The following is a 56,118-nucleotide window of genomic DNA, read 5'->3' as shown; positions in this document are numbered from 1 at the left end:
GAACGGCTGCGGGACGGCGGCCTGCGGGCCGAGGCCGCCGACCGGTTCGGCTTCAGGGAGAAGCCAGGCCTCAGCTCCTGCCGGATCAGGCCGCACACCGACCTGAACGAGCTCGGCTCCGACGCCATCGGGCAGAACTCGGTGCAGGCCAGCCCGCTGTGCATGGCCGAGGTCGCCGCGGCCGCCGCGACCGGCGTGTGGAAACCGGCGGTCATGACCGAACGACCCCCGGCCGACTCACCGCCCGAGGTGCCGATCGGAGACGAGGTGGCCGCGCAACTGCGGGACATGATGGGCGCCGTCGTCACCCAGGGCACCGCCGCGGCGGCGGGCCTGCCCCCCGGCACCGCGGGCAAGACCGGCACCGCCGAGGTCGCCGGAGGCCACTCCCACGCCTGGTTCATCGGCTACCGCGGCTCCCTGGCCTTCGCGGCCTTCGTCCAGAACGGCGGCAGCGGCGGAGCGACGGCCGCCCCGGTCGCGGCCCGCTTCCTGAACGCCCTGCGGTAGCCCTCCAGCGCTTCGCCGGTTTGCGAGCCGAGGTGACGGATGCTGTCATCGATGCCGTGACGGACGTCCATCGCACGGTCGGCGCGGTCTGGAAACTCGAATCGGCGAAGATCGTCGCCGGTCTCACCAGGCTGGTGCACGACGTCGGCCTGGCCGAGGAACTGGCCCAGGACGCGCTCGTCTCCGCGCTCGAACAGTGGCCGGACTCCGGTGTCCCCGACAACCCGGGCGCCTGGCTGACGGCCGTCGCCAAACGCCGGGCCGTCGACCACATCCGGCGCGCGCGGCGCCTCGAACTCGGTGACGAACGCCTCACCCGGGAGGCGGACCAGCCGCCGGACCCCGAGCGGGACCCCGGACAGGACGACGTGCTGCGGCTGATGTTCGTCTCCTGCCACCCGATCCTGGCGACCGAGGCTCGGGTGGCGCTGACCCTGCGGCTCGTCGGCGGCCTGACGACCGCGGAGATCGCCCGGGCCTTCCTGACCGACGAGCGGTCGATCGCCCGCCGTGTCGCCGAGGCCAAAGGTGTCCTCGCCGAGGCGCGGGTGCCGTTCGAGCTGCCGCGGGGCCCCGAGCTGGCCGGGCGGCTGGCCTCGGTGCTGGAGGTCATCTACCTGATCTTCAACGAGGGATACTCGGCGACCTCGGGGGACGACCTGACGCGTCCCGCGCTCTGCCTTGAGGCGCTGCGCCTGGGCAGGCTGCTGGCCGGGCTGGCGCCGTACGAGGCGGAGGTGCACGGGCTGGTCGCGCTGATGGAGATCCAGGCCTCCCGCGAGGCGGCGCGTACCGGTCCCTCCGGTGAGCCCGTCCAGCTGCACGAGCAGAACCGGGGGCGCTGGGACCGGTTGCTCATCCACCGTGGCTTCGCCGCGATGCTACGGGCCAGGCAGGCGGGCGGCACGCCGGGGCCGTACGTGCTGCAGGCCGCGATCGCCGTGTGCCACGCGCAGGCGGCGAGCGCCGAGGAGACCGACTGGGCGCGGATCGCGAGCCTGTACGAGGCACTGGCCCTGCTGCTGCCCACCCCGGTCGTGCGGCTCAACCAGGCCGTGGCGGTGGGGATGGCCCACGGCCCGCAGGCCGGGCTCGACCTGGTCGAGTCGCTCACCGGGGATCCCGCGCTGCGCGACTACCACCTCCTGCCCGGGGTGAGGGGCGATCTGCTGGCCAGGCTGGGACGGTACGAGGAGGCGCGGCTGGAGTTCGAGCGGGCCGCCCTTCTCACCGGCAACGCCGCCGAACGGGACTTCCTGCTCCGCCGGGCGGAGGGGTTCGCGCTCCCCCACGTGGCCGGGCCCACGCTCGGCCAGGCCGTACGGGGCTTCCTGGCGCGTGAGGACCTGGACGCGGGAACTTCGCGCTCCTACGGGCAGACGCTGCGGCGGCTGTGCCTGGCCCTGGGCGAGCGCGCCCCGCTCACCTCGATGACCCCGGAACGCGTGGCGCGGGTGTTCGAGACGGCCTGGGGCGGTTCCGCCGCCAGGACGTGGAACCGGCACCGCTCCGCCGTCCGCTCCTTCTGTGCCTGGGCCTCGCTGGAGGACCTGTCCGCCCGCCTCGACCGGCGCGCCGAGACCGGCCCGCCCGCCGAGATGATCGACCCGGCGCTGCTGGCGGCGCTCTGGGAGTGCGACGACCTGCCCGTGCGGGAGCTGGCCCTGTGGCGGCTGCTGCACGAGTCGGCCGCCGGAGTGCGGGCCGTGCTGTCGCTGAACGTCGAGGACCTGGACCTGGAGGATCGCCGGGCGCTCTCGGGCGGCGTCTGGATCGGCTGGCGCTCGGGGACGGCTCGGCTGCTGCCCCGCCTGGTGGCCGGCCGGGCCCGCGGCCCGCTGTTCCTCGCCGACCGCAGACCCGGGCCGTCCCGGCGGCCCGTCCCGGCGGATCTGTGCCCGGAGACGGGGCGCGGGCGGCTTTCCTACGAACGGGCCGAGTATCTCTTCAAGCGGGCGACCCGGTCACTCGACCCCTCGGGCGAGGGCTACACGCTGCGCCGGCTCAGGCCCCGGTGACCTGGGCGGAGTCAGAGCGTGTTCTCGTGCAGGTGCACGATGCGCCACTCGTCTCCGGAGCGCCGCAGCACGGCGGTGGTCCGCACGATCTCCGGGGCCCCCTGAGCGAAGTCCACGCGCAGCAGGTATCTGGCCAGCGCCGTGTCGCCCCACACGTCGACGACCTCGTCGTGGGCCCGTAGCCCCGTCTCGGCGGGACCGTCCTGCGGGCGGGCGTCACGGACCTTGTCCAGTTGCTCCCTGCTGGTGATCAGCACCTGCTCCGCCGAGTCCCAGATGGTCGCCTCGGGATGCAGCAGCCGGTCGATCCCCGGCCGGTCACCGCGCAGGTAGGCCTCGTACATCGCGGTGATGACCGCCCAGACGGCCTCGTGCGCCACTGCTTCCCCTCTTTCGTTGCACAGGCCTTGGCCCTTTACAAAGTAGATTCACTGACTGGCCGTGGCCGGGCCGCCGAGGTTGCCGAGCATCCGCTGCAGCAGCGCCAGCAGCTGCTCGACCTCATCGTCGGAGAAGCCCTCCAGGAGCCTGTGGGCGATGTGCCGGAAGACCGGCATCAGGCGGGGAACCAGCTCCCGCCCCTCCCCGGTGAGCTCGATGACGACGGACCTGCGGTCGCCCAGACGGGGGCTCCGCAGGATGAGGCCCTTGGCCTCCAGACGGTCGAGCAGCCTGGTCATGCCAGCGGTGTCGGTGCCGAGCTGCGCGGCGAGCTGGTTCGGGCTGCTCTCGTGCCGCGCGGCGTGCAGCAGGACGGCGGCCTGCTGGGTGGTGACGTCGAAGGGCGTCAGCTGGGCCTCGGTCGCCGCGCGCAGATCACGGCCGACCTGGCTGACCAGGGAGCCCCCGCCGAGCACGAGCCGCATGTGCCGGGGTTCCATGCGGTCATGCTAGCCGCCCGGCCGTTTCACCGTCATGACGGCCGGGCGTACGGCGGCGCCTCTCACTCCCGGTCGTCGAGCAGTCCCGCGTCGTGCACGAGCAACGCGATCTGGACCCGGTTGTTGAGGCCGAGCTTGGCCAGGACGCCGGAGACGTGGGTCTTGACCGTGGGGACGCTGAGGTGCAGCAGCGCCCCGATCTCGGCGTTCGACCTGCCTCCGGCGAGGGCGAGGGCGACCTCGCGCTCGCGGTCGTTCAGCGCCGCGAGGCGTTCCAGGGCTCGGGCGCGGTGCCGGTCGCGGCCGGTGTCGGCGACCCGGGCGATGAGGCGCCTGGTCACCGCCGGGGACAGTACGGGCAGGCCCCTGGCCACCTGACGCACCGCGTCCACGATCTCCTCCGGCGGGGTGTCCTTCAGCAGGAAGCCCGCGGCTCCGGCACGCAGCGCGCGCAGCACGTGCTCGTCGGCGTCGAAGGTGGTCAGGACGACGACCTCGGGCGCTCCCGCCCTGGCCCGCAGGGCCTCGGTCGCGCTCAGGCCGTCCATGACGGGCATCCGGATGTCCATCAGGACGACGTCGGGGGCGTGCCGGGAGACCAGGGGCAGCACCTCGGCGCCGTCACCGGCCTCGGCGACCACCCGGATGTCGGGGGCGCCGCGCAGCATCATCGACAGGCCCGCGCGCACCAGCGGGTCGTCGTCGGCGATGAGCACGCCGACCGTCCAGGGCTGCGAGGCGGTCATGGCGGTCAGGCTAGCCAACCGGGCCTCCCCCGGGCCACCCGGGCGCTTGTCTTCGCCCCAGGAAGAGCTATATTTGCGATAAAATAAGTAGGAATTAGGGGTAATACGATGCCGCTGCCAGACTTCCTCACGATCGGCGCCCCCAAGTCCGGGACGACGGCCCTGCACGCCGCGCTGTCCCGTCATCCCGGGCTCTTCCTCTCCCCCGTGAAGGAACCGAAGTTCTTCCTCAGCGACGGCCCGCCGCCCACCAGGGGCGGGCCGGGCGACGCCCAGACCTACCGTGAGCACCTCTGGCGGCGTGAGGACTACGAGGCACTGTTCGCGCAGGCGCCGGCCGGGGTGCCCAGAGGGGAGTCGACCCCGTTCTACCTCTACGACCGGGCCGCCCAGCGGCGCATCAGGAAGACCATCCCCGGCGTCCGGCTGATCGCGGCGCTGCGCGACCCGGTCGAGCGGGCACACTCCAACTGGACGCACCTGTGGTCGGCCGGGCTTGAGCCGGTCGGCGACGTGGTCGAGGCCTGCGCCGAGGAGGAGCACAGGATCGCGGCGGGCTGGGCGCCGTTCTGGCACTATCTCGCGCTCGGCCGGTACGGCGAGCAGCTCGAGCACCTGTTCACGCTGTTCCCCCGCGAGCAGGTGCTGATCTTCCGGTACCGGGACCTGGTCGACAGGCCCGTCGCCACCCTTGACCGGATCTGCCGTTTCCTGGGGGCCGAACCCGGGCTGATCACCGAGGTGCCCAGGGAGAACGTGACCGCCCACCCCGAGCCGACCCGCACCCACCGGGCGCTGTCGAGGGTGCTCCGCACCGGGGCCGCGGTCGGCCGGTTCCTGCCGCCCCGGATCAGCGGCGCCCTCACCGACCCCCTCGAACGGCGCCTGCAGCAGCGCGAGCAGCTGATCGGCCACTTCGCCGAGGACGTGGCGCTGCTGCAGCGGGTGACTGGGGAGGACTTCAGCGACTGGCTGCTGCCCCGGGAGCGTTCCGGCGGCCTGGTCGGCACCCGTCCCGACGGTCAGCGCCAGGCCAGGAACGGGCGCCCGCAGGTGTGAGCGCCGGGTTCCCGGGAGAGCCCCGGGAACCCGGCGCTCAGCGCAGTTCGGTGCGCAGTTCGTGGGCACCGTCCGCACGGGTGTACTCGTAGTAGAGCCGCCGCCCGCCGTCCGGCAGGTCCACGACGTTCACATAGCGCAGGCCGCCGCCGGCGTGCGGGGAGAATGCGGCCGGGCCGGTCCCCCGGGGGGTCAGCTCCGCCGGGTCGGTGCCGGTCGCCACCCCCGTGCGCTCCTCGTAGTTCTCCAGTGCCGAGGACCGGCCGTCGTACAGGGCCACGACCTGTTCGCCCACGAAGCGGACGGCCGAGATCCGGGCTCCGCGGGCGTCCCACATCCCCGGCCTTCCGCTGAGCGCCGTGCCCTGCCAGGTCCACTCGATCCCGTCCGCGCTGGTCGCGTAGTCGCTCACCATGCGGTCGGCCTCGTCGGGGTCGGCCAGGGGGTGGCAGGAGGCCCACAGGTGCCACAGGCCGCCGCGCCGTACGATGACGGGGTCCTTGACGCCGGTCTTGGGGTCGCCGGGCAGCACGACCTGGCGCACCGCGGGGTCGAACCCGGCGGGGTCGTCCGCTTCGAGCACCTCGACCCGCCAGTGCTTGGTGCCGTGGGTGGCGCAGCTGAGGTAGAGCCGCCAGCGGCCCTGCGGGGTGCGCACCAGTGTGGGGCGCTCCAGCGACTCGGTGTCCATCTCCTGCTGGGTGACCGTGACCAGGGTCTCGAAACGTTCGCCGTCGCGGGACCTGGCGACGACGACCGCGTAACCGCGTCCCTCGCCGACCGGTCTGCGCAACCGGTAGGCCAGATAGATCAGCCCGTCGGCCGCGACCGCGCTGGGCGCGCCCGCCCAGTGGCCCGGTGCCGCCCGTGGTGGTTCGACGGCCACGGCGGAGCGGGCGGGGTCGGGCAGGAGATCGTCGAATGTCAGCACGTCATCGACGCTAGGCAGGGCTTCGGCAGCGCTCACGGGGAATCACCAATCATGGTCACGAGTTTTGGCCGTCCCTTGACGGTCACGAGGCACAGGTCGGTGAGACGGTCAGGGCCTGCGGAGCGTCGCCGCCGGGAACGGGATGGCGGGGAAGGGATTGTCCGGCGGCAGCAGGAGCCTGCGCGCCTCCTCGGGACGCGCGGTCGCGTCCAGGTGGAGCAGCGCCGCCCCGATGCCCGCCGCCCCGACCATGTAGCCGGTGTCCGCGGTGACCTCCCAGGGGCGTAACCTGCGGTAGGCCTGGTACCAGCGCGATCCGCGCTCGTCGTGCCCGGCGGCCCTGCCGATGAGGTTGTCGCCGAGCTCGCAGGCGAACTCCAGGTGGGCGGGGCGGCCCGTCGCCGCCCAGAGGCCGACGAACAGCTCGACCAGGCCCGCGGTGCCGCAGCACTGGCAGGCCACGTTCCAGTAGCCTTCGGTCTGGCGGCCGGGCACGCCGCTGCGGACGATGCCTCTGGCCAGCCGCTCGACCCAGTCGAGGTCTCCGGCGTCGCCCGCGACCCGGTACAGCTCGTAGAACATCCGCGCCACGCCCGCCGAACCCGAGCAGAAGCCGAGATAGTGCAGGTCGCGGCCCTGCGGGATGTGGTGCGGGACCAGAGCGCACCGCTCGCTCACGGCGCTCACCGCGCGGACGAAGTCGGCCCCCCTGCGCGCCGCGCCGAGGAAGCGGGTCTGCCCGGTCAGGCCGTAGAGGCGGGCCAGCAGGAAGGCGGTGCCCGCGGTGCCGGACAGGAAGCCGGGCGTGACGGCGTCCAGCGGCAGGTCGCCGCACGCGCCGTGACCGAAGCGATGGCCGGGTACGGCGAGCTCGGCGATGCGGGTGCCCGCCTCGACGGCGACCTCCTGGTAGGCGGGGACGCCCAGGATGCCGGAGGCGTGCAGCAGGGCCAGGATGACGCCGCCGTCGCCACGCTGGGCCGGGTCGCCCGTCCAGCCGAGGCCCCCGTCGATCGAGCGGGCGCTGCGCACGACGTGGTCGGCGACCGCGACCGCCTCGGCCTCGAAGGCCTCCTCCCCGACGGCCCATCCCGCCTCCGCCAGGGTGAACATCACCCCCGCCAGGCCGTGGTGCAGGGACAGGTCGGCCTGTTCGCGCCAGGTGGCCGCGAGGTAGCGGGCTCCGGCCCTGGCGTCGTCGAGGTAGCTCTCGTCGCCGGTCGCCGCGGCCAGTTCGAGGAAGAACAGGACGATGCCCGCCGCGCCCGAGTAGAGCGAGAGCGGATGGCCGGTCAGGGCGGCCTTGCCCCGTGGGTCGGGGTTGGCCTTCCAGTGCCGTCCCCGCTCGTCGTCGACCGCCGCGGAGCGGATCCATCTCGCGGCCTCGGTCGCCGCGCGCAAGGGGCTCTCTGTCCCAGGTTCCGGGCTCATGGCGGCTCCTTCGTGCGGGGGACCACCAGTTTACCCCCTTTTCCTACAGGATCAATAGGTAATACTGGAACATGCGAGGTGGATGACGTTTACCCGGGTCTCGAAGGCAGGCTACTACGCGCGTTCACACACCGGAGGCGATATGCGGTAACCGGGCGATCACACCCGTCCACTCCCAACCCTGAACCTCTCTTGACGAGCCGTTTCGCCACCCAAGGGCATGATGGAAGTGGACATCGGGGAGAAAATCGCCTATATGATCTCGGATCTCGGACAGGACGATGCGCGGCCGGGCCCCTGAGTGGGCGACGGTCCTGCGGCTGCTGGAGACCGCGGGAGCCCCGGGCAACGTGATCCTCGTCGAAGGCGAACCGGGAACGGGCAAGAGCCTCCTGCTCGCCGAGGCGTGCGCCGCCGCCCCCGGCACGGGGGCGGCCGTCGTCTCAGGAAGGGCCGACATGCTCGGCAGGCTGACCCCGCTGGGGCCGCTGCTGTCCGCCCTCGACGAGTCCCCCTCCGCCGCCGCCGTCACCAGGAACGCCATGCCCGACGCGCCGAGCCTGCTGATGTGGCTGGCCGATCAGGTGCGCGACGCGCTCGAACGGCGCGCGAAGCAGGGACCGCTGCTGGTGACCCTCGACGACCTGCACTGGGCCGACCCCGCCACACTCATGGCACTGCGCGCGCTGCCCGCCCAGCTGACCGGCCTCCCCCTGGCCTGGCTGCTGGCCCGCCGCCCCGTGGAGGGCACCGACGACGCACGCCTGTTCGGCCTGCTGCGGCGCGAGGGGGCCGCGACGGTCACACTGCGCCCCCTGTGCGGGCAGGCGGTGGCCCAGGTGGCCGCCGACACGCTCGGGGCGCCGCCGGACGAGGAACTGACGGCCCTGGCCGCGCAGGCGGGGGGAAACCCGTTCCTGCTCGTCGAACTGCTCACCGGGCTGCGCGAGGAGGACGCGGTCAAGGTCGAGGACGGCCTCGCCAGGCTGACCGGCCCCACGCTGCCCCGCCGCGTGCACACCGCGGTACGGCGGCGCCTTGAGGAGGTCAGCACCAGGACCAGGCACCTGCTTGAGGCGGCGGCCGTACTCGGCCGGTCCTTCTCCCCCGCCTACGCCGCCGAGATGCTCGGCGAGACCCCCGCCGCCCTGTTGCCCGCCCTTGAGGAGGCTTTGGCCGCGGGCGTGCTGGACGCCACCCCCGAGGAACTGACCTTCCGGCACGAACTGCTGTGGCGCTCGGTCGTCGAGACGGTCCCCGCCCCCGTACGGCGGGCGCTGCACGGCCAGATCGAACGGGCCGTACCGGTCGCCGGGCGGCACCGGGTGAACGGCGGCGCCAACACCGAGACGCTGATGCTGCCCGCCCTGCTGGCCTGGGACGAGGGCAGGCTCTCCCACGGCCTGGACCTGGCCCGCGAGGCCGTGGAGCGGCCGGGCGCCGGGCACCACCCCGGGCCCAGAGCCGTACTGGCCACGATGCTCATCGACCTGTGGCTGCTCGATGAGGCCGAGGCCGTCACGGCCGACGCGGAGACGCAGGCGGCCCGCCACCCCGAGTGGGCCGTGGAGATCCCGCTGCTGCGGGCCCGCCTCGACCTGGCCGCCGGGCGGTTCGGCAGCGCGATCGCGCGGGCGGAGACCGGCCTGACCGCCGCCGAGGCCCTGCGCGTGCCGTCCCTGACCTCCTCCGCCCTGTCCGTGCTCGGCACCGCGTCACTGCGGGCGGGAGACCTGCCCAGGGCGATCAGATGCCTGGAGAGCGAACTGGCGCGGGGAGCACGGGACGCGCCGCCGTACACACGGCTGCGCTCGGAACTGGCGGCGGGCCGCATCAGCGAGGCCCTGGACGGGGCCGCGGGCGGGATGAGCTCCCTCGGCCGGGTCTACGACGCGCTGCCCCGGCACACCGGGGCGCTGACCAGCGAACCGGCCGCCGCCGCCTGGCTGGTGCGGGTGGCCATGGCCGTCGACGACACACGCAGGGCCGACGCCGTGGTCGGCGCCGCCGAGGACATCGCCCGCCGCAACCCCGGCCTGCCCAACCCCGCGATCTCCGCGGTCCACGCCCGGGGCCTGCGCGAACGCGACCGGCAGGCGCTCGGCCGCGCCGTGGACGGGCACACCGACCCGTGGGCCCGCGCCTCGGCCGCCGAGGACCTCGGGGTACTGCTCGGCTCCGACGGCGGCTGCCGCGACCTGGCGGTACAGGCCCTGGACGACGCGCTGTCCCGCTACGACGAGGTGGGGGCGCTGCGCGACGCGGCCCGGGTTCGCGGCAGGCTGCGCGCCCTCGGGGAACGCCGCCGCCACTGGGTCACCACCGACCACCCCGTCTCCGGCTGGGACAGCCTGACCGGCACCGAACTGGCTGTCTGCGGCCTCGTCGCCGAGGGGCTGACCAACCGCCAGGCCGCCGAGCAGATGTTCATCAGCGAGCACACCGTCGCCTTCCACCTGCGTCAGATCTTCCGCAAGCTGGACATCCACTCGCGGGTCGAGCTGACCAGGCTCACCCTTGGCCGGGGCGGTCCCTAGGTTGCGTCTGGCTGTGTCTCCTTGCTCCGCCTGGCGGCGTCGCGGGCTTGGGCACCTCCGAGTCGGCGCTTTCCCTCGTCACTGTGTCTCCTTGCTCCGCCTGACGGCGTCGCGGGCTTGGGCGCCTCCGGGTCGGCGCTTTCCCTCGTCACTGCGTCGCTGCGCTCCTGCGTTCCTCAGTCCAAGCACCGACGGCGCCCAAGCCGGAAACCCCCTCGCGCACGGCGCCGGTAGGGTCTCCGGCCAAAAGCCTTCTCCACCGGCGGGTCAGCCGGTGAGCTTCAGGCCACCTTGGCCGTCTCGGTCTCCTGGGCGACGGTGACCACGAGCTCCCCCCCGGCCATGCCGACCCGGATCACCGCGCCCTCGTGCGCGTCGCCGAGCAGCAGGGCGCGCCCGATGCGGGTCTCGACCTCCTTGGCGATGAAGCGCCTCAGCGGGCGGGCGCCGTACACGGGGTCGTAGCCCCGTTCGGCGATGTGTCTGGTGGCGTCCTCGGAGACCTCCAGCAGGATGCCCCGCTCGCCGAGCCGCGCGCGCAGGTCGCCGAACATCAGGCCCACGATGCGCTCGATCTCCTCCTCGGTGAGAGGCTTGAAGATCACGATGTCGTCGACGCGGTTGAGGAACTCGGGGCGGAAGTGTGAACGCAGGTCCGCCATCACCAGCTCCTGGGCGTCCTGTTTGATCTCCCCGCTTGAGGTGACGCCCTCAAGCAGGTAGACCGAGCCGATGTTGGAGGTCATGATCAGCACCGTGTTGCGGAAGTCGACGGTCCTGCCCTGCGCGTCGGTGAGCCGCCCGTCGTCGAGGACCTGCAGCAGCGTGTTGAACACGTCGGGGTGCGCCTTCTCGATCTCGTCGAAGAGCACCACCGAGTACGGCTTGCGCCGTACGGCCTCGGTGAGCTGGCCGCCCTCCTCGTAGCCCACGTAACCGGGCGGGGCGCCGACGAGGCGGCTGACGGTGTGCCGCTCCTGGTACTCGCTCATGTCGATGCGGATCATGTTGTCCTCGGTGTCGAACAACGCCGCGGCCAGCGCCTTGGCCAGCTCGGTCTTGCCCACCCCGGTCGGTCCGAGGAAGATGAACGACCCGATCGGGCGGCGCGGGTCCTTGATCCCCGAACGGGCCCTGATGATGGCGTCGGAGACCGTCTGCACCGCCTCGTCCTGGCCGATCACCCGCTCGTGCAGGACCTCGTCCAGGTGCAGGAGCTTCTCGCGCTCGCCCTCCTGCAGGCGGCTCACCGGGATGCCCGTCCACCTGGAGACGATCAGTGCGATCTCCTCCTCGGTGACCACCTCGCGCAGCAGCCTGGCGACCCCCTGCTTGCTGCGCAGGCGTTCCTCCTCGGCCTTCAGCCGCCGTTCCAGCTCGGGCAGTCTGCCGTGCCGCAGCTCGGCGGCACGGTTGAGGTCGTAGTCACGCTCGGCCCGCTCCGCCTCGGCGCGCACGTTCTCCAGTTCCTCGCGCAACCCCTGGACGCCGCGCAGCGCGTGCCGTTCGGCCTCCCACTGGGCGCGCATGGCGTCGGCCTCCGCGCGCAGGTCGGACAACTCCCTGCGCAGCTCGTCGAGGCGGGCCAGACTCTGCTGGTCCTCCTCCTTGCCCAGCGCGGCCTCCTCGATCTCCAGGCGCATCACCCTGCGGGTGAGCTCGTCGAGCTCGGCGGGCATCGAGTCGATCTCGGTCCTGAGCATCGCGCAGGCCTCGTCGACCAGGTCGATGGCCTTGTCCGGCAGGAAGCGGTCGGAGATGTAGCGGTGGCTCAGCACCACGGCGGCCACCAGGGCGGCGTCCTGGATCGTCACCCCGTGGAAGACCTCCAGCCGTTCGCGCAGGCCACGCAGGATCGAGACGGCGTCCTCGACGGAGGGCTCGTCGACCGTGACGGGCTGGAAGCGGCGTTCCAGGGCGGCGTCCTTCTCGATGTGCTTGCGGTACTCCTCAAGCGTCGTCGCGCCGATCATGTGCAGCTCGCCGCGGGCCAGCATGGGCTTGAGCATGTTGCCCGCGTCCATGGCGCCCTCGGCCGCGCCCGCCCCGACGACCGTGTGCAGTTCGTCGACGAACAGCAGGATGCGGCCCTCCGCGGCCACCACCTCGGTGAGCACGGCCTTGAGCCGTTCCTCGAACTCCCCCCGGTACTTCGCCCCGGCGACCAGGGATCCCATGTCGAGGCTGAAGACCACCTTGTCCCGCAGGCCCTCGGGCACGTCGCCGTTGCTGATCCGCTGGGCGAGTCCCTCGACGATGGCGGTCTTGCCGACTCCGGGGTCGCCGACCAGCACCGGGTTGTTCTTGCTCTTGCGGGACAGGATCTGGATGACGCGGCGGATCTCGGCGTCGCGCCCGATGACCGGGTCGAGCCTGCCCGCGGCGGCGTCGGCCACCAGGTCCCGCCCGTACTTGGTCAGCGCCTCGTAGGCGACCTCGGGCATCGCCGAGGTGACGCGCTGGTTTCCGCGGATGGCGGTGAGCGCCTGCAGGAAGGAGTCCCTGGTCAGCCCCTGCTGGCGCAGCAGCCGACCGGCGGGCGTCGTCTCGCCCTCCTCGATCAGGGAGACGAGCAGATGCTCGACGGAGACGTACTCGTCCTTGAGCCGGTCGGCCTCCCGCTTGGCCGTCTCCAGCAGCCGGGAAAGGCGCTGGGTCACCCGGACCTGACCGGGTTCGACGCCCGGCCCGCTGACCCTCGGCATCCGGTTCAGCGCCGCCTCCAGGTCGGCGCCGAGCCGGTCGGTGTCGACGGAGGCGTTCAGGAGCAGCCGTGGGATCAGCCCGTCCGGCTGGTCGAGCAGCGCCTGCAGCAGGTGCTCGCCGTCGACGTCGGTGTGCCCGTGGCGCAGGGCCTTGGTCTGCGCGTCGTGCAGCGCCTCCTGCGACTTCTGCGTCAGCTGGTTGACGTCCACTTCGGTCCTCCCGGGGTGCGGGAGCGCCCACGCGCGGCGCTCTCCAGCTCGGCGATGCGGTCCAGAAGGTCGACCACCAGGCCGAGGGCCGCGTAGTTGAGGGCGAACCCGGCGCGCAGCCGCTGGACCCTGGCCATGGCCGGCAGCTGGGAGAGCGGGAACCACAGCTCTCCCGCCGCGTCCCGCTGCGCGTCGAGCACGCCGAGGACGACCAGGCGGCGCACCAGGTCGGGGTGCGTGCCGGTCAGGCGGGCGAACGACTCGATGTCCAGGCGCCGCGGCCTGGTCAGGGCGTAGGGCATCACCGCCTCCTCGGGTCGAACTCCGACACCGCCGCGAGCTGCTCGAACAGCTGCCTCTCCTCGTCGGTCGGCCGTGGCGGCACCATGATCTGTATCTCGGCGAACAGGTCGCCGGGGCCTTCCCTCGGACTGGGCATGCCCCGGCCGCGCAGCCGCAGCCGCCGCCCGCTCGACGTGCCCGGCGGCACCTTGACCTTGGTCTCGCCGCCCGGTGTCTCGACGGCGACGGCCGCGCCGAGCGCCCCCTCCCAGGGCGTGATCGGGAGCCGGATGTGGATGTCGCGGCCCTCGACCCGGTAACGGGGATGCGGCGCGATCCTGACGATCAGGTAGAGGTCTCCGGGGGGTGCCCCGTCACCGCCCCTGCCGCCCTGGCCCGCCAGGCGGATCCGCCGGCCGTCGGTCACCCCTGCGGGGATGCGGACCTCGATCCTGCGGCCCCCGACGGTGAGGGACTTACGGCCGCCCCGGTAGGCGTCCTCGACGCTCAGTTCCAGCTCGGCCTCCTGGTCGGCGCCGGGGATGGGCCCCCATCCGGGGCCCGCCCTGCCCGCGCCGCCCGACCTGCCGGAGAAGAGTCCCTCCAGCAGGTCGTCGATGTCGACGCCCTCCCCGAAGCCGGAGGGGCCCTGACCGGGCCAGCCGCTCCCCCGGCCGCCCCGCCCTGCCCCCGCGCGTCCCGCCCCGGCACGGGCCCAGGTCTCGGGGTCCACGTCCTCGGGGACCTGGCGGAAGTCGGGGCCGAACGCGTCGTAGCGGCGGCGGGTCTTGGGGTCGGACAGGACGCTGTAGGCCTCGGAGATGTCCTTGAAGCGGTCCTCGGCCTCGGGGGCCTTGTTGACGTCGGGGTGGTTGGCCCGCGCAAGTTTGCGGTAGGCGCGCTGGATGTCCTCCTGGCTCGCGTTGCGCTGCAGGCCGAGGATCTCGTAGAAGTCCCGGGCTGCCGGCATCATTCCGCCTTGGAGACGACGACCGTCGCGGGCCGCAGTTGCCGTTCACCGTCCCCGTAGGCGGGCTGCACCACGTGCAGGACGGTCCCGTCCGGTGTGCCCTCCTGGCTGAGCACGCCGACCGCCTCGTGCCTGGCGGGGTCGAACCTCGCGCCGGTGTCGTCGCGGCGCGGGAAGCCCAGGCGGGCCAGCACGTCGAGAGCCTGCTCGTGGATGGCCCGCAGCCCCTCGGCGACGGAGGAGGGGTCGTTTCCGGCGTGTTCGAGGGCGCGTTCCAGGTTGTCCAGCACCGGAAGCCATTCGGCCGCCGCCCTGGCCCTTTCCTCCTCCCGCACCCGGGACGCGTCACGGCTGACCCGTTTGCGCAGGTTGTCGAGGTCGGCCAGGGCTCGCCGCCACCGGTCCTGGAGCTCGGCCACCTCGTCCTGGAGCTCGGTGACGCGCTCCTGGAGGCCGTCGGGCTCCTGCCTCACGGCCTCGTCGTCGCGGGGTTCCTCACTCATCGGTCGTGAACTCCGCGTCGATGACGTCGTCGTCCCGGCCGCCGCCCTGAGCCCCCTGCGGGCCCTGGCCGCTCTGGCCGCCGGAGGCCGAGACCGTGCCCAGGCCCTGGTAGACCTGTTGCAGCTCGCCGGTCAGCGAGCGCAGCCGGTCGATCGGTGTCTCCTGCTGCCTGACCGTCTCCCTGGCGTCGGAGACGAGCATCTCGGCCCGTGCCTTCTCATGGACCGGCACGGCCTCCCCCAGCTCGGAGAGCCGCCGCTCCACCTGGTAGGCGACACTGTCGAGCTCGTTGCGCGCGTCCACGACCTGCCGCAGCCGTAGGTCCTCCTCCCGGTGCCGTTCGGCGTCGGCGACCATCCGCTCGACCTCGCCCGTGTCGAGGGTCGAGCTCTCACTGATGGTGATGCGCTGCTCGGCGCCGGTGTCCTTGTCCTTGGCCGAGACGTTCAGGATCCCGTTGGCGTCGACGTCGAAGGTGACCTCGACCTGGGGCACACCGCGCGGCGCGGGCCTGATGTTCTCCAGCCTGAAGCGGCCGAGCACCCGGTTGTCCCCGGCGCGTTCGCGCTCGCCCTGCAGCACCACGACGTCCACCGCGTTCTGGTTGTCCTCGGCGGTGCTGAACACCTCGGAACGGCGGGCGGGGATCGTCGTGTTGCGGTCGATGACCTTCGTCATGATGCCGCCGAGGGTCTCGATGCCGAGCGAGAGGGGCGTCACGTCCAGCAGGACGACGTCCTTCAGCTCGCCCTTGATGACGGCCGCCTGCACCGCCGCGCCGAGCGCGACGACCTCGTCGGGGTTGACCGTCATGTTCGGTTCCTTGCCCCCGGTCATCCTGCGCACCAGGGCCTGTACGGCGGGCATCCTGGTCGATCCGCCGACCAGGATCACCTCGTCGATGTCCCCGGTGCTCAGCCGCGCGTCGGCCATGGCCTGCTCGACCGGCCCCTTGCAGCGTTCCAGCAGGTCGGAGGTGATGTCCTCGAACGTCGCCCGGCGCAGCGTGGTGTTCAGGTGCTTGGGGCCCGAGGCGTCGGCCGTGATGAAGGGCAGGTTGATCTGCGTCTGGGAGACCGAGGACAGCTCGACCTTGGCCTTCTCCGCCGCCTCGAAGAGCCGTTGCAGAGCCTGGGGGTCGGCGCGCAGGTCGACGCCGGTGTCCCGCTGGAACTCGTCGGCGAGGTAGTCGACGATGCGCCGGTCGAAGTCGTCACCGCCGAGGTGGGTGTCGCCCGCGGTCGAACGTACCTCGACGACGCCGTCCCCGATGGTCAGGATGCTGACGTCGAACGTTCCGCCGCCCAGGTCGAAGACGAGCACCGTCTCGTTCTCCTTGCGGTCGAGCCCGTAGGCCAGGGCCGCGGCGGTCGGCTCGTTGACGATCCTCAGTACCTCAAGACCGGCGATCTTCCCCGCGTCCTTGGTGGCCTGGCGCTGGGAGTCGTTGAAGTAGGCGGGCACGGTGATGACCGCCTCGGTGACCTTCTCCCCGAGGAACTTGGAGGCGTCGTCGACGAGTTTGCGCAGGATCAGGGCGGAGATCTCCTCCGGGGCGTACATCTTGCCGCGCACGTCGAAACGGACCGCGTCGTCCGGCCCCGGCACCACGTCGAACGACACGGCGTGCATCTCGGTGGTGACCTCGTCGTAGCGGCGGCCGATGAAACGCTTGGCCGAGTAGATCGTCCCCTTCGGGTTGAGGATCGCCTGACGACGGGCCAGCTGCCCGACCAGGCGTTCGCCGTCCTCGGTGAAGGCGACGACCGACGGGGTCGTCCGCGACCCCTCGGCGTTGGCGATCACCGTGGGCTTGTCGCCCTCCATCGTGGCGATCACCGAGTTGGTCGTCCCCAGGTCGATCCCGACTGCCTTAGCCATGCTGGTCTCCTTCTGGGCCTCCCGCGACGGCCGTACGGCGCGCGGGGCCGCGTCCTCGGATCCGACGGGCGGGCCCCTGAGGCGCGACCCGGCGTGAACCCCGCGGGCGGTCGCCGCCCTAGGTGTGCTGGGGTATGCCGGTCTCTAGCAGCCTGCGGGCCTCGGCGGCCTGGGGCGTCGTCACCCGCAGCTCGTAGCGGTTGGCGACGATGGCGCTCGACGAGAGGAAGTCCCTCCTGCCGCCGGTGAAGGCGTGGGCGATGAGCCCGAAGATGGCTCCGGCGACCACACCCCAGATCACGCTCCACAGGACCAGGATCCAGGGGAACCTGCCGGGGGTGAAGATCGCGAAGAACAGGCCGATCAGCAGTCCGATCCAGGCACCGGTCGCCGCCCCCATCCCCGCGGCGCGCAGGTAGGTCAGCCGCCCGAGCACCTTCTCGACCATCCGCAGGTCCATCCCGACGATCATCGCGTGCTGGACGGGAAAACGCTGGTCCGACAGGTAGTCGACGGCCCGCTGGGCCTCCTCGTAACGGCCGTAGGTGGCTACCGGTTCATAGCCGGTCAAGGTCTGGTCGGATAGCATGCCGCCTCCCCTCCACGGTGAGTCCGTACCGACTCAGCGTGACCGGCCCGCGGCCCGGCGCACATCCCCAGGTCTGGTAGCAGATCAGCCCGCGCCGACCGGACTGCCCGCCTGTCCGGCCTCCGGGTCCCCCTCGGCCACCCCGGGCTCCCCGGACGTCTCGGCCACCGCCCGCGCGGCCCTGCGCTTGACGAACAGCGTGGTCGCGACGCCGAACAGCAACGCGACGACCAGCGCGACCCAGGAGAAGCCCCGCAGCCACCGCTCGGCGGCCATGCCCAGGTAGTAGATCACCGCGGTGGTCCCGCCCGCCCAGACGATCCCGCCGAGCACGTTGGCGACCAGGAACCTCCAGTACGGCATGCGCAGCGCCCCGGCCAGCGGCCCCGCCAGGATGCGCAGCAGCGCGACGAACCTGCCGAGGAAGACCGTCCACATGCCGTAGCGGTGGAAGTAGCGTTCGGCCCTGCCGATGTGCTCCGGCCCGAAGTGCTTGGGGAACCTGCGTCCGAGCCGGTCGAACATCGGCTTGCCGCCCCTGCGCCCGACGGCGTAGCCGATCGAGTCGCCGACGATCGCGCCGACGCCGGCGCAGGCGCCGACCCACAGCGGGTCGACCACGCCCTTGGCCGCCAGCAGCGCGGAGCTGACCAGGACGATCTCGCCGGGCAGCGGGATGCCCAGGCTCTCGATCCCGATCACCAGACCGACCAGGACGTAGATCCACACCGCGGGAATCGCCTGGAGCAACTCGTCGACATGCATGCCCGTCACCTTATTGCGTCGTCTCCCCGATCTCATCCGGCCTCGCCCGGCCGCACCCGGCCGCACAGGGGCCGGTGTCAGGCCCTCACAGGACGCCGTGGATCGCGGTGTGGGCCGCCTCGCGCAGCGCGGCGTGCAGCACCGCGTTCGGCTCCCGGTCCGTGTGGACCTCGACGATGCGCACCCCCTCCCCGCGCAACGCCTTGGGCAGCTGTTCCGCCTCCCCGACGAAGGTGTACGGCGTGCCGGTCGCCGCCGCGACGTGGGACAGGTCCACTCCGTGCGAGGTGCCGAAGACCCGTTCGAAGGGGTCGCGCAGCGCGGCCTGGGGCAGCAGCGAGAAGATCCCGCCCCCGTCGTTGTTCACCACGACCAGGCACAGGTCGGGGCGGGGCTCGCGGGGGCCGAGGATCAGCCCGTTCTGGTCGTGCAGGAACGTCAGGTCGCCCATCAGCGCGTAGGAGGGGCCGTTGTGCGCCAGCGCCGCGCCCATCGCGGAGGACACCACGCCGTCGATCCCCGCCGCGCCCCGGTTGGACAGGATCCGCAGCCCCCTCCTCGGGCGCATCGCCTGGTCGAGGTCACGGATCGGCATGGACGAGCCGGAGAACAGCAGCGCCCCGTTGGGCAGCTGCTCGGCCAGGTCCCTGGCCAGGCGCGGCTCGCTGAGCCCGCCCGCGTCGAGCACCTCGTCGATCGCCGCCCTGGCCGCCGTGTCCGCGCGCCGCCACGAGCGCAGCCAGTCGTCGTCCCCGGCCGCGACCGGGATCTCGACCGCCTGCGCCACCTGGGTCGCGGAACGGGTCGGGTCGGGCCAGCGGGACAGGTCGGGGGCGACGACGATGTGCTCCTCGGCGTGCCTGAGCCAGTTCAGCAGCGGCCTGGACAGGCCGGGACGGCCCAGGGTGACCACCACGTCCGGACGGTGCCGGTCGGCGAACTCGGGGGTGCCGAGCAGGAAGTGGTAGGTCGAGACCGCGTGGTCGCCGTAGCGGGCGCCGCCGTTCGGCTCCGACAGGACCGGCCATCCGGCCATGCCGGCCGCCGCCACGTATCTGCGCATGTTGGCGGCGCCGTCCCCGACGACGAGCACGCCCCTTCGGGTCGGCGGCAGGTGCAGCGCGGCCGCGGGAGGCGCGACCCTGGCGCGGACCCACGGCCCGTTGGCGTCGCCCTCGAGGGACTCGCTCCAGGAGACGTCGCCGTCCGGGACGAGCGGCTCACGGAAGGCGAGGTTGAGGTGGACCGGGCCGGGGTCGGCCGGGCCGAGTGAACGCTGGTAGGCGCGGCAGGCCAGGGAACGCCAGTAGGCGACCTGCCCAGGCCGGTCCTCGGGCACGCCGACCTCGCTGAACCAGCGGACCGCGGTGCCGTACATCTTGATCTGGTCGATGGTCTGGCTGGCGCCGGTGTCGCGCAGCTCGGGCGGCCGGTCGGCGGTGAGCAGCAGCAGCGGCACCCCCGACTCGTGCGCCTCGACGACCGCGGGGTGGAAGTTCGCCGCGGCGGTGCCCGAGGTGCACATCAGCGCGACCGGCCGGCCGCCGCGCTTGGCCAGTCCGAGGGCGAGGAAGGCCGCCGAGCGCTCGTCGATGCGCACGTGCAGCCGTACGCGGCTGTCGGCGTGCGCGGCGAGTGCGAGCGGAGCCGAGCGTGAGCCCGGCGCGAGCACCACCTCGGTGAGACCGCAGCGTACGAGTTCGTCGACCAGCACGGTCGCGAGCGCGGTGGCGGGATTCACCGCACTGCCTCCTCTGGTCGTCGTCGTGCTGAGAGAAGCCGTGTCCGAAAGGACGGACACGACGGCTGACGGCGGACCGGCGCCGTCCTCACCGCGCCGGGGCGGCGCACTGCGGGGACGGGCCGGTTTCGCCTCATCGCTGGAATCGCCTGCGGCTCACGGCCTGCGCGGGAACTTGCCGAAGTCGGGGGTGCGCTTCTCCTTGAAGGCGTCGCGGCCCTCCTGCGCTTCCTCGCTCATGTAGAAGAGCAGGGTGGCGTCGCCGGCGAACTGCTGCATGCCCGCCGCGCCGTCGGTGACCGCGTTCAGCGCGCCCTTGAGCATGCGCAGGGCCAGCGGGGACTTCTCCAGCATCTCCCTGGCCCAGGCGACCGTCTCCTCCTCCAGGCGCTCCAGCGGGACGACCGTGTTGACCAGGCCCCAGCCGAGGGCGGTCTCGGCGTCGTACTGACGGCACAGGTACCAGATCTCACGGGCCCGCTTCAGGCCGACGGTCTCGGCGAGCAGCCAGGACCCGTAGCCGCCGTCGAAGGAGCCGACCTTGGGCCCGGTCTGGCCGAAGACCGCGTTGTCCGCGGCGATGGACAGGTCGCAGCAGACGTGCAGCACGTGACCGCCGCCGATCGCGTAGCCGGCGATCATCGCGATGACCGGCTTGGGGCAGCGGCGGATCTGCACCTGCAGGTCCAGCACGTTCAGCCTGCCCACGTGCGGGGTCGACTTGTCGACGTAGCCGTCGTCACCGCGGATCTTCTGGTCGCCGCCCGAGCAGAAGGCCCGGTCGCCCGCGCCGGTGAGAATGATCACACCGATCTCCGAGTCCTCCTGGGCGACGTTGAAGGCGTCCCTGAGCTCGAAGAGCGTCGTCGGGCGGAAGGCGTTGTGCCGCTCCGGCCGGTTGATCGTGATCTTCGCGATGCCCTCGGCGGTCTCGTAGACGATGTCCTCGTAGTCCCCGGAGCGCCTCCAGTCGGCGGCGCGCACCTGGACGCTCTCCGGCATGGGCCTGGCCTCGCCCTTCGCCCGCCCGTCCGTGCCCGGCACCGCCTGCTCCGTGCTCACGATGACTGCGTCCCTTCCGCCTCGCCGGGACCCGCCCGGCTGCCGTCCGTTTTCCCGGCACTAACCTTACGACTGTGACGAACGGTCCTGTGCACGCGGAGTCGTCCTGCGGGTGGCGGGAGCTGCACGCGCTCGTGCTGCCGCCGGGACCGGAGCTGTTCAGGGCGGTCGGCGCCGCGCTCGACGGCGGCCCCGCGGTGCTTCCCCTGTCTCCCGCCCTGCCCGCCGCCGCGCTGCGGGCCACGCTCGACGCCCTGCGCCCCACCCATGTCAACGGTGTACGGCGCGAGCACGGTGTGGGGGTGCCCGGCGAGGTGGCCGTCGTCATCGCCACCAGCGGCACGACCGGGGCGCCGAAGGGGGTCCAGCTGTCGGCCGCGGCCCTGCGCGCCTCCGCCTCGGCCTCGCTGCGCCGTCTGGGCGCCCGGCCCGGCGAGCGCTGGCTCTGCTGCCTGCCCCCCTCCCACGTCTCGGGGCTTCAGGTCCTGGTCAGGTCACTGGTCGGCGGGACGGAACCGATCGTGCACGAGGGCTTCTCCCCCGAGGCGGTGCTCTCCAGCGGCGCCCGGCACGTCTCGCTGGTTCCGACGCAGCTGCGTCGGCTGCTGGACGCCGACCTGTCGGTGTTCGACACGATCCTGCTGGGGGGCGCGGCGCCGCCGCCGGGGCTGGTCGAGGAGGCCAGGGCCGCGGGCGCGCGGGTGGTGCTCAGCTATGGGATGAGCGAGACCTGTGGCGGGTGCGTCTACGACGGCGCCCCCCTTTACAATGTAGATCTCAAGATTGGCGACGACGGGCGGATTCGCGTCGCGGGCCCGGTGCTGTTCTCCGGCTACCGGCTGCGGCCCGAGCTGACCGCCTCGGCCCTCGACGGCGACTGGTTCGTCACCTCCGACCTCGGCGTCATGGACGGCGGGGGCCTGCGCGTGCTCGGCCGCTGCGACGACGTCATCAACACCGGCGGCGAGAAGGTCGTCGCCGCCGTGGCCGCCGCCGCCGTGGCCGAGCACCCCGCGATCGCCGACGCCGTCGTGGTCGGCCGCCCCGATCCGGAGTGGGGCGAGCGCGTCGTGGCCGTCGTCGTCTCCCCCGACCCGCCGTCGCTGGCCGAGCTGCGGGCCTTCGTCAAGGAACGGCTCCCCGCCTGCGCGGCCCCCGCCGAACTGGTCGTGATGTCCGAAATACCACTTCTGCCCAATGGCAAGCCGAATCTCGCCGCCCTCCGTTATGGTCGTGATCGGGAACCGTGAGGAGACCCGGCACGTCAAACAGACAGCCGCGACAGAAGGGACGACCCCATGCATATCACCCGCAAGGCGTTGGTCTCCGCTGGAGTCGTCGGCGTGATCCTCGTGGGCGGCGTCTCCGTGACGGCCGCCGCCTCCGCCGGCCGGGTGGAGAAGATCTGGAGGGTCGTGGAGTCCGGCTCCGGGCCCGCGGTGTCACCGGCGACGCGGCAGACGGCGCAGCCGCAGGCCGACGACGACGCACCGCGCTCCGAGCCGACGTCCGCACCCTCCTCCGCGCCCACGTCGGCGCCCGACGACGGGTCCGTGGTCTCCAGGGACGTCAACCCCGACCCGGGGTCGGTCACGACCTACTGGACCGAGCAGCGCCTGCAGGAGGCGAGCCCCTTCCCCATGCCCGAGGCCGACGACCCGGCGGGGCCCTCCGGAAGCCGGGTGGAGGGGATCAAATAGCCCCTGACCACGGCTGATGACGGAACGGACCGCCTCGGGACGATCCGCCCATCTTATTTTCCCCGTCAAGTCGGGAACATAAAGTTCTTGACTGGGGTTATTGGTACTGGTGCGCTGAGCGGCCCGCAGGCCGCCCCACCCGACAATCTGTAAGCAGACGACTCCGTGATGGAGGAGGTGTCCTCATGCCCCAAACCGCCGTGGCGACCTCATCGGAGGCCCCGACGCCCCTTGAGAAGCTCCTTGACCGAGGGCGAGTCCAGGGTCACCTTTCGCTCGCGGAGCTGCGCCACGCCTTCGCGGAGTCCGGGACCAGCCCCACGGAGGGCCGCTCGATCCTGCGGGAGCTCACCGAGGCCGGCGTCATCCTGGCCGCCGAGGACGAGCCCGCGCTCAGCGGCGCGTCCAAGAAGACCGCCGGGCGCCGGACCACCCGCAAGGCGAAGGCCGCGCCCGCCAAGGCCACCACCAGGGCCGCCAGGACCACCGCCAAGAAGGCCGAGACCGCCGGGGCCCCCGCCGAGGCCGAGCCGGAGATCGGCGAGGAGGAGTGGGCCCCCGAGGAGGCCGAGCTCGAGGCCGAGCAGACCATGGACCTGGACGACCAGTCCTCGGTCATGGGCGACTCGGTGCACACCTACCTCAAGTCGATCGGCAGGCGCACCCTGCTCACCGCCGCCCAGGAGGTCGAGCTGGCCAAGCGGATCGAGGCGGGGCTGTACGCCGAGTCCAAGCTTGAGGCCGAGCCCGGCCTGCCCGCCGCCATGCGCGACGACCTCGAATGGATCGCCGAGGACGGCCGCCGCGCCAAGGACCACATGCTTGAGGCCAACCTCCGCCTGGTCGTCTCGGTCGCCAAGAAGTACACCGACCGTGGCATGGCGTTGCTCGACGTGGTCCAGGAGGGCAATCTGGGCCTGATCCGCGCAGTCGAGAAGTTCGACTACACCAAGGGCTACAAGTTCTCCACCTACGCCATGTGGTGGATCCGCCAGGCCATCCAGCGTGGGTTCGCCGACTCCGCGCGCACCATCCGCCTTCCCGTGCACGTGCTGGAGATGCTCTCCAAGCTGTCGCGCGTCGAGCGTGACATGCACCAGCGTCTCGGCCGTGAGCCCACCCCGGAGGAACTGGCGGTCGAGCTGGACAAGACCCCCGACCAGATCGAGGAACTGCTGCGCACCAGCCGCCAGCCGATCAGCCTCAACGCGACCATCGGCGACGACGGCGAGACCACCATCGGCGACCTCATCGAGGACGTCGACTCGCCCGAGGCGTCCGAGGTGGTCGACCGTCAGCTGCTGGGTGAGCAGCTGCGCGGCGTGCTGGGCAACCTCTCCCCCAGGGAGGCCAAGATCATGGCTCTGCGCTTCGGCCTCGTCGACGGCAAGCCTCACACCCTCGACGAGATCGGCAAGCACCTGGGCCTGACGCGCGAGCGCATCCGCCAGCTGGAGAAGGAGTCGCTGTCGAAGCTGCGCCACCCGAGCAACACCCGCCCGCTGCTCGACTGGGCCAGCTAGACCCGCTCGTGAGGGGCGTCGTGGACCACCGGTCCGCGACGCCCCTCACGCGTGCCCGGGGTCAGGCGAGCGCCCTGGCCAGCACGACCCCGCCGACGATCAACGCCAGGGCCGCGACGCGCCCCGCCCCGACGGGATCGCCGTGCAGCACGATCCCCAGGGCGATCGCGCCGACGGCGCCGATACCCGTGAAGACGGCGTAGGCGGTGCCGACGGGGAGTCCCTGCTGCATGGCCTTCGACAGCAGCCACACCGCCAGCGCCCCCAGCGCGAAACAGACCAGCGTGGGCAGCGGCCGGGTGAACCCCTCGGTCGGCTTGATGCTCTGCGACCAGGCGATCTCCACCAGCCCGGCCGCCATGAGCAGCAGCCAGCTCATCGGACGGCCAGCTTCCCGGCCAGCTCCCGCGCGGCGGCGTAGGACCGCTCGTGCACGGCCCGCCGGTCGGCGAGGGCCGGGTCCACCAGGGAGTTGACCAGTTCGGCGTGGACGAACGTGACGTCCTCGACGGCGAAGTGCCCGAGGAAGAAGTCACGCAGATAGCGTTCCTCGTGGTCGAAGGGCTCCCTGGGGGTGCCGGGGCCGTAGGCGCCGCCCCGCGCGCCCGCGACGACGAACGTCCGGCCGGTGAGCTTCATCTTGGGGAAGGTCACCTGGTCGATCCAGGCCTTCAGCGCCGAGGGGATGGAGAAGTTGTACATCGGCGTGCCGATCAGCACGACGTCCGCGGCCACCAGCTCGTCGAGCAGCGGTTCGACCACCGCCCAGGCCTCGGCCTGTTCCGGGGTGCTCACCACCTCGTGGTAGCGGCCGATGTCGGTGATCTGACCGGCCAGGACACGGTCGCACAGCTCCGTCCAGGCCTGCCCGATGTGCGGGACGGGGTCGGCGGCCAGGTCCCGGTAGGTGTATCCGCCCTCCGGGTTGGCCGCGCGCCACGCGGCGGCGTAGATCCCCGACAGGGTGCGGGAGAAGGACGCACGGCGGGCGCTGGCGTCCAGGTGCAGCAGGCGGCTCACGGCTCTCCGATCCTCGATGCCAAAGCGGACGTTGTGTCCGCTTAATCACCATAGCGACAAGCGGACACGATGTCCATTTGACCCCGGACCCAGTCGGCCGGAGGGCGGCGCCCGTCATCGCACGCGGCGACGGGCACGGCGCGGCGAGAGGGGTGCCTCGGAGGCGACGCCGGGAGCGACCACCGGCCACCCGGGCACGTCGAGGCATCCGGGCACGAGAAAGGCGGCCCCGGTATCCTGGAGCCGCCTGGTGTGTGAACGACCCGGCAGGCCGTTCACACGAGGAGTCAGCGGACGACGGTGGTCACCGGCCGCGGGACGCGGGCGATGCCGGTCAGCCGGTTCTCCTCGCGCAGGGTGCGCAGCCGGTTGACCTCGGCGGTCCACTCCGCACCCTTGGGGGTCGCCCTGCCCTTGCGGCGGCGGATCCTGTCGTCGTAGGCCTTGGGCCCGAAGGTCGCCCGCTGGCCCGCCTCGGCCGCGCGCAACGCCTCGGTCAGCGCCGCGTCGAAGACCAGCCCGGCGGCCCTGAGCTCCTCCGGGGACGCCCCGGCCGCCTGCACCCGGCGCAGTTCGGCCTCGGCCGTGCGCGCCCTCTCAAGGAACTCGGGGAAGCTCTTCCCGACCTCCTGGTCGGCGTGGTGACGGACCTCCGCCTCCCGGCTCACGCCCGGTCGGAAAAACGCCATCGTCTGCCCTCTCTCACCCGTCGCCGGGAACCTCCCGGCGGATCACGGCTGTAGCCTACGCCGTCGGCCCCCGGACCACCCACTCAGGGACCGGCCCACCCCGGACGGCACGGCGCGGCGCCCTTTACACAGTAAGGTCACCGATGGCAGGATGCGGCCCATGCCCGCCAAACGACCACCCGTCCCGCTCTCCAGGGAACGCATCATCGAGGCCGCCCTGCACATCGCCGACAGCCAGGGGCTCCGGCGGCTGACGATGCGGCGCCTGGGCGACGCGCTCCAGGTCGAGGCCATGGCCATCTACCACCATCTGCCGCGCGGCAAGGACGCCCTCATGGACGCCCTGGCCGAGCACGTCACGGCCGTCCACGCCGAGCCCGCGAGCACCTGGCAGGACAGCGCGAGGGCGTGGTGCAGGGCGAGCAGGGACGCGCTCAGGGAGCATCCCGGGGTGCTGGCGCTGGCGCTGACCAAGCCCCCGAAGGGCCGCGCGGCGATCGCCCTCATGGAGCAGACCGAGCAGCTCGCCGACGCCGGGCTGCCCGACGCGGCGCAGGCGGTACGGACGCTGCGGGCCTACGTCTTCGGCGCGGTCGCGGTCGAGGTACAGCGCTCCGGATGGGCCGACTCCCCGGCGGACGGCGCCGAGCCGTGGCGTCCCCCGTCGGCCGGCGGAGGCTCCGCGGCGGCCGACACCGACTTCGAGCACGGGCTGAACGCCCTGCTGGCGGGACTCAACGGAAAGCGAACGGAGACTGAACGGTAAAGAAACGCGAGGCCGATCCTTTTTTACCTGCCAGATGGTGCGTTTCGCTTGGCCAGATGTCCGCTATGAGGCATCCTGTGCTATAGGTCACACCTCCGGAAGAGCCCTGAAGGACCACTCTCCAGAGTTCGCAAACAGTCCTAACGGGCTATGTCCCGGGGTGAGATCCAGATCGCACACTTGAGTTTGACCAACGTGCGGACCTCACCCCGTTCGAGGCACGCACGACCCACATGTCCACACCAGATGCTCGTCACCCGTCACGCGATGGGAACGGATTCCCATCGGGGACACGGTGTCCACCCGCTGTCCGATGTCGATCCAGCGAGCCGACGATAGAGATCCGGAGGCACGCCGATGTGCCCGCACCAGCCGTCCTGTCCGCCCGCCGAGGCGCTGGACCGCGAAGCCGCCCGTACGATGGTCGCCCACCCCGAGCAGGGCTGGAGCCTGCTCTGCAACGGTGTGGTGCTGTTCGACGACACCGGTGAGATCCTGCCCGACGGCGGGGTCATCGAGCCGCACCGGCCCCTGGCCGGCGTCGCCTGATCGCCTGACCGATCACTCCGCGGCGGCGCGCATCCTCGCGCCGAGCCAGTGCGCGACCACCTCGCCCACCCTGCCGGGATGCCTTTTGAGATCGTGCCCCTCACCGGGCAGCACCACCAGGCGCGAGGTGTCCGCCGCCTCGGGGACCCCAAACGGGTCACGGTCACCGCTGACCGCCAGCACGTCGACCCCCGCCGCGCGCAGTTCCTGCGCGCGCGACCTCTCCGGCTTACCGGGAGGATGCAGGGGGAAGGCCAGCGCGACCACCGCCGTCGCCCCCGCCTGCGAGGCCGTACGGCAGGCGACCCTGGCCCCGTTGCTCCGCCCGCCCTGCACCAGCGGCAGACCGGGCCGGAGCCCGCGAAGCCCGGCGACCAGTTCCAGCCAGGCCTCGTCCTGCCTGGCCGCCGATCCGGGAGCCCTGGCCCCTCGCATCCTGAACGGCTGGAGCACCCGGGCGACCACTCCGCCGATCGGCGTCACCGCGTCCCGTACGGCCAGCAGGTCGGGTGCGTCCACTCCCCCGGCCGAGCCGTGGGTGAGCACCAGCAGGAAACGTGGATCGGCCACCTCGTCGATCTCGGCCACGGCCGGGCCGTGAACGGTGCCGATCTCCACGGACGAGGCAGTACTCCGGATGGACACCGATCTAGTCCTAACGGCTGATGTCCGGGCCTGCGGCAGGGCGGACAATCTCAGGGTGCAGGATCATCACGATATCCGACAGGACGTACGGGCGACCATCGGGGCCCGCCGTGACCTCGGCCCCGAGTACGAGGCCGCGCTCGTCGAGTCCTTCGTCGAACGCCTCGACTCGACGATCGCCGCCAGGGTGCGGGCGGAGCTGCAGGCCACGGGTTATCACCCCCAGCAGCACTATCCGCACCCCCAGGGTCCTCCCCCCGCGCCGCGGCGCAAGGGGAACGGCACCGTCCCGATCGCGCTCGGCTCGCTGGGGCTGGCCATCCCGCTGACCGCCGTCGCCGCCGAGGGCGGGACCGTGGGGATCCTGGTCGCCTGGGGCGGCATCGTGGTGATCAACATCGCCCACGCCCTCGGCGGGCTGCGCCACCGCGACTGAAGAGCGGGGCCGGAGACTCAGGCGTCCCGGTTGCGTCGCAGCCTGACCTCCTCGGCCAGTTCCTCGTCCGCGCTGTCCAGGCCGTAACGCCACACCCGCTCGGCGTCCTCGTCACGCCCTCTGAGCGGCAGCGTGCGGGCCAGCAGCTCGATGGCCAGCGCCCCGGTCTCGGCGTCGCCGCCCTCCTCCACCGCCCCGGTGAGCTCGGCGCAGGCCAGTTCGAGATGGGCGATGCCGAGCAGCACCCGCAGCCTCGCCGTCTCCACGACGTCCGGCACGGACAGCGCCTCGACGAGCACTCCCGCCGCCTCGGCCGCCTCCCCCTCCTCAAGGAGGATCTCGGCCAGCCGCTGGGCGGCGAGGGAGGAGATCTCCGGCTCTCCGGTCGCCAGCGCGGCCCTCAGGGCCTCCTCCGCCTCCACGGGGCCCACGGCGAGCCTGGCCAGGCCCATGTGCGCCAGCGGAGCGCAGGCGGCGTTCCCGGTGCCCAGCGCGGCCTGCCAGGCCGCCCGCGCCTGGTCGGGCAGGTCGTCGCGCTCGAAGCTCCTGGCGAGCAGGCAGGCGGCCTGCCCGGCGAACTCGGGATGGCCGGTGGCCAGCGCGGCACGGGCCGCCGCCCTGGCGTCGGGCGCGTCCCCCCGCTCCTCGAGCACCACCGCCAGCCCGACCGCCGCCTGCGCGCGGTCGGGCCCCTCGGGGTCCGCGGCCAGCTCCGCGAGAATCACCGCGGCGCCGTCCAGGTCACCGTCCTCGGCCAGCCGCCGCGCGGTCTCCAGCGGTCGGGTGTCCACCTCTGGCATGCAGGGTCCCTCCGGGTAAGGAATCGCCCCGGGCCCGGTGGCCCGGAGCCCTGTCCACGAGGTGGATCTTAACGGTGCGAATCAGTCCTCGTAGGCCTCAAGCGGAGGGCAGGCGCACACCAGATTGCGGTCGCCGTACGCCTGGTCGATCCGGCGGACCGGCGACCAGTACTTGGCCTCGCGCACCGACGGCAGCGGGTAGGCCGCCTCGGCCCGCGAGTAGGCGTGCTCCCAGTCGTCGGCCAGCAGGCAGGCGGCCGTGTGCGGGGCGTTGCGCAGCGGGTTGTCGGTCTTGTCGTAGGCGCCGGAGGCGACCTTCTCGATCTCCCCCCTGATCGCGATCATCGCCTCGCAGAACCGGTCGAGCTCGGCCAGGTCCTCGCTCTCGGTCGGCTCGATCATCAGCGTACCGGCCACCGGGAAGGACATGGTGGGAGCGTGGAAGCCGTAGTCGACCAGGCGCTTGGCCACGTCGTCCACGGTCACACCGGTCTCCTTGGTGATCTGGCGCAGGTCCACGATGCACTCGTGGGCGACCAGGCCGCCCCGGCCGGTGTAGAGGACGGGGTAGTGCGGGGCGAGCCTGCGGGCCAGGTAGTTGGCCGACAGGATGGCCTGCTCGGTGGCCGCCTTGAGCCCGTCTGCGCCCATCATCCTGACGTAGGCCCAGGAGATGGGCAGGATGCCCGCCGAGCCGTACGGCGCGGCGGAGACGGGACCGACCGGCGAGTCGTCGCGCAGCGGGTGACCGGGCAGGTAGCCGGCGAGGTGGGCGCGGACCGCGACGGGGCCGACGCCGGGGCCGCCGCCGCCGTGCGGGATGCAGAAGGTCTTGTGCAGGTTCAGGTGGGAGACGTCCGCCCCGAACTCGCCCGGCTTGGCCAGGCCGACCAGGGCGTTGAGGTTGGCGCCGTCGACGTAGACCTGGCCGCCCGCCTCGTGCACCCGCTCGCAGATCTGGGTGATGGTCTCCTCGTAGACGCCGTGCGTCGAGGGGTAGGTCACCATGATCGCGGCGAGCCGGTCGCGGTGCTTGCCGAGCTTGGCGTCGAGGTCGGCGAGGTCCACGTTGCCGTTGTCGTCGCAGGCGACCACGACGACCCGCATACCGGCCATGACCGCGCTGGCGGCGTTGGTGCCGTGCGCGGAGGAGGGGATCAGGCAGACGTCGCGATGGGCCTCGCCGCGGGCGTGGTGGTAGGCGCGGATCGCCAGCAGCCCGGCGAACTCACCCTGGGAGCCCGCGTTCGGCTGGATGGAGACCGCGTCGTAGCCGGTGACCTCGGCCAGCCAGCCCTCAAGCTCCCGCACCAGCTCCGTGTAGCCCTCGGCCTGCTCCGCGGGGGCGTAGGGGTGCAGCCCGGCGAACTCGGGCCAGGTGATCGGCTCCATCTCGGTGGTCGCGTTGAGCTTCATGGTGCACGAGCCGAGCGGGATCATCGACCGGTCGAGCGCGACGTCCTTGTCCTGGAGCCTGCGCAGGTAGCGCAGCATGGCCGTCTCCGACCTGTGGCTGTGGAAGACCGGGTGGGTCAGGTAGTCGCCGGTGCGCGCCAGCCCCTCGGGCAGCGCGTCGTGCGCCGCGGCGTCCAGGTCGGTCAGTACGGCGCCGCTGACCTCGAAGGCGGCCAGGACCTGCTCCAGGTGGAGCTGCTCGGTCCGCTCGTCGCAGGTGACACCGACGTGGTCGGCGTCGACCAGGCGCAGGTTGACGCCGTTGTCGCGGGCCGCGGCCACGATCCGGGCGGCGCGGCCGGGCACCCGGGCGAGCACGGTGTCGAAGAAGGCGTCGTGGACGACCTCGACGCCTCCGTGGCGCAGGCCCGCGGCCAGCACGACGGCGTGCCGGTGGACGCGCCTGGCGATCCTGCGAAGGCCCTCGGGGCCGTGGTAGACGGCGTACATGCCCGCGATGACCGCGAGCAGCACCTGCGCGGTGCAGATGTTGCTGGTCGCCTTCTCCCTGCGGATGTGCTGCTCACGGGTCTGCAGCGCCAGGCGGTAGGCGGGGCGGCCGTCGGCGTCCTGGGAGACGCCGACCAGACGGCCGGGCATCTGCCGCTGCAGGCCGTCGCGGACGGCCATGTAGGCGGCGTGCGGGCCGCCGAAGCCCAGCGGGACGCCGAAGCGCTGCGAGGAGCCGATCGCGATGTCGGCGCCGAGCTCGCCGGGGGCGGCCAGCAGGGTCAGGGCCAGCAGGTCGGCGGCGGCCACCACCTGGGCGCCGCGCGCGTGGGCGGCCTCGGCGACGGCGCGGAAGTCCCTGATCTCGCCGTCGGCCCCGGGGTACTGCACGAGCACGCCGAAACAGTCGGGAAGGGCCTCGGTGAAGTCGCTCTCGACCAGCTCGATGCCGAGCGGCTCGGCCCTGGTGCGCAGCACGGCCTTGGTCTGCGGCAACGAGCCGGCGTCGACGACGAACACGTTCGAGGAGCCGCGCACCGCCCTGCGGGCCAGCGTCATCGCCTCGGCGGCGGCGGTGGCCTCGTCCAGCAGGGAGGCGCCCGCCACGTCGAGACCGGTCAGGTCGGAGACGACCGTCTGGAAGTTGAGCAGGGCCTCAAGGCGCCCCTGGGAGATCTCGGGCTGGTAGGGCGTGTAGGCGGTGTACCAGCCGGGGTTCTCCAGGAGGTTGCGGCGGATGACCGCCGGGGTGATCGTGTCGTGGTAGCCCAGGCCGATCATCGAGGTGAGCACGGTGTTGCGCCCGGCGAGGGCGCGCAGCTCGGCGATGGCCTCCGTCTCGCTCGCGGCGGGCGGGAGGTTGAGCCTGTCCTTCGCCCTGATGGCCTCGGGGACGGCCACCGCGACCAGGTCGGCGGTCGAGGCGAATCCGACCGCCTCGAGCATGCGGGTCTGGTCGGCGTCCGCGGGCCCGATGTGACGGGTGGCGAACGGCGGGGGGGTCAGCTCGCTGAGCGGTGACAGGTCGGTCATGGGAAGCCTCCCGAGACGTTGGAGACCGGCGCTGGGCGCGGGCGTATGCCGGATCTCCCCCTCTGTCATCGCGACCTGAGAGTTTCACCTTCCGGTGCGTGGAAGGCTTTCCCCGTCGGTGAGACGCGCCTGGCGGGCGTGCCTGCTTTCCAGAGTCGCCTCGCCCACGCGGTACCGGGTGCCTGAGAGATTCCGGGGAGGTTGCTCCTTCGGCGCCCCGATCATGCCGGGGTCTCTCCCGCGCAGAGTCAGCAGCGAGACAACCTTACCCGGTGCGGCGAGCCCGGCGACGACGGGCCAGCTCATCCGCGTGGTGATCGCCTAAAGGGCTCTGGCCGGACTCCGCGCGCTCTCCGGGCAGGTCGGCCAGGGAGCCCTCCACCTCCTGCCAGACGCGGCCGAGGGCTATGCCGAAGACACCCTGCCCTCCCTGGAGCAGGTCGATGACCTCGTCGGGTGAGGTGCACTCGTACACGCTCACCCCGTCACTCATGAGGGTGATCTGGGCCAGGTCGTTGACGCCGCGGTCGCGCAGGTGCTGGACGGCGATGCGGATCTGCTGGAGGGACACACCCGTGTCGAGCAGCCGTTTGACGACCTTGAGCACCAGGATGTCGCGGAAGCCGTACAGGCGCTGGGAACCCGAACCGTGAGCGGCCCTGACCGTGGGCTCGACCAGACCGGTGCGCGCCCAGTAGTCCAGCTGCCGATAGGTGATGTCGGCCGCGGCACAGGCGGTGGGACCGCGGTATCCGATGTCGGCGGGCAGTTTCACCGGCTGCCCGTCGAACAGCAGGCCCTCTTCGCCCGCACGCTGACGTGCCTCCCCGCGCCGTTCCGGGTCATCCTGGTCGGCGTTTCTACCCTCGCCGCTGCTGACCGCCACGCGGACCTCCGGCTTTCTCTCATCCCGCGGCCTGATCTGGGGGTTTGCGCACAGCCGCGGGTTTCACTTGCACCGTAGGACTGGGGCCAAGATCAGTCAACGACCCTCCCCGGCGCGTCGTGAAGCGTAAATGCACCGAAATACCTACCCCGCGCGACCGAAGTCCTCGGGCGTGATCGTGTCAAGGAACTCCCTGAACTTCTCCACCTCGTCCTCCTGGTCGTCGGGAATGATCACCCCCGCCTCCCTGACGATGTCCTCACTGGCGAAGATACGGGCTCCCGTACGCAACGCCAGGGCTATGGAGTCCGAAGGACGGGCGCTCACCTCGACCCCGTTGGAGAACACGAGATCGGCGAAGAAGATCCCATCACGGAGTGCGACGATGTTCACGGTGCTCAGCCGGACGCCGAGCGCGTCGAGCACGTCGCGGAAGAGGTCATGGGTGAGTGGCCGGGGTGGCGGCTCTTCGGCCTGGGCCATCGCGATCGCCGTCGCCTCGGTCATGCCGATCCAGATCGGCAGGTACCGCTCCCCATGTGCCTCCTTCAGCAGGACAATAGGCTGGTTTGAGGGCATCTCAACCCGAACGCCCACGACCTCCATCTGCAACACGGGCTGCTCCGTCTTCGCTGGATTATGACCGGTTTGTTCAACGTAACACTCGTGAGGGGACGAGTGCCTGGTCAGGTTCTCACCGGCCCAAGCCCCCACGCACGGCGGAACGCAGGAGCGAGGCGTGCAATTCCAGCAGAAGACCAGAAATCTCCTTGGCGGTCTCGTCGGCCCGGTCGATGGCCCCCGGGCCTCGGCGGCGAAGCAACGGCGCGATGGCCTGTTCGACGAGGGTGGCCTCCCGCTCGGCCGCGGCCTTGACGACCCGCAGGTGGCGTGCCCTGAGCCCGAAGGCGGCCAGTGCCCCCACGCTGCGGGCCACGGCCAGCGCCTCGGCGTCGTAGTGGCGGGCGACCGCGGCGAGCAGGCCGAAGTCCTCAAGCTCGGTGAGGGTCTCCTCGTCGAGCTCGGCGGCGGCGAGCAGTTCCTTGCGGGTGAGACGAACCTCCGGCGGCGCCTCGCCGGGAAGGGCCCGCGGAGGGGTGACCGGCCGGTCCTCGCGGTCCGCGGCCTCGAGCCGGTCCTTGATCACACGCAGCGGCAGGTAACGGTCGCGCTGCTCGCCGAGGATGTAACGCAGCCGCTCGACGTCGGCGTAACTGAACTTCCGGTAGCCGGAGGGACTGCGCTCCGGCTCGATCAACCCCTCGCCCTCCAGGAAACGGATCTTGGAGATGCTGACGTCGGGGAACTCGCCCTGCAACAGGGCGAGCACCTCCCCGATGCTCATGTGCGAACGAGCCGCCTGGGAGCTCATCATCCTCCAGCGGCGCCACGGGTGAGGAAGACCAGGCGGAACTTGCCGATCTGCACCTCGTCGCCGCCGTAGAGCGGGACCTCCTCGATCCGCTCACGGTTGACGTAGGTGCCGTTGAGGCTGCCGACGTCACGGACGGTGAACACCCCTCCGCCGCGCCGGTAGAACTCGACGTGACGCCGCGAGACGGTGATGTCGTCCAGGAAGATGTCACTCTCGGGGTGACGGCCGACCGTGGTCAGGTCGCTGTCCAGCAGGAAGCGGCTGCCCGCGTTGGGACCACGCATGGCGACGAGCAGCGCGGCGCCCGGAGGCAGTTGCTCGACGGCCTGCCGCTCGGCGAGAAGCGTCTCTCCCGTCTCCGCCTCGTAGGCCTCGATCCCGGACAGGGAGATCGTCGACGTACTGTCTCCCGGGGAGTCGAACCTGGTCAGCGGCGACCCGCATCGTGAACAGAAACGGGCGTCCTCAGGGTTGGCATGACCGCACTGCGTGCAGTAGACGCTCGGCATCGATCGGCTCGGCCTCCTACCGCGAGGACGCGGCAACGGTTCTCGGTACGCGCGCCTCGCTTCATCGCTTCTCAAGTATTTGCTCAGACTGCGAATGCCGCAACATACACCGAATAGCGAGAAAGATCAAGTCCGACGCTCGAGGACGGGTTCGGTCGAGGACAAAGTTACCGCCGGGCGGCGCCCCGGTCCATGCCGCCGCGCTGGGTTTTCGCGCTCTCCGGGCCGGGGATCCCAGGGGAGACCTCAGGTCGCCGCCGCCCCCTCCACGACCCTGGCCCAGTGCTCGATCAGGCTCTGCGCCGAGTCGACGTCCCCCGCCTCCGCCCACAGGTGGGTCACCGCCTCGGCCGGGTCCGGCAGCACCAGCGCCCAGCTGCCGTCCTGCGCCACGACGCGCACCCCGTCGGTCGTGTCTATCCGGTACAGCTCGGCGGCCTCGATGACCGAACGCATCACCACGCCCTTGGCGGCCCACGGCGTGGGGACCGTACGGCGCAGCAACCGGGCCTGCGGGATCCTGGCGTCGATCTGGCTGAGCGAAAGGCGGGTCCTGGCGACCAGGCCGAGCAGCCGAAGGAACACCGCCAGGCCGTCGACCGTCGGGCCGAACTCGGGTACCACGAAGCCGCCCCGCCCGTCCGCGGCGAAGACCATGCCCTCCGCCCTGGCCGCGGTGGTCAGCGCGTCCAGCGCGGTCGAGGTCCACTCGACCTGCACGCCGTGGAAGCGGCAGACCTGCTCGGCCACCCGGGTCGTGGTGACCGGCAGGGCCACCCTGCCGCCGCGCCGCTCTGCGGCGACCAGGTCGAGCACGACCAGCAGGGCGCGCTCCTCGCTGATCAGCTGGCCCGTCTCGTCGACGAGCGCGATCCGCTCCCCCACCGGGTCGAAGCGCACGCCGAAGGCCGCCCTGGCCGAGCCGACCAGTTCGGACAGGCGTTGCAGGGCCCGGCGGCGCTCGGCGAGGGTCTCGGTCGGCGAGGCGTCGTCCAGGCGGTTGTTGACGGTGAGCACCTCGACGCCGACCCTGCCCAGGAGGCTGGGCAGCACCAGTGAGGAGGTGCCGCCCGCGCAGTCGACGACGACCTTCAGGTCGGCGTCGCGCACCCCGGTGACGTCCACGCAGCGCAACAGCTCGTAGGTGTAGTCCTCGATCGCCCTGGCCGGGAAGCTCAGCTCGGCGATCTCCCCGGGGAAGGCTCGGCGGAACTCCTGGCGGGAGAAGACCCGCTCCAGTTTGCGCTGGGCGCCCTGGGAGAGGTCGGCGCCGTGCTCGTCCATGAAGACGATGTCCACGCTCTGCGGGTCGCCCGGGGTGGTGCGCAACGCGATCCCGCCGACCGCGTTCTCCCTGGCGGTGTGGAAGCGCGAGACGGGCAGCGGGGCCGCCTCCAGGTCGAGCACGTTGATCGCGCTGGCGGTCAGCGCGCTGATCACGGCCCGCTTCAGCGCCCTGGCCGCCCGGGAGGAGTCCCGGGAGGTGATGACCGAGGCGCCCTTCCTCAGCGTGGTCGCGTAGGCGCTGGCGAGCCGTACGCACAGTTCGGGGGTGATCTCCACGTTGACCAGGCCGGAGACGCCGCGCGGGCCGAACAGGCTGCGCTGGCCCCTGGGCTCCCAGATGACGCTGGTGTTGACGACCGCCCCGGCCTCCACGGTCTTGAAGGGGTAGACCTTGACGCCCGAGGAGACGTACGCCTCGGCCTCGATGATGCACTCGTCGCCGACGACGGCGCCCTCCTCGATCCTGACCCCGGTCATCAGGTCGGTGTTCTTGCCGACGACACAGCCGCGCAGGTGGGCGCTCGGGCCGACGTAGACGTTGTCGTGGACGACGGCGCGGTGCAGGAAGGCGCCCTCCCTGACCACCACGTTGCTGCCGAGCACGGTGAACTCGCGCAGTTCGGCCCCCGCCTCGACCTTGGCGTAGTCGCCGACGTACAGGGGGCCCTTGAGCACGGCGTCGGCGTCGACCGAGGCCCCCTCGGCCACCCAGACACCCGGGGAGACCTCGAAGGCGTCGATGTCCACCCTCACCCGCCCGGAGAGCACGTCCGCCTGCGCCCTGAGGTAGCTCTCGTGGGTGCCGACGTCCTCCCAGTAACCGTCGGCGACGTAGCCGTACAGCGGGGCGCCGCGCGCCAGCAGGCGGGGGAAGACGTCGGCGGACCAGTCGACGACCCCGCCCGCGGCGATCTCATCGAGGACCTCGGGCTCCATCACGTAGACGCCGGTGTTGACGGTGTCGGAGAAGACCTGACCCCAGGTCGGCTTCTCCAGGAAGCGCTCGACCCTGCCCCGGTCGTCGACGATGACGATGCCGAACTCCAGGGGGTTGGGGACGCGTTTGAGCCCGATCGTCACCAGCGCGCCGTTCTCCCGGTGGAAGCGGATCATGTCGGTGAGGTCCATGTCGGTCAGCGCGTCGCCGGAGATGACCAGGAAGGGCTCGTCCCTGAGCTTGTCCGCGGCGTTCTTGACGCTGCCCGCCGTGCCGAGAGGGGTGTCCTCGGTGGCGTAGTACAGGCTCATGCCGAGCTCGTCGCCGTCACCGAAGTAGTTGCGGACCAGCGCCGCCAGGAACTGCACGGTCACCACGGTCTCGGTGAACCCGTGCCGCCTCAGCAGGCGCAGCACGTGTTCCATGATCGGCCGGTTGATCACGGGTAGCAGTGGCTTGGGCTGGTTGGCGGTCATCGGCCGCAGCCGAGTCCCCTCCCCGCCCGCCATCACGACGGCCTTCACACATCACCTCTTAATGCGTCCGGCTCCGCGTATGAGCTGACGCACCTGTACCCAGTAGAGCGCCCCGGACCACCAGTACAGTCCGGTGCCCCAGATCGCGAGCGACCAGCCGACGATGCGGGCGGGCCCGGCGTACCAGGCGTCGTGGTGGGCGAGGAAGAGCAGGGGGAAGGCGTAGAGCAGGTTGGCCGTCGCGGCCTTGCCGAGGAAGTGCACGGGCAGCGCGGGGCCGTACCCCAGGCGGCGCAGGATGGGCGGGATGCCCAGCAGCATGACGTCGCGCAGCGGGATCGCCAGGGCCAGCCACCAGGGGATGATCTCGCGCATGGCCAGGCCGAAGAGGGTGGCCAGGATGTAGAGGCGGTCGGCCAGCGGGTCGAGGAGGCGGCCGAGCCTGCTGGTCTGGTTCCACGCGCGGGCGATCTTGCCGTCGAGCCAGTCGGACAGGCCGGCCAGCATCAGCAGCGCCACGGCCCAGCTGTCGGCCTTCGGCCCGAGGACCAGCCACAGGAAGACCGGGACTCCGACAAGCCGGGCCAGGCTCAGCGCGTTGGGCACCGTCAAAATGCGGTCTTCGGCACCCGATGCTTCCGGATTCACCCGAATGTCTCCCTCCCCGTACCTGAAGCCGACCCTACTGCGTTCGCCGCGGCATCCCGCAGGTGACGGGCACCACAGGTCTCTTCACAGCTTCGGCAGGAACCTTGTGAAGGTTCTTCGAGGTCGTGGGGGGAGTGTGCCGCGGGCGCGGGCCGGGCGTGTCGCCCGTCCCGCACCCGGGGAGGATGCGGCGGACCCGGTCACGGTCCGCCGCAACGGCTCAGTTCGCGGCTCCCACGGCGACCGGGGAGCGGTCACGCCGCCACAGCCTGTCCAGGGCCAGCGCCCCGCCGCCGCTGAACCCGATCGCCAGGCAGATGGCGAACAGGACCAGGACGTACTCGAACCCACCCTGCTGCGAGAAGAAGCCCTTGCCCGCGTGGACGAAGACGTAGGCGCCGACCATGTTGAGGGCGAGGATGACGCCCGCGACAGGCAGGGCGGCGCCGAGGATGAAGGCGAGGCCGCAGAGGACCTCACTGCCCGCCACGGCCGGGGCCGCCACGGCGGCGAGGGGGATGCCGAGGTGGGTGAACCCGGCCGTGACCTCGTCGATCCCGCTGCTGAGGAGCTTCTGAAGGCCGTGCGCGATGAACACGATGCCGATGACGACCCGGGCGAGCAAAAGGGTGTAAGGCCCGATTCTCTCCAGCATGACTTTTCTCCTGTTGCGATGTAGTTCACTGATGAACCGGCACCCACAGGTCGACGTTTGGTTGAACGTTGAACTATTTGGGCATAGTACGGCGCTGCACAAACGCCAAAAATGGGGCCGGAACTGTGCTTTCACAGCACGAGCACTTCGATCGTCACCGAACGGGCGACAAGGACGGCGGGTGACGGACCCGGCCACGGATGTTCCTTGACCCACATAACATCCAACTATTCGCAACTGTCGTTGTCAACGACCTTCGTCTCCGGGCGGCCCTGGCGGCACGGCGAAGGCCCGGGACGCACGAGACGGATCCGTCTCGTGCGTCCCGGGCCTTCCGAGGTTCCGGGGGTCGGGCGAGGCGCGGGCCGGGAGACCGCCCGCGCCGCGCCTCAGCGGCCGCGGACCGCGGCGCGGGGCGACCAGACCCAGACGAGCAGGGCCACGGTCAGCCCGAACAGGGTGAGCCCGCTGGGCACGTGTGTGCCGAGCAGGTTCCAGGTGAAGTGCTGCCCCATGCCGATCAGGAGCAGGCCCGCGCTGGCCGCCGCGGGCCATCCCGCGCCTCGGCCCGGCCGCCAGAACAGCACGGCCGCGACGGTCTGCAGCAGTGCGATCAGGTGCACCACCATCCCGACCATGACGTGGGTCTCGGCCAGATCGGCTCCGCCCTGTACGGCCTGGCCCGCGAAGGAGGCCGCGACGATCAGACCGACGGCCTGCGCGGTCACCAGAACGCGCAGGCCGTACAGCAGGCCCGCGGAGACGGAGCGCTCCGGTGCCGCGAGCGGCCGGGTGATGCCCTCCTGCATGAGATGTGTCCTTCCTGCAATGACTGTTCAGGGACACATCGTGGCCGCGCGGATCCGCCGGGTCGTCAGCCTCCAGGGGTACCCGCCGATCCGCCGCGTGGCGGATTCGCCGTGCTCCGGGGACGTCGCCGGGACGGAACCCGTTCGCGGCGCCCGTGCCTCTCCTCCTGAGGTAGGTCGGCCCTCTCCTCCTCATGGCGGAAGGAAAATCAATCGGATTACGGGGCCATTCCGCCCGCTTCAGCCTCTACCCTTCACAGCATGACCAAAGACACCACGCTCTTTCTGGGGCAGTGGCTACGCTCCCCGGGAACCGTTGGGGCGGTGGCGCCGAGCTCACGGCGGCTGGCCGAGACGGTGACCACCCCGGTCCCCCAGCGGGGCGATCCCGTGATCGTCGAGCTGGGCCCGGGGACGGGGGCGTTCACCGCGGAGATCCAGCGGCGGCTGAACGGCAGGGGGCACCACCTGGCCGTGGAGATCAATCCCGCGCTGGCCTCGTTCCTGTCGGAGCGGCACCCGAAGGTGGACGTGGTGGTCGGCGACGCGGCGCGGCTGCCCGAGATGCTGCGTGAGCGCGGTCTTGAGAAGGCCGACGCCGTCATCAGCGGCCTGCCCTGGGCGGCCTTCTCCGCCGACACCCAGACGCGCCTGCTGGACGCCGTCGTGGCCACCATGAGCCCGCACACGGCCTTCACGACCTTCGCCTACAGCTTCGCCAAGCGCATGCGGCCCGCGCAGCGCTTCCGGCGCCGTCTGCACGAGACCTTCGAGGAGGTCGTCGTCGGCAGGACCGTCTGGGGCAACCTTCCCCCCGCCTTCGTCTACCACGTGCGCAGGCCCCGGAGCCTCGACACCGCAGGCGCCTGCGACCTGTGACGCCTCGGGGGCACCTCAGCGCGCCGCCTGGACCAGCGCCTCGAACAGCCGGTTGTCGCCGGCGCGCTCCGGATGCCACTGGACGCCGACGCAGAAGGGGTGCCCCTGAAGCTCGACCCCCTCGACGATCTGGTCGTCGGCCCACGCGACGGCGAGCAGCCCCTCGCCCAGCCTCTTGACGGCCTGGTGGTGCGGCGCGGTCACCTCCGCGTGGTCGCCGACCGCCTTGCCCAGGCCGCTTGAGACGCTGATCTGGATCAGGTGCTCCCGGCCCGCGGCGGAGTGACGGTCGTGACCGACCTCGTCGGAGAGCCACGGGATCAGCGAGCCGCCCTGGGCGACGTTGAGGACGTGCATGCCCCTGGCCACGGCCAGCAACGGCAGACCCTCCCGTACGGCGGCGCGGGCGAGGGCGAGCTCGAACCGGTCGCGGTGGGGCTGGGGCGCGCCCGCGCGGCCCTCGGGGGACGCGCCGTACAGGGAGGGGTCGAGCGCGCCACCGCCCGCGAGGACCAGCCCGGACAGACGCCGCACGTGGTCGCCGGCCGCGGCCGGGTTCGTCGGCGGGACCAGTACGGCGATCCCGCCCGCCTTCTCGATCGCACGCACGTAGGAGGGGGGTGACAGGACGGCCTCGCGGACCCAGTCGCCCCAGCGGGCGGCCTCAAGGTAAGCGGTGACACCGATCAGGGGTCGGGGCATGTGGAACTCCAAGGGGGCCATGCGACGGCGGCGTCCCCGTTCCGGGCGGCACCCGTCCCGTCTTCAGCAACTTCCCTATCATGGCGCACCCTATTTCGGTTATGTCACGCTTTTGAAGGTCTCAGTGTCGTCTCACCGCGCCATCGCCACGCAGGGACGGGACGAGCCGCACCAGGCGACACGGCAAACACCCACACAAGGGATAAATAACAAAGTTCGGATAAATACGATTTGTGACCACCCAGGTCACTCCTATAGCACGATCGCCAAAAATAGTCTCGCAATTACAGATAGTTTGAATTCCCGCCATATTGCTGAGAACACGTTGTGAGCCTCACATGGTGATGGAAGACTCAAATGCGAGCGCTCTGGTGCGCCGGGGCCGCAGGACGCTCATCACCCGGATTCGTCAGGAGGTAGGTCTGCGTGATCGGACATTCGATCCGGTCAATTAGGGTGGGTTCCGTCCATGTCCTTGAATCCGCGTCTCGTGAAGGAAAGCTTCGCCGTCATCGAACCCGTCGCGGACAAGGCCGCCGCGTATTTCTACGGCCGTCTGTTCGCGGAGAACCCGCACATGCGGGCCATGTTTCCCCCGGCGATGGACACCCAGCGCGACCGTCTGTTCGGCGCGCTGACCAGGATCGTGTGGAGCCTCGACAGCCTCGACGGCCTGTCGTCGTTCCTCGGCGAGCTCGGCCGGGGCCACCGCAGGTACGGCGTGCTCCCCGAGCACTACACCACGCTCGGCAACGCCCTGCTGGCCACGGTGCGACGCTTCGCCGCCGAGGTGTGGAGCCCCGAGATGGAGGCCGCGTGGCTGGCCGCCTACACCGCCGCCGCCGACATCATGATCACCTCCGCCGAGGAGGACGCCCGGACCTCGCCCGCCTGGTGGACCGCCGAGGTGATCGGTCACGAACTGCGCGCCCCGGACATCGCGGTGATAACCCTGCGGCCCGGCGAGCCGCTGCCGTACCTGCCGGGCCAGCACGTCGACGTGCAGACCGCGCGCTGGCCGCGGGTGTGGCGCCCGTTCTCCATCGCCAACGCGCCCAGGCGGGACAACACCGTCCGCCTGCACGTCAGGGCCGTCCCCGGCGGCTGGGTCTCCTCCGCCCTTGTCGGGCACACCCGGATCGGGGACACGGTGACGCTCGGCGCGCCGGGCGGCACGATGACGCCGCCCGAGCGCGGACGTGACATCCTGTGCGTCGCCGGGGGCACCGGCCTGGCCCCGCTGAAGGCCATCGTGGAACACGTGATCACCTCGGACGCCACCCCGCCCCGCGTCCGCCTGCTGTACGGCGCCCGCACCTCGCGCGAGCTCTACGACCTGCCCGACCTGATGAGGATGCGCTCACGCGTGCCCAGGCTCGAAGTGGTGCCCGTGGTCTCCGACGAGCCCCGCTACGGCGGTGAACGGGGGCGGCTGCCCGAGGTCGTCGACCGCCTGCGGCCGTGGGCCGGGCACGAGGTCTACGTCTGCGGACCCGACGACATGGTCGAGGAGACGATCCTCAGGCTCCAGCGCGGTGGGGTCCCGCCCGCGGACATCCACCGGGACCGTCCCCAGGAGGGACGGCGCCGGGGCGCCCACTGCCATACCTGACCGGCTGAGCGCGGGACGCGGCGTCCCGCGCCGTGACAGCATGAGGCCGCATCGGAAAGGAAGAACGTTGACCAGGTCCGCCACACTCGTCACCTTCGTGTTCCCCTCAGCCCTGGGACGCTGGGCGGGCGACATGGTCGAGCTTCGCGTCTTCGCGGTCGCCGACCGCGACGGCGGCCGCCCCACCCTGGGGGCCGCCCTCGACACGCTCTGCCGTACCCACCCGTCGCTTGAGCGCAGGCTCCGCGACGACCACGGGCGGATGCGCCGTCACATCAGCGTGTTCGTCTGCGGCGAGAACGCCAGGGGGCTCGGCGGGCTCGCCTGCGCCCTCCCCCCGGCCGCCGAGGTCCACCTGCTCCCCGTCCTGTCCCGGGTGGGCTGAGCGCGCCCTTCCCCGCGCGGGGTCAGCCCGCTCCGAGGGCCCGCGCGATGCCCGCGGTGTCCTGATACTCCCGCCAGAGCGCCACCCGGCCGTCGCGCGCCCCGAGAACCCCACGAAGAGAAGACTCGCGCGGCGCCCGGTACGGGTGGCGACCCCGGTGGTCTCGGACCGCGCCGCGGGCTTGTGGCGCGGGGGCGGGTACGGCGTGGGGAAAGGGCAGGTCAGATCCCTGCCTACCTCCTGATTGTCCGAAGTGTCCCGGTTACCATGAGGGGGTTGGGACGGCCGGGACCGGTGGTCGGCGAGGGAGGCCACGATGGACTACGACGTGTTCGAACTCGGGGACGTGCGGCTGCAGAACGGCGCGACGCTACCCGGCGCGAAGCTCGCCTACAAGACCTACGGCGAGCTCGACGCCGACAAGGGCAACGCGATCGTCTACCCCACGTGGTACTCGGGCCAGCACTACGACAACGAGTGGCTGATCGGCGAGGGCATGGCCCTGGACCCGTCGAGATACTTCATCATCATCCCGAACATGTTCGGCAACGGCCTGTCGTCGTCGCCGAGCAACACCCCGCCGCCGCACGACAGGGCGCGCTTCCCCGACGTGACGATGTACGACAACGTCGAGGCGCAGTACCGCCTGGTCACCGAGGTGTTCGGCGTCGAGCGTCTCGCGCTGGTCACCGGCTGGTCGATGGGAGCGGGCCAGACCTACCAGTGGGCGGTCAGCCATCCCGAGATGGTGCGGCGCATCCTGCCCTTCTGCGGCTCGGCCAGGACCAGCCTGCACAACATCGTCTTCCTTGAGGGGGTCAAGGCCGCGCTCACCGCCGACTCCGCCTGGAAGCACGGCTGGTACACCGAGGAGCCCTGGACCGGTCTGCGGGCGCTGGCGCGGGTCTACGCGGGCTGGGGCTTCTCCCAGCAGTTCTACCGAGAGAGGACCTACGAGCGGGACCCGTTCGACTACGGCTCGCTTGAGGACTTCCTCGTCGGCTTCTGGGAGGGGCTGTTCGTCAAACGCGACGCGAACAACCTGCTCACGATGCTGTGGACCTGGCAGAACGCCGACATCGGCAAGACCCCCGGGGCCGGCGGCACCGAGCAGGCGCTGTCCTCGATCAGGATGCCCGCGATCATCATGCCCGGCCGGCAGGACCTCTACTTCCCGCCGGAGGACAACGAGTGGGAGGTCTCCCACATGCCCTCGGCCGAACTGCGGGTGATCCCGGGGTCGTGGGGGCACTTCGCGGGTGGCGGCCTCAACCCGGTGGACACCGCCTTCATCGACGACGCGCTCAAGGAACTGCTCGCCCGGGACGCCTGAGCCGCCCGCCTCCGCCGTACGAGGAGGCATGTGGGGCCGAGCGACGGTAGCGTGTGGCGCGCCGCCTCCGCCGTCCCAGGACCGGACGGCGGGCTCGTCGGTTCCGCGTCACAGGTGATGGTGTGAGATTTCGTGTACTCGGCCCGCTGACCGTAATCTCCCAGGGCCGGGAGGTGCCGGTCGGCGGCAACAAGCTGCGTGTCGTGCTGGCCGGTCTGCTGCTGCGCCCCGGTGAGACCGTCCCGGTCTCCCGGCTTGTCTCCTGGCTGTGGGAGGAGGAGACGGACGACCCCGCCAGGGCCAGGGCGACCGTGCACAGCTACGTCAACCGGCTGCGGCGGCAACTGGAACCCGGTGAGGTCATCCGTACCCTTCCCGACGGTTACCGGGCCGAGGTCGACGCCGGGTCGCTGGACCTGCTGCGGCTGCGCTCCCTGGCGGAGAGCGGGCGGCGGTCCGCCGCCGCGGGCGACCTGGCCGCGGCCTCGCGGGCGTTGTCCGAGGCGGCGGGGCTGTGGCGGGGCCCGGCGCTGTCCAACGTGGACTCGGCCGTGCTCCACGACCAGGAGGTCGGGCCGCTCACCGAGGAGTGGCTGCGCCTGCAGGAGGAACGCCTGGAGATCGGGCTGCGCACCGGCGGGCACGCCGAGCTGGTCACCCCGCTGCGCGAGCTGACCCGTGCCCACCCGCTGCGGGAGCCGTTCTGGGAGCTGCTGATGCTCGCGCTGCACCGCTGCGGGCGTCACGCGGAGGCGATCCAGGCCTACCACTCACTGCGTGAGCTGCTGGCCGAGGAGCTCGGTGTCGATCCCGCCCCCTCGCTGCGCGCCGCCTACCAGGCGATCCTGGCCGGTGAGTCGCCCGGCCGGTCTCTGCGGGCACCCGCAGCCGCGCCGCGTGAGGAGGCTCCCGTCCCCGTTCCCGTCCCCCGGCAGCTGCGGCCCGACACGCCGGGTTTCGCCGGCCGCAGAACCGAGCTGGCCGCGCTCGACCTGCTGCTCGGGAAGGACGTTCCCACGACGGGGCCGAGAATCGTCTCCCTCCAGGGGACCGCGGGGTCCGGCAAGACGGCGCTGGCCGTCCACTGGGCGCACCGGATCTCCGACCGTTTCCCCGACGGGCAGCTCTACCTCGACCTGCACGGTTACGGACCCGAACCGCCCGTCGACCCTGCCAAGGCCCTGGAGACGCTGCTCCGGGCCCTCGGCACCCCGGCGGGCCGGATTCCCGCCGGTCTCGACGAGCGCTCCGCCCTGTTCAGGACGCTGCTGAGCGGCAGGCGGACGCTGCTGATGCTCGACAACGCGGGCAGCAGCGAGCAGGTCCGCCCGCTGATCCCCGGTTCCGGCGGGGTGGTCGTCGTCACCAGCCGCAACCAGCTGCGCGGCCTCGTCGTCGAGTACGGCGCGCGGCGCGTCGTACTCGACCAGATGTCCGAGCGGGAGGCGACGGAACTGCTGGCCGGGGTCCTCGGCCGGGACCGGGTCGCCGCCGCGCCGGAGGCGGTCGCGGAGGCCGTCGAACGGTGCGCCCGTCTTCCGCTGGCACTGCGCATCTTCGCCGAGCGCGCGGCGCGTTTCCCCGCCGTGCCGCTCGGCAGGCTCGTCGCCGACCTGCGGGACGAGGCGACCCGGCTGTCGGCGCTCGACGCCGGGGACGGCGGGCACACCGACCTGCGCACGGTCTTCTCGTGGACCTACGGCGCCCTTGAGAAGGACGCGGCACGGCTGTTCCGGCTCCTCGGCCTGCACCCCGGACCCGAGGTGAGCGCCGGGGCCGCGGCCGCGCTGATGGGCGCGGGCCTCGCGGAGGTCACCCCGCTGCTCGACCGGCTCACCGCCGACCATCTGCTCAGGTCCCGTTTCCCCGGCCGGTACGACTTCCACGACCTGCTGCGCGACTACGCCGCCGAACGGGCCGGGGAGGGAGAGGACCGGCGGGAGCGGGAGGCCGCGCTCGGCCGGGTGCTCGACTGGTACCTGCACGCGGCCCGCGCCGCCGCCGAACACCTGCCGCCGGCCGTGTGGGACTCGGGACACGGGCCGGTTCCGCCCGGGCTCAGCCTGCCGAGCTTCGGCGGTCCCGAGGAGGCGGTCGACTGGTACGAGGAGGAGCTGCCCAACCTGATGGCCGCCGCCCGGCGCGCGGCGTCGCTCGACCGGCACGAGGCCGCCTGGCGGATTCCCCGGCTGCTGGCCTCCTTCCTCGACCTGCACGTGCCCGGAGAGGCCTGGGCCACCGTCTTCCGCGTCGCGGCCGAGGCGAGCGGGCGGGCGGGTGAGCCGTACGAGGAGGGGTTCGCCCTCAACCACCTGGCCTGGGTCAGCGCGCTGCTCGGCAGGCCGGAGGAGGCCGTCGCGCACTACGAGGAGGCGCTGGCGGTGGCCCGGCGGATCGGGGAGCCGGGGCTTGAGGGGGACGTCCTGGTCAACATGGGCGCCACCTACTTCAGGCTCGGCAGGTTCGCCGACTCGGCGTCGTGCTACGGCCGGGCGCTGGAGATCGCCAGGCTGAGCGGTGACCGGCGTCTTGAGGCCGAGGCGCTCAACGACCTGGCCAGGAACGACAACGAACTCGGCCGCCATCACGAGGCGCTGGCCGGCGCGCGGGCGGCGCTCGACGGCTACACCGAGCTCGGTGACCGTTATCGCGTGGGTGAGGCGTTGCGCGTGCTGGGCACGGCCAACGCCGGGCTCGGCCGGCACGAGGAGGCCTGCGTCCTGCTGTCGCAGGCGCTGCGGGTGATGCGGGAGTTCGACGACCGTCTGGACGAGGCCGAGATCCTGGACCTGCTCGGCGAGGTCCTGCGCGACTCCGGCGACCACGAGGCGGCTCGGGCGCACTGGCGGGAGGCCGCGGAGATCTTCGCCGAGCTCGACGACGACCGGGCGGCGGCCGTACGGCTGCGCCTGGCCGAGGCTGAGAACCGGGGAGGGGCGCACACCCCCGTCCACCCCTCCCCGGCCCGGATCAGGTGATGCGAACGCCACGGGTGATGCGGACGCCGTCGTCCCGCACCGCGTCCCCGTGGCCGGCGCCCCCGCGCCCGGCGAACGTCCGCGCCGGGTCCGACGGTCCCCTCGTGACGGCACACATGGTCATGTCCATTCGTCCTCGTCTTTCTTGTCTCGGTGAGGCGTTTCGGTGAGGCGAGGACGAATCTAGGAACCTTCTCTGGCAGATCCCTCACAAAATCCTCATAACCTCTGGTACGGCTTCACGGCACCGGCGACGGGTAGGTCCGGAGGATGGGGAGTATCACGATCAGCAGGGCGTACGATCCCGAACCCACCACGGGGGCGGTCTTCCTCGTGGACGGGATGTGGCCGAGGGGCGTGCGCAAGGAGGACCTCAGGCTCGACGGCTGGACACGCGACGTCGCGCCCTCGCCGGAGCTGAGGACATGGTTCGGGCATCGCCCCGAGCGGTTCGCCGAGTTCCGTGACCGCTACCTGCGGGAGCTCGAGGCCAACCCGGAGGCCGTACGGCCGTTGCTCGACGCCGCCAGGAAGGGGCCGGTCACCCTGCTGTACTCGGCACGGGACACCGAGCACAACAACGCCGTGGTCCTGCGGGACCACCTGCGGCACCTGCTCGCCACGGTCCCGCACTGATCTTCGCCTTGCTTTTCCCCGTAGATCGCAAACAGTGACCAACCAGGGGGTTTCCATCACGGAGATGATCATGTTCCCGCTCAGGATGAGGAGGACTCGTTCGGAAAAAGGAATCGATCATGCTCCAAAAGATGCGACGGCCCGGGAAATACCGGGTTTTCAGCCGCCCTTCGCTGCTGACGGGAGGTGCCGGGGTCCTCGCCGTCGTGGTGGGAGGCGTCATCGCCCTTCCCGCCGTCATGGCCGCGACGCTGCCCTTCGGCCTGGGCCCCTGCGTACCGGGCAGCTGCCCCTCCCCCTTCCCTCCGGTGAACAACGGGCCTTTCGCGGGCCGTGACAACGCCATCAACACCTTCGTCGGCGGTGACTTCCTGGTCCGGGGCTTCGCGGCCGAGGCCGAGGGCCGGGCGGTCGTGCTGGGCGACTTCGACCAGAACAAGGACGCCGCCGCCTCCCCCGCCTACAACGTGGGCATCGCGGGGGTCGGCTCACGGGTGCCGCCTCCCGAGGGGGCCGACTTCCTGACCACCGGCGGATCGGTCACCGTCGCTCCGGGCCAGCGCCTCCTGGCCGAAGGCGGGGTGGTACGGCACGCGGGTCCCCTGACGGGCACGGTCACCGGAACCCTCGTCGAGGACCCGGACGCGGCGACCCCCTATCTGGACCTGGTGCCCGCGCTGCAGCAGGCCAGCCGGTGCTACGCCGACTCGACCGGAAACCCTCCGAGCACACCGACGGGGACCGCGGTGAACCAGGGCGCCCAGACCCTGTTCACCGGTGACGGCACCTCCGCGCTCCAGGTCTTCAACGTCGACTTCGATCTGACCGGCCCCGGGGGCTCCACGCAGGGCATCGTGTTCGAGGGCATCCCCGCGAACGCGACCGTCCTGATCAACATGCTGGGCACCAGTCGTACGATCAACACCTTCAGCGGCGACATCGCCGACGCCGACCCGTGGAACGCGCTGCGTGAGCGGTCGCTGTGGAACTTCCCCGACGCGACCACGGTGAACCTGCAGGGCGGCGGCAACTTCCAGGGCAGTGTCCTGGTGGCCGACCCGGCCAGCACCACGACGCTGAGCATGCCGGGCTTCAACGGGCGGCTGTTCGTCAACGGCTCTCTCACGCACACGGGGAACGGCGGATACGAGATCCACGCCTACCCCTTCAACGGGGACCTTCCCGACTGCGGGGCACCGACGCCCACACCGACGCCCACCCCGACCCCAACGCCGACACCGACGCCCACCCCGACTCCGACACCCACACCCACACCCACGCCGACTCCCACCCGGACCCCGCGTCCGCCCAAGCCTCCGGTGGAGGGTGGAACGGGAGGACAGGCCGGGAAGGTGTGGACCCACAGCCGGCACCACCTCGACGGCGGCCGTCACTGGTTCGGCTGCCACCGGCCGGTGTGCCACGGCCGGGGTCCCGGGGCGATCCATGAGAAGCGCCCGCTCCTTCGCATGATGACCTCCCGCTTCCTGTCGTAGAGGTCCACGGGCCCGGCGGGCGTTCCCCGCCGGGCCACGTCCCTCCCGGCACGAACACCACTGGAAAGCCCGTCAACTCCATCCGTTGCGGGAAGATCACCGGGAACATCCGCTCCCGGCAACGGACAGGCGTGAACCATGCGTACCGTCGGCCGCTGTCTTCTGGTCGTGCTCACCGCTCTCACCCCGGCCGCGCTCGTGTCCACGGGGCCCGCCCACGCGGACGACATGCCTCCTTCGGCGGCCGGGCAGCCACCGCAGACCCTGCGCTTCGGCGTCCGGCTGCAGGAGGTCCGCCAGGTGAAGAGGCGCCTGCGCGAGCTGGGGTTCGCCCCCGGCGCTCCCGGCCCCGAGTACGACTCCGCCCTGCGCATGGCCGTGTGGGCCTTCCAGAAGGCCAACGGGCTGCCCGCCCTCGACCGGGTGGACGCGGCCACCCGGCGGGCGATGGCCAGGCCCGCGCGGATCAGACCGCTGGTGCCCAGGGGAAGCCCCTCACGGGTCGAGATCGACCTGACCCGCCAGCTGCTCACGGTGTGGCGGGACGGCAGGGCCGTACTCGTCAGCCATGTCTCGACCGGCGCGCGCAAGTCCTACTGCGACCGGGGACACTGCGGGTTCGCCGACACGCCGCCCGGCGACTTCACGGTCGGCGAGCGGGTGCGCGGCTGGTCGACCGGCCCCCTGGGGGCGATGTACTACCCGGTCTACTTCAACGGCGGCATCGCCGTGCACGGCTCCACGCTCGTACCGCGCCGTCCCGCCTCCCACGGGTGCGTGCGGGTGCCGCTGCACAACGCCATACCGCTGTTTCGCATGCTCCGCCCCGGGGAGCCGGTCCACGTCCGCCGCCCGGTGCTCAGTTGGGCCGGACGAGCCTGACGACCACACTCTTCGAGGTCGGGGTGTTGGAGGTCTCCGCGACGGAGTCCAGCGGCACGAGCACGTTGGTCTCGGGGAAGTAGGCCGCGCAGCACCCCCGAGCGGTCGGATAGGCGATGACGCGGAACCGCTCCGCCCTGCGTTCGCCGTCCGGCCACTCGCTCACCAGGTCCACCGTCTCACCGTCCGCCAGGCCGCGTTCGGCCAGGTCGTCCGGGTTGACGAAGACGACCCTGCGCCCGCCGCTCACGCCCCGGTAGCGGTCGTCCATGCCGTAGATCGTGGTGTTGTACTGGTCGTGGCTGCGGACCGTCTGCAGCAGCAGCCGTCCCTCGGGGACCCGCAGCACCTCAAGCGGGTTGACGGTGAAGGTCGCCCGGCCCGTCGCCGTCGGGAAACGCCGCTCGTCGCGGGGCGCGTTGGGCAGCGCGAATCCGCCGGGGGCGCGGACCCGGGTGTTGAAGTCGCCGAAGCCGGGCACGACCCGCGCGATGCGCTCCCTGATCGCGTCGTAGTCGGCCTCGAACTCCTTCCAGGGCACATGCGGGTCGTCCTCGAAGAGCTCGCGGGCCAGGCCGCAGACGATCGCCACCTCGGGCAGCAGGTCCGGAGAGGCGGGCCTGAGCCTGCCCCGGGAGGCGTGGACCATGCCCATGGAGTCCTCGACCGTGACGAACCGGTCGTTGTCGCGTTCGGTACGGCCCAGCGTCGGCAGGATCAGCGCCCGATCGCCGCAGACGGCGTGGGAGCGGTTCAGCTTGGTGGAGACCTGCACGGTCAGCCTGGCGCGGCGCAGCGCCGCCTCGGTCACCTCGGTGTCCGGCGTCGCGGCCACGAAGTTGCCGCCCATCGCGAAGAACACCTTCGCCGCGCCCGAGCGCAGCGCCCTGATCGCCTCGACGGTGTCCAGGCCGTGCTCGCGGGGCGGCTCGAAGCCGAACTCGTCACGGAGCGCGTCGAGGAAGGCTGCGGAGGGCTTCTCGTAGATGCCCATCGTCCGGTCGCCCTGGACGTTGGAGTGGCCCCTGACCGGGCAGACCCCCGCCCCGGGGCGGCCGACGTTGCCGCGCAGCAGCAGGAAGTTGACCACCTCCCTGATGGTGGCGACGGAGTTCCTGTGCTGGGTGAGACCCATCGCCCAGCAGACGATCACCGACTTCGCGCCGAGCACGTCGCGGGCGGTCTCCTCGACCGCCCCGCGGTCGAGACCGGTCGCCTCCTCGACCTCCGCCCAGTCCAGGGCACGGGTGTCGGCCGCCCACTCCTCGAAGCCGTGGGTGTGCTCCTGGACGAAGGCGTGGTCGACCACGGTGCCGGGGGCGGCGTCCTCGGCCTCCAGCAGCAGCCGGGACAGCGCCTTGAACAGCGCCAGGTCGCCGTTGAGGCGGATCTGCAGGAACCGGTCGGCCAGTGTCGTACCGCGCCCGGCCAGCCCCGAGGGGCGCTGCGGGTTCTTGAAGCGCAGCAGTCCCGCCTCGGGCAGCGGGTTGACCGCGACGATCCGCGCCCCGTTGCGCTTGGCCCGTTCCAGGGCCGACAGCATGCGCGGATGGTTGGTGCCGGGGTTCTGGCCGACCACGAAGACGAGGTCGGCGCGGTGCAGGTCCTCCAGTGAGACCGTGCCCTTGCCGATGCCCAGGGTCTGGGTGAGGGCCGAACCGCTCGACTCGTGGCACATGTTGGAGCAGTCGGGCAGGTTGTTGGTGCCGAAGCGCCGAACGAGGAGCTGGTAGACGAACGCCGCCTCGTTCGAGGTGCGGCCCGAGGTGTAGAAGACCGCCTCGTCGGGGCCGCCGAGCGCGCGCAGTTCCTCGGCGACGACGCCGAAGGCCCGCTCCCAGGTGATCGGTTCGTAGTGGTCGGCGCCCTCCGGCTTGTACATCGGCTCGGTGAGCCGCCCCTGCTGGCCCAGCCAGTAGTCGGTGTGGCGGGCCAGGTCGCCGATCGTGTGTGCGGCGAAGAAGTCACGGGTGACCCTGCGGGTCGTGGCCTCCTCGGCGACCGCCTTGGCGCCGTTCTCGCAGAACTCCGCCGGGCTGCGGTGCCCGCCCTCCGGCCAGGCGCAGCCGGGGCAGTCGAAGCCGTCTTTCTGGTTGACCCGGGCCAGGGTGAGGAACGTACGGCCCGCGCCCATCTGGGCGTAGGACGTCAGCAGCGACCGGGTCACCCCGGGGATGCCCGCCGCCCACTCCTTGGGCGGGCCGACCTCCAGCCCGTCCTCGTTGACGTCCTCTCGCGGAGCCTTCCTGACCATCCCGGACCTTCTTTCCTCACGTGCCGCCCAGCAGCGGGCGGACCTCGCTCTCGAAAGTCTCGCACGACTGTCCAGGAAACGGACAATCCAGACGTGATCAGGGACCCACTTCCGCCCCGGGCTCCGACTGGGAAGACTGGGGAGGCATCTGCCCGGCGATCACGAAAGGACACCATGGCAGTGGGAGAACCGATCGGCCAGGACGGCTTGATCCCCCTCTTCGGGCACGCGCCCCAGGTCGGGGGGTAGCCGCGAATGCCGACGTCAAACCTCATCCGGCCGCGCACCGGTTACCGGGTCGAGCGCCTCACCCTGGACAACGGGCTGCGGGTCGTGCTCGCCCCCGAGCCGGACTGCCCCGTGACCGGGGTCGCCGTCGTGTACGGCGCCGGCATCCGGTCCGAGCCGCAGGGCCGTACCGGATTCGCCCACCTGTTCGAGCACCTCATGTTCCAGGGGTCGGAGAACCTGGAGAAACTCGCACACTTCCGGCACATCCAGGGAGCCGGAGGCACCTTCAACGGCTCGACCCACCTGGACTACACCAGATACATCCAGACGGTTCCCGCCAACGCCCTCGAACGGGTGCTGTTCCTTGAGGCCGACCGCATGCGCGCGCCGCGGATCACCCCGGAGACCCTGCGCAACCAGGTGGACGTGGTCAAGGAGGAGATCCGGGTCAACGTCCTCAACCGTCCCTTCGGGGGCTTCCCGTGGCTGCGGCTCCCCCCGGTGATGTTCGACACCTTCCCCAACGCGCACGACGGCTACGGCTCCTTCACCGACCTCGACGCGGCCGGGGTCGACGAGGCCGAGGAGTTCTTCGACCGGTACTACGCCTGCGGGAACGCCGTGTTGTGCGTCACCGGTGGTTTCTCCGTGGAACAGGCCGAGGTGCTCGTCAGGCGGCACTTCGGCGACGTGCCCGCGCGCCCGGCGCCGCCCGCGCCCGTCCTGGCGGAGCCCGATCTCACCGCGGCCCGGCACCACTCCTACGTGGACGCGGCGGCGCCGACCCCCGCGGTCGCGGCGGCGTGGCGGGTACCCGACCCGGTTTCCGACCTGGCGGGCTATCTGCCGTACGTGGTGCTGGCGGAGGTGCTCACCGATGGCGCCTCCTCGCGTCTGGTCTCCCGGCTCGTGCTCGGGGACCGTCTGGCCACCGGCGTCAGCGGCTACGTGGGTTTCATGGGCGACCCCTTCGACGTCCTCGACCCCACGGCGCTGCTGCTGCAGGCCAACCTGCCCGCGGGCGGGTCCGCCGGGCACGTGCTCGACGTCATCGGCGAGGAGACCGAGCGGCTGGCCACCGAGGGCCCGGCTCCCGAGGAACTGTCGCGCGTCCAGGCGCGGATGACCGCTCTGCTGCTGCGCGAGGGGGACACGATGATCGACCGGGCGACACGGCTGGCCGTGCTGGAGCTGCAACGAGGAAATCCGGCGCTGCTCAACGAGCTGCCCGCGCTGCTGTCCTCGGTGACGGCCGAGCAGGTCGGAGCGGCCGCGGCCAGGCTGGTCCCGGACCGGCGGGCCTCGGTCGAGGTCGTGGCGGGGAGGGGCCGATGAGCGCCCAGACCGTACGGCCCCTGCCCGATCTGGAGCCCGCCGTTCCTCTGGTCCTGCCACCGCAGGCGGAGGCGGTTCTGCCCTCGGGGCTGACGGTGGTGGCGATCGCCCGCCGTACCACGCCGCTGGTCGAGGCGCGGCTGTGGGTGCCGATGGCGGAGGTGGACATCGCCGAGGGCGCCCTGCTGGCGCAGACGCTGTTCTCCGGTACGGGGACCCGCTCGGCCGCCGTGATCGCCGAGGAGACGCAGGCCATCGGCGGCAGTCTCGACTGCGGGGCGAGCCCCGACCGGTGGCTGGTCAGCGGAGACTGCCTGGCCTCCGGTCTCGACCGGCTGCTGGAGGTGCTCGCGGACGCGCTCTGCGACGCCCGGTACCCCGACCATGAGTTCTCCGTCGAACGGGACAGGCTCGCCGACCGGTTCCGGGTGACGCTGAGCCAGCCGCCCGCGCTGGCCAGGGCCGAACTGCTGAAGCGGGTCTACGGCACACACCCGTACGCGGTGGAGACGCCCGATCCCGAGCGGGTCGGCGCGGTCGAGGCCGGGCGGGTACGCGCCCTGCACGAGCGGCGGATGCGTCCCGACGGCGCCGTCCTGGTGCTGGTCGGCGACCTGGACCCCGGCGAGGCGGTCGAACTGGCCGGGCGCAGGCTCGGGGGGTGGGCCGGAAGCGGGCACAAGGTGACGATGCCGCCCGCACCGTCACCGGTGCCGGGGCCGCTGCTGCTGGTCGACCGGCCGGGCACGCTCCAGTCGTCGATACGGTTTGCGTTGCCCGCCCCCGGCCGTGACCACCCGGACAGCGCCGCCATGCAGCTGGCCAACCTGATCTTCGGTGGCTACTTCTCCTCCCGCTGGACGGAGAACATCCGCGAGGACAAGGGGTACTCCTACGGTCCCGCTTCGATCGTCGACCACTCGCTCGGCGGTTCCGCCGTCATACTCTCCGTCGACGTCTCCACCGAGGTGACGGCTCCCGCGCTGGTCGAGACCCTCTACGAGCTGGGCAGGATCGCCACGCTGCCGCCGGAGCCGGAGGAGGTCGAGCAGGCCCGGCGGTACGCCATCGGCACGTTGCAGGTCGCCACGGCCACCCAGGCGGGGCTGGCCAGGTTCGCCGGGACGCTGGCGGGGTTCGGCCTGCGGCTGGACCACCTGGCGCGGCGTGTCGAACGGCTCACCGCGGCCACGGTCGAGGACGTGCACCGCGTGGCCTCGACCTACATGGGACCGGGCCGGGCCACGGCGGTGCTGCTCGGCGACGCCGAGCGCGTCGAGCGGAGCCTCTCCTCGGTCATGCCCGTCGAGACCAGGTGACACATCCACGGTCCCGCAGCGCCCCGGGGCGGGACCGTGGATTCGACCGTGGATTCACCCGATGGTGGCCGTGTCGATCCGCCACCGGGCCGTGTACCAGCGGACGAGCTGGGGCAGCAGGAGCAGCGGCATCAGGGCGGCGGCCGTTCCTGCGGCGGCGCGCAGCCCGAACGCCGTGGCCAGCGCTCCCCCGGCGAAGGAGCCCACCAGGCCGCCGACCTGCAGGAAGGTGCCCGCCAGCGCCATCACCTTGGCCACCTCACCGTCCTTGGCCGCGCTCTGGAGGGTTCCGTAGACCGTGGCGGCCATGACGGTGCCGCCGAGGCTGCCCGCGAGTTCGAACAGGACGACCGCGGCGGCACCGGAGACGCCGGGGGCGGAGAAGGGCAGTGCGAGCAGGGAGCACATGGAGACGGCGGTGCCGAGCGCCAGCGTCCGTCCCGGGCCGTGCCGGCCGATGACCCTGCCCAGCAGGAGTCCCCCGCCGACGCCGCCGACCGCGCCCAGGCCGAGCAGCAGCCCGATCGGTGCCGGCCCCAGGCCGAGTTCCCGGACCAGGAACAGGACGAGGATCGGCTGCATGATCCCCTGGGCGACGCACAGGGTG

The 56,118-nt window shown here is 71.7% G+C and carries 51 protein-coding genes and 1 riboswitch (2 of these 52 running past the window's edge); of the genes, 20 read left to right on the top strand and 31 right to left on the bottom strand.

The window, feature by feature from the left end; translation table 11 throughout:
* Both ACFOYY_RS09295 and ACFOYY_RS09290 read left to right on the top strand, forming a co-directional pair.
* Nucleotides 1-510, top strand: partial view of a penicillin-binding transpeptidase domain-containing protein gene (locus ACFOYY_RS09295; protein ID WP_386189318.1) — the 3' portion only. The gene continues 1,155 nt to the left of window position 1, outside the view; the window shows 510 of its 1,665 coding nt (coding positions 1,156-1,665); the start codon falls outside the window, past its left edge; the stop codon is at nt 508-510.
* 56 nt (nt 511-566) lie between these two features.
* Nucleotides 567-2,528: a DUF6596 domain-containing protein gene (locus ACFOYY_RS09290; RefSeq protein WP_386189316.1), complete on the top strand. Its 1,962-nt coding sequence runs from the start codon at nt 567-569 to the stop codon at nt 2,526-2,528.
* 11 nt (nt 2,529-2,539) lie between these two features.
* On the opposite strand, the gene ACFOYY_RS09285 is transcribed toward ACFOYY_RS09290, so the two are convergent.
* The 3 genes from ACFOYY_RS09285 to ACFOYY_RS09275 all read right to left on the bottom strand — a co-directional run bounded on the left by ACFOYY_RS09285 (nt 2,540) and on the right by ACFOYY_RS09275 (nt 4,155).
* Nucleotides 2,540-2,908: a nuclear transport factor 2 family protein gene (locus tag ACFOYY_RS09285; protein ID WP_352012529.1), complete on the bottom strand. Its 369-nt coding sequence runs from the start codon at nt 2,906-2,908 to the stop codon at nt 2,540-2,542.
* Between the two features lie 48 nt (nt 2,909-2,956).
* A complete protein-coding gene (locus ACFOYY_RS09280) occupies nt 2,957-3,409 on the bottom strand; it encodes a MarR family winged helix-turn-helix transcriptional regulator (protein WP_352012530.1) in 453 nt (150 codons plus the stop codon).
* Nucleotides 3,410-3,471: 62 nt separating this feature from the next.
* Nucleotides 3,472-4,155, bottom strand: coding sequence for a response regulator (locus ACFOYY_RS09275; protein ID WP_386189313.1), 684 nt, complete (start codon nt 4,153-4,155; stop codon nt 3,472-3,474).
* A 108-nt stretch (nt 4,156-4,263) separates the two neighbouring features.
* Here ACFOYY_RS09275 and ACFOYY_RS09270 point away from each other — a divergent pair, with 108 nt between their 5' ends.
* The gene (locus ACFOYY_RS09270; RefSeq protein WP_386189311.1) at nt 4,264-5,214 is read left to right on the top strand and encodes a sulfotransferase family protein; all 951 of its coding nucleotides are present in this window, start codon (nt 4,264-4,266) and stop codon (nt 5,212-5,214) included.
* Between the two features lie 37 nt (nt 5,215-5,251).
* Here the strand turns inward: ACFOYY_RS09270 and ACFOYY_RS09265 are convergent, their stop codons facing one another.
* Complete coding sequence (locus ACFOYY_RS09265) at nt 5,252-6,145, bottom strand: hypothetical protein (RefSeq protein ID WP_352012533.1); 894 nt, start codon at nt 6,143-6,145, stop codon at nt 5,252-5,254.
* Nucleotides 6,146-6,253: 108 nt separating this feature from the next.
* Nucleotides 6,254-7,576: a lanthionine synthetase LanC family protein gene (locus ACFOYY_RS09260; protein ID WP_352012534.1), complete on the bottom strand. Its 1,323-nt coding sequence runs from the start codon at nt 7,574-7,576 to the stop codon at nt 6,254-6,256.
* 281 nt (nt 7,577-7,857) lie between these two features.
* On the opposite strand from ACFOYY_RS09260, the gene ACFOYY_RS09255 reads away from it, so the two are divergent.
* Complete coding sequence (locus tag ACFOYY_RS09255) at nt 7,858-10,113, top strand: helix-turn-helix transcriptional regulator (protein ID WP_386189308.1); 2,256 nt, start codon at nt 7,858-7,860, stop codon at nt 10,111-10,113.
* Between the two features lie 281 nt (nt 10,114-10,394).
* Here ACFOYY_RS09255 and clpB read toward each other — a convergent pair whose 3' ends face one another.
* The 9 genes from clpB to menB form a co-directional block, all read right to left on the bottom strand.
* Nucleotides 10,395-13,028 carry an ATP-dependent chaperone ClpB gene (clpB, locus tag ACFOYY_RS09250; RefSeq protein ID WP_352012536.1) on the bottom strand — a complete coding sequence of 878 codons (2,634 nt, stop codon included), beginning with the start codon at nt 13,026-13,028 and terminating at the stop codon, nt 10,395-10,397.
* Nucleotides 13,010-13,330 (bottom strand): chaperone modulator CbpM, encoded by a 321-nt coding sequence (locus ACFOYY_RS09245; RefSeq protein WP_352012537.1) that lies wholly within the window; start codon nt 13,328-13,330, stop codon nt 13,010-13,012. Before ACFOYY_RS09245 ends, clpB begins: the two co-directional genes overlap by 19 nt.
* A complete protein-coding gene (locus ACFOYY_RS09240) occupies nt 13,330-14,280 on the bottom strand; it encodes a DnaJ C-terminal domain-containing protein (protein ID WP_362781354.1) in 951 nt (316 codons plus the stop codon). Before ACFOYY_RS09240 ends, ACFOYY_RS09245 begins: the two co-directional genes overlap by 1 nt.
* The gene (locus ACFOYY_RS09235; RefSeq protein WP_352012539.1) at nt 14,280-14,783 is read right to left on the bottom strand and encodes a nucleotide exchange factor GrpE; all 504 of its coding nucleotides are present in this window, start codon (nt 14,781-14,783) and stop codon (nt 14,280-14,282) included. The genes ACFOYY_RS09240 and ACFOYY_RS09235 overlap by 1 nt, the downstream gene beginning before the upstream one ends.
* On the bottom strand, nt 14,776-16,665 hold the full coding sequence (gene dnaK / locus ACFOYY_RS09230) for a molecular chaperone DnaK (protein WP_352012540.1): 1,890 nt from the start codon (nt 16,663-16,665) through the stop codon (nt 14,776-14,778). Before dnaK ends, ACFOYY_RS09235 begins: the two co-directional genes overlap by 8 nt.
* 118 nt (nt 16,666-16,783) lie before the next feature.
* On the bottom strand, nt 16,784-17,254 hold the full coding sequence (locus ACFOYY_RS09225) for a general stress protein (RefSeq protein ID WP_352012541.1): 471 nt from the start codon (nt 17,252-17,254) through the stop codon (nt 16,784-16,786).
* An 84-nt stretch (nt 17,255-17,338) separates the two neighbouring features.
* Nucleotides 17,339-18,019, bottom strand: coding sequence for a DedA family protein (locus ACFOYY_RS09220; RefSeq protein WP_352012542.1), 681 nt, complete (start codon nt 18,017-18,019; stop codon nt 17,339-17,341).
* Nucleotides 18,020-18,104: 85 nt separating this feature from the next.
* Nucleotides 18,105-19,760: a 2-succinyl-5-enolpyruvyl-6-hydroxy-3-cyclohexene-1-carboxylic-acid synthase gene (gene menD, locus ACFOYY_RS09215; protein ID WP_352012543.1), complete on the bottom strand. Its 1,656-nt coding sequence runs from the start codon at nt 19,758-19,760 to the stop codon at nt 18,105-18,107.
* 156 nt (nt 19,761-19,916) lie between these two features.
* Nucleotides 19,917-20,762 (bottom strand): 1,4-dihydroxy-2-naphthoyl-CoA synthase, encoded by an 846-nt coding sequence (gene menB / locus ACFOYY_RS09210; RefSeq protein ID WP_352012710.1) that lies wholly within the window; start codon nt 20,760-20,762, stop codon nt 19,917-19,919.
* A 134-nt stretch (nt 20,763-20,896) separates the two neighbouring features.
* Here menB and ACFOYY_RS09205 point away from each other — a divergent pair, with 134 nt between their 5' ends.
* The 3 genes from ACFOYY_RS09205 to ACFOYY_RS09195 all read left to right on the top strand — a co-directional run bounded on the left by ACFOYY_RS09205 (nt 20,897) and on the right by ACFOYY_RS09195 (nt 24,045).
* Nucleotides 20,897-22,072: an AMP-binding protein gene (locus ACFOYY_RS09205; protein ID WP_386189303.1), complete on the top strand. Its 1,176-nt coding sequence runs from the start codon at nt 20,897-20,899 to the stop codon at nt 22,070-22,072.
* A gap of 48 nt (nt 22,073-22,120) precedes the next feature.
* Nucleotides 22,121-22,522 carry a hypothetical protein gene (locus tag ACFOYY_RS09200; RefSeq protein ID WP_386189301.1) on the top strand — a complete coding sequence of 134 codons (402 nt, stop codon included), beginning with the start codon at nt 22,121-22,123 and terminating at the stop codon, nt 22,520-22,522.
* Nucleotides 22,523-22,707: 185 nt separating this feature from the next.
* Nucleotides 22,708-24,045, top strand: coding sequence for an RNA polymerase sigma factor (locus tag ACFOYY_RS09195; protein ID WP_352012545.1), 1,338 nt, complete (start codon nt 22,708-22,710; stop codon nt 24,043-24,045).
* 61 nt (nt 24,046-24,106) lie between these two features.
* Here ACFOYY_RS09195 and ACFOYY_RS09190 read toward each other — a convergent pair whose 3' ends face one another.
* The 3 genes from ACFOYY_RS09190 to ACFOYY_RS09180 all read right to left on the bottom strand — a co-directional run bounded on the left by ACFOYY_RS09190 (nt 24,107) and on the right by ACFOYY_RS09180 (nt 25,754).
* Nucleotides 24,107-24,424, bottom strand: a complete 318-nt coding sequence (locus ACFOYY_RS09190; RefSeq protein ID WP_386189298.1) for a DMT family transporter — start codon at nt 24,422-24,424, stop codon at nt 24,107-24,109.
* Nucleotides 24,421-25,065: an FMN-dependent NADH-azoreductase gene (locus ACFOYY_RS09185; protein ID WP_362781342.1), complete on the bottom strand. Its 645-nt coding sequence runs from the start codon at nt 25,063-25,065 to the stop codon at nt 24,421-24,423. The genes ACFOYY_RS09190 and ACFOYY_RS09185 overlap by 4 nt, the downstream gene beginning before the upstream one ends.
* A gap of 287 nt (nt 25,066-25,352) precedes the next feature.
* Complete coding sequence (locus ACFOYY_RS09180; RefSeq protein WP_362781340.1) at nt 25,353-25,754, bottom strand: hypothetical protein; 402 nt, start codon at nt 25,752-25,754, stop codon at nt 25,353-25,355.
* Nucleotides 25,755-25,914: 160 nt separating this feature from the next.
* On the opposite strand from ACFOYY_RS09180, the gene ACFOYY_RS09175 reads away from it, so the two are divergent.
* Nucleotides 25,915-26,520 (top strand): TetR/AcrR family transcriptional regulator C-terminal domain-containing protein, encoded by a 606-nt coding sequence (locus ACFOYY_RS09175; RefSeq protein WP_352012549.1) that lies wholly within the window; start codon nt 25,915-25,917, stop codon nt 26,518-26,520.
* A gap of 357 nt (nt 26,521-26,877) precedes the next feature.
* Entirely contained in the window at nt 26,878-27,069 is a 192-nt protein-coding gene (locus tag ACFOYY_RS09170) for a DUF5999 family protein (protein WP_352012550.1), read from the top strand.
* A 12-nt stretch (nt 27,070-27,081) separates the two neighbouring features.
* On the opposite strand, the gene ACFOYY_RS09165 is transcribed toward ACFOYY_RS09170, so the two are convergent.
* A complete protein-coding gene (locus ACFOYY_RS09165; RefSeq protein ID WP_352012551.1) occupies nt 27,082-27,687 on the bottom strand; it encodes an alpha/beta hydrolase family protein in 606 nt (201 codons plus the stop codon).
* 82 nt (nt 27,688-27,769) lie between these two features.
* Here ACFOYY_RS09165 and ACFOYY_RS09160 point away from each other — a divergent pair, with 82 nt between their 5' ends.
* Nucleotides 27,770-28,150 (top strand): hypothetical protein, encoded by a 381-nt coding sequence (locus ACFOYY_RS09160; RefSeq protein ID WP_352012552.1) that lies wholly within the window; start codon nt 27,770-27,772, stop codon nt 28,148-28,150.
* A gap of 17 nt (nt 28,151-28,167) precedes the next feature.
* On the opposite strand, the gene ACFOYY_RS09155 is transcribed toward ACFOYY_RS09160, so the two are convergent.
* The 10 genes from ACFOYY_RS09155 to ACFOYY_RS09110 form a co-directional block, all read right to left on the bottom strand.
* On the bottom strand, nt 28,168-28,950 hold the full coding sequence (locus ACFOYY_RS09155) for a hypothetical protein (protein WP_386189294.1): 783 nt from the start codon (nt 28,948-28,950) through the stop codon (nt 28,168-28,170).
* A gap of 81 nt (nt 28,951-29,031) precedes the next feature.
* Nucleotides 29,032-31,887, bottom strand: coding sequence for an aminomethyl-transferring glycine dehydrogenase (gene gcvP, locus ACFOYY_RS09150; RefSeq protein ID WP_362918689.1), 2,856 nt, complete (start codon nt 31,885-31,887; stop codon nt 29,032-29,034).
* Between the two features lie 159 nt (nt 31,888-32,046).
* Nucleotides 32,047-32,138: riboswitch (glycine riboswitch) on the bottom strand.
* Nucleotides 32,139-32,152: 14 nt separating this feature from the next.
* Complete coding sequence (locus tag ACFOYY_RS09145; RefSeq protein ID WP_184713883.1) at nt 32,153-32,773, bottom strand: MerR family transcriptional regulator; 621 nt, start codon at nt 32,771-32,773, stop codon at nt 32,153-32,155.
* Nucleotides 32,774-32,917: 144 nt separating this feature from the next.
* Nucleotides 32,918-33,388, bottom strand: coding sequence for a bifunctional nuclease family protein (locus tag ACFOYY_RS09140; RefSeq protein ID WP_184713884.1), 471 nt, complete (start codon nt 33,386-33,388; stop codon nt 32,918-32,920).
* A gap of 79 nt (nt 33,389-33,467) precedes the next feature.
* On the bottom strand, nt 33,468-34,118 hold the full coding sequence (ftsR, locus tag ACFOYY_RS09135; protein ID WP_352012555.1) for a transcriptional regulator FtsR: 651 nt from the start codon (nt 34,116-34,118) through the stop codon (nt 33,468-33,470).
* Nucleotides 34,119-34,144: 26 nt separating this feature from the next.
* On the bottom strand, nt 34,145-34,657 hold the full coding sequence (locus ACFOYY_RS09130) for an FHA domain-containing protein (RefSeq protein WP_352012556.1): 513 nt from the start codon (nt 34,655-34,657) through the stop codon (nt 34,145-34,147).
* A gap of 246 nt (nt 34,658-34,903) precedes the next feature.
* Nucleotides 34,904-37,405, bottom strand: coding sequence for a mannose-1-phosphate guanyltransferase (locus tag ACFOYY_RS09125; RefSeq protein ID WP_352012557.1), 2,502 nt, complete (start codon nt 37,403-37,405; stop codon nt 34,904-34,906).
* 3 nt (nt 37,406-37,408) lie between these two features.
* The gene (locus ACFOYY_RS09120) at nt 37,409-38,005 is read right to left on the bottom strand and encodes a CDP-alcohol phosphatidyltransferase family protein (RefSeq protein ID WP_362781331.1); all 597 of its coding nucleotides are present in this window, start codon (nt 38,003-38,005) and stop codon (nt 37,409-37,411) included.
* 220 nt (nt 38,006-38,225) lie between these two features.
* Complete coding sequence (locus ACFOYY_RS09115; RefSeq protein ID WP_352012559.1) at nt 38,226-38,660, bottom strand: DoxX family protein; 435 nt, start codon at nt 38,658-38,660, stop codon at nt 38,226-38,228.
* A 389-nt stretch (nt 38,661-39,049) separates the two neighbouring features.
* On the bottom strand, nt 39,050-39,469 hold the full coding sequence (locus ACFOYY_RS09110; protein ID WP_352012560.1) for a hypothetical protein: 420 nt from the start codon (nt 39,467-39,469) through the stop codon (nt 39,050-39,052).
* Nucleotides 39,470-39,730: 261 nt separating this feature from the next.
* Between ACFOYY_RS09110 and ACFOYY_RS09105 the strand changes: the two genes are divergently transcribed.
* Nucleotides 39,731-40,348, top strand: coding sequence for a class I SAM-dependent methyltransferase (locus ACFOYY_RS09105; protein WP_386189289.1), 618 nt, complete (start codon nt 39,731-39,733; stop codon nt 40,346-40,348).
* A gap of 15 nt (nt 40,349-40,363) precedes the next feature.
* On the opposite strand, the gene ACFOYY_RS09100 is transcribed toward ACFOYY_RS09105, so the two are convergent.
* Nucleotides 40,364-41,050, bottom strand: coding sequence for a gamma-glutamyl-gamma-aminobutyrate hydrolase family protein (locus ACFOYY_RS09100; RefSeq protein ID WP_352012562.1), 687 nt, complete (start codon nt 41,048-41,050; stop codon nt 40,364-40,366).
* A gap of 469 nt (nt 41,051-41,519) precedes the next feature.
* Here ACFOYY_RS09100 and ACFOYY_RS09095 point away from each other — a divergent pair, with 469 nt between their 5' ends.
* From ACFOYY_RS09095 to ACFOYY_RS09065, 7 genes are all read left to right on the top strand, one after another.
* Nucleotides 41,520-42,662 carry a globin domain-containing protein gene (locus ACFOYY_RS09095; protein WP_386189287.1) on the top strand — a complete coding sequence of 381 codons (1,143 nt, stop codon included), beginning with the start codon at nt 41,520-41,522 and terminating at the stop codon, nt 42,660-42,662.
* A 67-nt stretch (nt 42,663-42,729) separates the two neighbouring features.
* Nucleotides 42,730-43,047 (top strand): molybdopterin synthase sulfur carrier subunit, encoded by a 318-nt coding sequence (locus ACFOYY_RS09090; RefSeq protein WP_362781324.1) that lies wholly within the window; start codon nt 42,730-42,732, stop codon nt 43,045-43,047.
* 316 nt (nt 43,048-43,363) lie between these two features.
* Nucleotides 43,364-44,380, top strand: a complete 1,017-nt coding sequence (locus tag ACFOYY_RS09085) for an alpha/beta fold hydrolase (protein ID WP_352012565.1) — start codon at nt 43,364-43,366, stop codon at nt 44,378-44,380.
* Nucleotides 44,381-44,502: 122 nt separating this feature from the next.
* Nucleotides 44,503-47,358 carry an AfsR/SARP family transcriptional regulator gene (locus tag ACFOYY_RS09080; protein ID WP_386189284.1) on the top strand — a complete coding sequence of 952 codons (2,856 nt, stop codon included), beginning with the start codon at nt 44,503-44,505 and terminating at the stop codon, nt 47,356-47,358.
* Nucleotides 47,359-47,628: 270 nt separating this feature from the next.
* Nucleotides 47,629-47,994 carry a DUF488 domain-containing protein gene (locus ACFOYY_RS09075; RefSeq protein ID WP_362916883.1) on the top strand — a complete coding sequence of 122 codons (366 nt, stop codon included), beginning with the start codon at nt 47,629-47,631 and terminating at the stop codon, nt 47,992-47,994.
* A gap of 119 nt (nt 47,995-48,113) precedes the next feature.
* Nucleotides 48,114-49,490, top strand: coding sequence for a choice-of-anchor A family protein (locus ACFOYY_RS09070; RefSeq protein ID WP_386189281.1), 1,377 nt, complete (start codon nt 48,114-48,116; stop codon nt 49,488-49,490).
* A gap of 138 nt (nt 49,491-49,628) precedes the next feature.
* The gene (locus ACFOYY_RS09065; protein ID WP_386189279.1) at nt 49,629-50,372 is read left to right on the top strand and encodes a L,D-transpeptidase family protein; all 744 of its coding nucleotides are present in this window, start codon (nt 49,629-49,631) and stop codon (nt 50,370-50,372) included.
* On the opposite strand, the gene ACFOYY_RS09060 is transcribed toward ACFOYY_RS09065, so the two are convergent.
* Entirely contained in the window at nt 50,350-52,626 is a 2,277-nt protein-coding gene (locus tag ACFOYY_RS09060) for an FdhF/YdeP family oxidoreductase (RefSeq protein WP_386189277.1), read from the bottom strand. The two genes, ACFOYY_RS09065 and ACFOYY_RS09060, sit on opposite strands and share 23 nt — an antisense overlap.
* A gap of 255 nt (nt 52,627-52,881) precedes the next feature.
* Between ACFOYY_RS09060 and ACFOYY_RS09055 the strand changes: the two genes are divergently transcribed.
* Nucleotides 52,882-54,192 (top strand): M16 family metallopeptidase, encoded by a 1,311-nt coding sequence (locus ACFOYY_RS09055; protein WP_352012571.1) that lies wholly within the window; start codon nt 52,882-52,884, stop codon nt 54,190-54,192.
* Complete coding sequence (locus ACFOYY_RS09050) at nt 54,189-55,511, top strand: M16 family metallopeptidase (RefSeq protein WP_386189274.1); 1,323 nt, start codon at nt 54,189-54,191, stop codon at nt 55,509-55,511. The genes ACFOYY_RS09055 and ACFOYY_RS09050 overlap by 4 nt, the downstream gene beginning before the upstream one ends.
* Nucleotides 55,512-55,565: 54 nt before the next feature.
* Here ACFOYY_RS09050 and ACFOYY_RS09045 read toward each other — a convergent pair whose 3' ends face one another.
* Nucleotides 55,566-56,118 carry the 3' portion of an MFS transporter gene (locus tag ACFOYY_RS09045; protein ID WP_386189272.1) on the bottom strand. The gene runs 716 nt beyond the window's last position, so only the last 553 of its 1,269 coding nucleotides appear in the window; its start codon lies beyond the right edge, outside the window; its stop codon occupies nt 55,566-55,568.

The sequence above is a fragment of the Streptosporangium jomthongense genome (genome assembly GCF_042650425.1).
Taxonomy (GTDB): Bacteria; Actinomycetota; Actinomycetes; order Streptosporangiales; family Streptosporangiaceae; genus Streptosporangium.
This window is presented reverse-complemented; position numbering and strand designations above follow the sequence as displayed.

Coding starts and splice junctions, on each gene's coding strand:
- ACFOYY_RS09280 (WP_352012530.1), bottom strand. CDS start 3,409: ATGGAACCCCGGCACATGCGGCTCGTGCTCGGCGGGGGCTCCCTGGTC.
- ACFOYY_RS09275 (WP_386189313.1), bottom strand. CDS start 4,155: ATGACCGCCTCGCAGCCCTGGACGGTCGGCGTGCTCATCGCCGACGAC.
- ACFOYY_RS09270 (WP_386189311.1), top strand. CDS start 4,264: ATGCCGCTGCCAGACTTCCTCACGATCGGCGCCCCCAAGTCCGGGACG.
- ACFOYY_RS09260 (WP_352012534.1), bottom strand. CDS start 7,576: ATGAGCCCGGAACCTGGGACAGAGAGCCCCTTGCGCGCGGCGACCGAG.
- ACFOYY_RS09255 (WP_386189308.1), top strand. CDS start 7,858: ATGCGCGGCCGGGCCCCTGAGTGGGCGACGGTCCTGCGGCTGCTGGAG.
- ACFOYY_RS09245 (WP_352012537.1), bottom strand. CDS start 13,330: ATGCCCTACGCCCTGACCAGGCCGCGGCGCCTGGACATCGAGTCGTTC.
- ACFOYY_RS09240 (WP_362781354.1), bottom strand. CDS start 14,280: ATGCCGGCAGCCCGGGACTTCTACGAGATCCTCGGCCTGCAGCGCAAC.
- ACFOYY_RS09235 (WP_352012539.1), bottom strand. CDS start 14,783: ATGAGTGAGGAACCCCGCGACGACGAGGCCGTGAGGCAGGAGCCCGAC.
- dnaK (WP_352012540.1), bottom strand. CDS start 16,665: ATGGCTAAGGCAGTCGGGATCGACCTGGGGACGACCAACTCGGTGATC.
- ACFOYY_RS09225 (WP_352012541.1), bottom strand. CDS start 17,254: ATGCTATCCGACCAGACCTTGACCGGCTATGAACCGGTAGCCACCTAC.
- ACFOYY_RS09220 (WP_352012542.1), bottom strand. CDS start 18,019: ATGCATGTCGACGAGTTGCTCCAGGCGATTCCCGCGGTGTGGATCTAC.
- menB (WP_352012710.1), bottom strand. CDS start 20,762: ATGCCGGAGAGCGTCCAGGTGCGCGCCGCCGACTGGAGGCGCTCCGGG.
- ACFOYY_RS09200 (WP_386189301.1), top strand. CDS start 22,121: ATGCATATCACCCGCAAGGCGTTGGTCTCCGCTGGAGTCGTCGGCGTG.
- ACFOYY_RS09195 (WP_352012545.1), top strand. CDS start 22,708: ATGCCCCAAACCGCCGTGGCGACCTCATCGGAGGCCCCGACGCCCCTT.
- ACFOYY_RS09190 (WP_386189298.1), bottom strand. CDS start 24,424: ATGAGCTGGCTGCTGCTCATGGCGGCCGGGCTGGTGGAGATCGCCTGG.
- ACFOYY_RS09180 (WP_362781340.1), bottom strand. CDS start 25,754: ATGGCGTTTTTCCGACCGGGCGTGAGCCGGGAGGCGGAGGTCCGTCAC.
- ACFOYY_RS09175 (WP_352012549.1), top strand. CDS start 25,915: ATGCCCGCCAAACGACCACCCGTCCCGCTCTCCAGGGAACGCATCATC.
- ACFOYY_RS09170 (WP_352012550.1), top strand. CDS start 26,878: ATGTGCCCGCACCAGCCGTCCTGTCCGCCCGCCGAGGCGCTGGACCGC.
- ACFOYY_RS09155 (WP_386189294.1), bottom strand. CDS start 28,950: ATGCCAGAGGTGGACACCCGACCGCTGGAGACCGCGCGGCGGCTGGCC.
- gcvP (WP_362918689.1), bottom strand. CDS start 31,887: ATGACCGACCTGTCACCGCTCAGCGAGCTGACCCCCCCGCCGTTCGCC.
- ftsR (WP_352012555.1), bottom strand. CDS start 34,118: ATGAGCATCGGGGAGGTGCTCGCCCTGTTGCAGGGCGAGTTCCCCGAC.
- ACFOYY_RS09130 (WP_352012556.1), bottom strand. CDS start 34,657: ATGCCGAGCGTCTACTGCACGCAGTGCGGTCATGCCAACCCTGAGGAC.
- ACFOYY_RS09115 (WP_352012559.1), bottom strand. CDS start 38,660: ATGCTGGAGAGAATCGGGCCTTACACCCTTTTGCTCGCCCGGGTCGTC.
- ACFOYY_RS09110 (WP_352012560.1), bottom strand. CDS start 39,469: ATGCAGGAGGGCATCACCCGGCCGCTCGCGGCACCGGAGCGCTCCGTC.
- ACFOYY_RS09105 (WP_386189289.1), top strand. CDS start 39,731: ATGACCAAAGACACCACGCTCTTTCTGGGGCAGTGGCTACGCTCCCCG.
- ACFOYY_RS09100 (WP_352012562.1), bottom strand. CDS start 41,050: ATGCCCCGACCCCTGATCGGTGTCACCGCTTACCTTGAGGCCGCCCGC.
- ACFOYY_RS09095 (WP_386189287.1), top strand. CDS start 41,520: ATGTCCTTGAATCCGCGTCTCGTGAAGGAAAGCTTCGCCGTCATCGAA.
- ACFOYY_RS09085 (WP_352012565.1), top strand. CDS start 43,364: ATGGACTACGACGTGTTCGAACTCGGGGACGTGCGGCTGCAGAACGGC.
- ACFOYY_RS09075 (WP_362916883.1), top strand. CDS start 47,629: ATGGGGAGTATCACGATCAGCAGGGCGTACGATCCCGAACCCACCACG.
- ACFOYY_RS09070 (WP_386189281.1), top strand. CDS start 48,114: ATGCTCCAAAAGATGCGACGGCCCGGGAAATACCGGGTTTTCAGCCGC.
- ACFOYY_RS09065 (WP_386189279.1), top strand. CDS start 49,629: ATGCGTACCGTCGGCCGCTGTCTTCTGGTCGTGCTCACCGCTCTCACC.
- ACFOYY_RS09060 (WP_386189277.1), bottom strand. CDS start 52,626: ATGGTCAGGAAGGCTCCGCGAGAGGACGTCAACGAGGACGGGCTGGAG.
- ACFOYY_RS09055 (WP_352012571.1), top strand. CDS start 52,882: ATGCCGACGTCAAACCTCATCCGGCCGCGCACCGGTTACCGGGTCGAG.
- ACFOYY_RS09050 (WP_386189274.1), top strand. CDS start 54,189: ATGAGCGCCCAGACCGTACGGCCCCTGCCCGATCTGGAGCCCGCCGTT.